49 protein-coding genes and 1 pseudogene (1 of these 50 running past the window's edge) are annotated in these 57671 nt (G+C 43.6%); 13 read left to right on the top strand and 37 right to left on the bottom strand.

Annotated elements, in window-relative coordinates:
• From rseP to NTW12_05060, 11 genes are all read right to left on the bottom strand, one after another.
• Positions 1 to 478 carry the start of an RIP metalloprotease RseP gene (gene rseP, locus NTW12_05110; GenBank protein ID MCX5845725.1) on the bottom strand. 626 nt of this gene lie to the left of the window's left edge, so only the first 478 of its 1104 coding nucleotides appear in the window; its start codon is at positions 476 to 478; its stop codon lies beyond the left edge, outside the window.
• Positions 475 to 1644, bottom strand: a complete 1170-nt coding sequence (locus NTW12_05105) for a 1-deoxy-D-xylulose-5-phosphate reductoisomerase (GenBank protein ID MCX5845724.1) — start codon at positions 1642 to 1644, stop codon at positions 475 to 477. Before NTW12_05105 ends, rseP begins: the two co-directional genes overlap by 4 nt.
• Positions 1641 to 2447: a phosphatidate cytidylyltransferase gene (locus NTW12_05100; protein ID MCX5845723.1), complete on the bottom strand. Its 807-nt coding sequence runs from the start codon at positions 2445 to 2447 to the stop codon at positions 1641 to 1643. The genes NTW12_05105 and NTW12_05100 overlap by 4 nt, the downstream gene beginning before the upstream one ends.
• A complete protein-coding gene (locus NTW12_05095) occupies positions 2444 to 3196 on the bottom strand; it encodes an isoprenyl transferase (protein ID MCX5845722.1) in 753 nt (250 codons plus the stop codon). The genes NTW12_05100 and NTW12_05095 overlap by 4 nt, the downstream gene beginning before the upstream one ends.
• A gap of 226 nt (positions 3197 to 3422) precedes the next feature.
• The gene (gene frr, locus NTW12_05090) at positions 3423 to 3980 is read right to left on the bottom strand and encodes a ribosome recycling factor (GenBank protein ID MCX5845721.1); all 558 of its coding nucleotides are present in this window, start codon (positions 3978 to 3980) and stop codon (positions 3423 to 3425) included.
• Position 3981: 1 nt separating this feature from the next.
• Positions 3982 to 4698: a UMP kinase gene (pyrH, locus tag NTW12_05085; protein MCX5845720.1), complete on the bottom strand. Its 717-nt coding sequence runs from the start codon at positions 4696 to 4698 to the stop codon at positions 3982 to 3984.
• Positions 4699 to 4701: 3 nt separating this feature from the next.
• Positions 4702 to 5307: a translation elongation factor Ts gene (gene tsf / locus NTW12_05080; GenBank protein ID MCX5845719.1), complete on the bottom strand. Its 606-nt coding sequence runs from the start codon at positions 5305 to 5307 to the stop codon at positions 4702 to 4704.
• A 63-nt stretch (positions 5308 to 5370) separates the two neighbouring features.
• Positions 5371 to 6177, bottom strand: a complete 807-nt coding sequence (gene rpsB / locus NTW12_05075) for a 30S ribosomal protein S2 (GenBank protein ID MCX5845718.1) — start codon at positions 6175 to 6177, stop codon at positions 5371 to 5373.
• A gap of 226 nt (positions 6178 to 6403) precedes the next feature.
• Entirely contained in the window at positions 6404 to 7603 is a 1200-nt protein-coding gene (argJ, locus tag NTW12_05070) for a bifunctional glutamate N-acetyltransferase/amino-acid acetyltransferase ArgJ (GenBank protein MCX5845717.1), read from the bottom strand.
• Between the two features lie 30 nt (positions 7604 to 7633).
• Entirely contained in the window at positions 7634 to 10150 is a 2517-nt protein-coding gene (secA, locus tag NTW12_05065; protein MCX5845716.1) for a preprotein translocase subunit SecA, read from the bottom strand.
• A gap of 93 nt (positions 10151 to 10243) precedes the next feature.
• The gene (locus NTW12_05060; protein ID MCX5845715.1) at positions 10244 to 11164 is read right to left on the bottom strand and encodes a M23 family metallopeptidase; all 921 of its coding nucleotides are present in this window, start codon (positions 11162 to 11164) and stop codon (positions 10244 to 10246) included.
• Positions 11165 to 11329: 165 nt separating this feature from the next.
• Here NTW12_05060 and fusA point away from each other — a divergent pair, with 165 nt between their 5' ends.
• Together fusA and NTW12_05050 are read left to right on the top strand one after the other, a co-directional pair.
• Entirely contained in the window at positions 11330 to 13408 is a 2079-nt protein-coding gene (gene fusA / locus NTW12_05055; GenBank protein ID MCX5845714.1) for an elongation factor G, read from the top strand.
• A gap of 7 nt (positions 13409 to 13415) precedes the next feature.
• Entirely contained in the window at positions 13416 to 13901 is a 486-nt protein-coding gene (locus tag NTW12_05050; protein MCX5845713.1) for a MogA/MoaB family molybdenum cofactor biosynthesis protein, read from the top strand.
• On the opposite strand, the gene NTW12_05045 is transcribed toward NTW12_05050, so the two are convergent.
• The 4 genes from NTW12_05045 to NTW12_05030 all read right to left on the bottom strand — a co-directional run bounded on the left by NTW12_05045 (position 13870) and on the right by NTW12_05030 (position 15781).
• Positions 13870 to 14337 (bottom strand): Mut7-C RNAse domain-containing protein, encoded by a 468-nt coding sequence (locus NTW12_05045; protein MCX5845712.1) that lies wholly within the window; start codon positions 14335 to 14337, stop codon positions 13870 to 13872. The two genes, NTW12_05050 and NTW12_05045, sit on opposite strands and share 32 nt — an antisense overlap.
• A 145-nt stretch (positions 14338 to 14482) precedes the next feature.
• The gene (locus tag NTW12_05040) at positions 14483 to 14797 is read right to left on the bottom strand and encodes a LapA family protein (protein MCX5845711.1); all 315 of its coding nucleotides are present in this window, start codon (positions 14795 to 14797) and stop codon (positions 14483 to 14485) included.
• A gap of 1 nt (position 14798) precedes the next feature.
• Positions 14799 to 15284, bottom strand: coding sequence for an HIT domain-containing protein (locus NTW12_05035; protein ID MCX5845710.1), 486 nt, complete (start codon positions 15282 to 15284; stop codon positions 14799 to 14801).
• Positions 15285 to 15295: 11 nt separating this feature from the next.
• Positions 15296 to 15781 carry a metallophosphoesterase family protein gene (locus tag NTW12_05030; GenBank protein MCX5845709.1) on the bottom strand — a complete coding sequence of 162 codons (486 nt, stop codon included), beginning with the start codon at positions 15779 to 15781 and terminating at the stop codon, positions 15296 to 15298.
• A 263-nt stretch (positions 15782 to 16044) separates the two neighbouring features.
• Here NTW12_05030 and NTW12_05025 point away from each other — a divergent pair, with 263 nt between their 5' ends.
• The 6 genes from NTW12_05025 to NTW12_05000 all read left to right on the top strand — a co-directional run bounded on the left by NTW12_05025 (position 16045) and on the right by NTW12_05000 (position 27029).
• The gene (locus NTW12_05025; GenBank protein ID MCX5845708.1) at positions 16045 to 22506 is read left to right on the top strand and encodes an AAA family ATPase; all 6462 of its coding nucleotides are present in this window, start codon (positions 16045 to 16047) and stop codon (positions 22504 to 22506) included.
• Between the two features lie 24 nt (positions 22507 to 22530).
• Positions 22531 to 23166, top strand: coding sequence for a response regulator (locus NTW12_05020; protein ID MCX5845707.1), 636 nt, complete (start codon positions 22531 to 22533; stop codon positions 23164 to 23166).
• A gap of 65 nt (positions 23167 to 23231) precedes the next feature.
• Positions 23232 to 24266 (top strand): response regulator, encoded by a 1035-nt coding sequence (locus tag NTW12_05015; GenBank protein MCX5845706.1) that lies wholly within the window; start codon positions 23232 to 23234, stop codon positions 24264 to 24266.
• A gap of 35 nt (positions 24267 to 24301) precedes the next feature.
• Entirely contained in the window at positions 24302 to 24571 is a 270-nt protein-coding gene (locus tag NTW12_05010; GenBank protein ID MCX5845705.1) for a hypothetical protein, read from the top strand.
• Between the two features lie 8 nt (positions 24572 to 24579).
• Positions 24580 to 26610, top strand: a complete 2031-nt coding sequence (gene ligA / locus NTW12_05005; protein MCX5845704.1) for an NAD-dependent DNA ligase LigA — start codon at positions 24580 to 24582, stop codon at positions 26608 to 26610.
• A gap of 146 nt (positions 26611 to 26756) precedes the next feature.
• Entirely contained in the window at positions 26757 to 27029 is a 273-nt protein-coding gene (locus tag NTW12_05000) for an acylphosphatase (protein ID MCX5845703.1), read from the top strand.
• Here NTW12_05000 and NTW12_04995 read toward each other — a convergent pair.
• The 3 genes and pseudogenes from NTW12_04995 to NTW12_04985 all read right to left on the bottom strand — a co-directional run bounded on the left by NTW12_04995 (position 27026) and on the right by NTW12_04985 (position 32247).
• Positions 27026 to 28207, bottom strand: a pseudogene (locus tag NTW12_04995) (pyridoxal phosphate-dependent aminotransferase). The gene NTW12_05000 and the pseudogene NTW12_04995 sit on opposite strands and share 4 nt — an antisense overlap.
• A gap of 783 nt (positions 28208 to 28990) precedes the next feature.
• On the bottom strand, positions 28991 to 30034 hold the full coding sequence (locus NTW12_04990; protein MCX5845702.1) for an MBL fold metallo-hydrolase: 1044 nt from the start codon (positions 30032 to 30034) through the stop codon (positions 28991 to 28993).
• A gap of 515 nt (positions 30035 to 30549) precedes the next feature.
• A complete protein-coding gene (locus NTW12_04985; protein ID MCX5845701.1) occupies positions 30550 to 32247 on the bottom strand; it encodes a YgiQ family radical SAM protein in 1698 nt (565 codons plus the stop codon).
• 368 nt (positions 32248 to 32615) lie between these two features.
• Between NTW12_04985 and NTW12_04980 the strand changes: the two genes are divergently transcribed.
• The 3 genes from NTW12_04980 to lepA all read left to right on the top strand — a co-directional run bounded on the left by NTW12_04980 (position 32616) and on the right by lepA (position 35585).
• Positions 32616 to 32819: a zinc ribbon domain-containing protein gene (locus NTW12_04980; GenBank protein MCX5845700.1), complete on the top strand. Its 204-nt coding sequence runs from the start codon at positions 32616 to 32618 to the stop codon at positions 32817 to 32819.
• Positions 32820 to 33042: 223 nt separating this feature from the next.
• On the top strand, positions 33043 to 33717 hold the full coding sequence (locus NTW12_04975; protein ID MCX5845699.1) for a nucleoside monophosphate kinase: 675 nt from the start codon (positions 33043 to 33045) through the stop codon (positions 33715 to 33717).
• Between the two features lie 71 nt (positions 33718 to 33788).
• Positions 33789 to 35585: a translation elongation factor 4 gene (gene lepA / locus NTW12_04970; protein ID MCX5845698.1), complete on the top strand. Its 1797-nt coding sequence runs from the start codon at positions 33789 to 33791 to the stop codon at positions 35583 to 35585.
• A gap of 121 nt (positions 35586 to 35706) precedes the next feature.
• Here lepA and NTW12_04965 read toward each other — a convergent pair whose 3' ends face one another.
• Positions 35707 to 37743 (bottom strand): SUMF1/EgtB/PvdO family nonheme iron enzyme, encoded by a 2037-nt coding sequence (locus NTW12_04965; GenBank protein MCX5845697.1) that lies wholly within the window; start codon positions 37741 to 37743, stop codon positions 35707 to 35709.
• 242 nt (positions 37744 to 37985) lie between these two features.
• Between NTW12_04965 and NTW12_04960 the strand changes: the two genes are divergently transcribed.
• Positions 37986 to 39356 (top strand): hypothetical protein, encoded by a 1371-nt coding sequence (locus tag NTW12_04960; protein MCX5845696.1) that lies wholly within the window; start codon positions 37986 to 37988, stop codon positions 39354 to 39356.
• A gap of 111 nt (positions 39357 to 39467) precedes the next feature.
• Here NTW12_04960 and NTW12_04955 read toward each other — a convergent pair whose 3' ends face one another.
• From NTW12_04955 to coaBC, 6 genes are read right to left on the bottom strand one after another with little or no spacing between them, the layout of a single operon-like run.
• Positions 39468 to 40133, bottom strand: a complete 666-nt coding sequence (locus tag NTW12_04955) for an MtnX-like HAD-IB family phosphatase (GenBank protein ID MCX5845695.1) — start codon at positions 40131 to 40133, stop codon at positions 39468 to 39470.
• Between the two features lie 8 nt (positions 40134 to 40141).
• Complete coding sequence (locus NTW12_04950) at positions 40142 to 40468, bottom strand: DUF5668 domain-containing protein (protein ID MCX5845694.1); 327 nt, start codon at positions 40466 to 40468, stop codon at positions 40142 to 40144.
• A gap of 30 nt (positions 40469 to 40498) precedes the next feature.
• On the bottom strand, positions 40499 to 41260 hold the full coding sequence (locus tag NTW12_04945; protein MCX5845693.1) for a slipin family protein: 762 nt from the start codon (positions 41258 to 41260) through the stop codon (positions 40499 to 40501).
• 15 nt (positions 41261 to 41275) lie between these two features.
• A complete protein-coding gene (locus tag NTW12_04940; protein ID MCX5845692.1) occupies positions 41276 to 42586 on the bottom strand; it encodes a nodulation protein NfeD in 1311 nt (436 codons plus the stop codon).
• A 36-nt stretch (positions 42587 to 42622) separates the two neighbouring features.
• Positions 42623 to 43378: a uracil-DNA glycosylase gene (locus NTW12_04935; protein ID MCX5845691.1), complete on the bottom strand. Its 756-nt coding sequence runs from the start codon at positions 43376 to 43378 to the stop codon at positions 42623 to 42625.
• 30 nt (positions 43379 to 43408) lie between these two features.
• Entirely contained in the window at positions 43409 to 44593 is a 1185-nt protein-coding gene (gene coaBC / locus NTW12_04930) for a bifunctional phosphopantothenoylcysteine decarboxylase/phosphopantothenate--cysteine ligase CoaBC (GenBank protein MCX5845690.1), read from the bottom strand.
• Between the two features lie 197 nt (positions 44594 to 44790).
• On the opposite strand from coaBC, the gene NTW12_04925 reads away from it, so the two are divergent.
• Positions 44791 to 46119: a M23 family metallopeptidase gene (locus tag NTW12_04925; GenBank protein MCX5845689.1), complete on the top strand. Its 1329-nt coding sequence runs from the start codon at positions 44791 to 44793 to the stop codon at positions 46117 to 46119.
• Here NTW12_04925 and rapZ read toward each other — a convergent pair.
• The 12 genes from rapZ to xerD form a co-directional block, all read right to left on the bottom strand.
• The gene (gene rapZ / locus NTW12_04920; protein ID MCX5845688.1) at positions 46116 to 46982 is read right to left on the bottom strand and encodes an RNase adapter RapZ; all 867 of its coding nucleotides are present in this window, start codon (positions 46980 to 46982) and stop codon (positions 46116 to 46118) included. The genes NTW12_04925 and rapZ overlap by 4 nt on opposite strands.
• Positions 46979 to 47857, bottom strand: a complete 879-nt coding sequence (locus tag NTW12_04915) for a hypothetical protein (protein ID MCX5845687.1) — start codon at positions 47855 to 47857, stop codon at positions 46979 to 46981. Before NTW12_04915 ends, rapZ begins: the two co-directional genes overlap by 4 nt.
• 21 nt (positions 47858 to 47878) lie before the next feature.
• Entirely contained in the window at positions 47879 to 48340 is a 462-nt protein-coding gene (locus NTW12_04910) for a PTS sugar transporter subunit IIA (protein ID MCX5845686.1), read from the bottom strand.
• 16 nt (positions 48341 to 48356) lie between these two features.
• Positions 48357 to 48896, bottom strand: coding sequence for a ribosome-associated translation inhibitor RaiA (raiA, locus tag NTW12_04905; GenBank protein MCX5845685.1), 540 nt, complete (start codon positions 48894 to 48896; stop codon positions 48357 to 48359).
• A 281-nt stretch (positions 48897 to 49177) separates the two neighbouring features.
• Complete coding sequence (gene rpoN / locus NTW12_04900) at positions 49178 to 50641, bottom strand: RNA polymerase factor sigma-54 (GenBank protein MCX5845684.1); 1464 nt, start codon at positions 50639 to 50641, stop codon at positions 49178 to 49180.
• Positions 50642 to 50678: 37 nt separating this feature from the next.
• Positions 50679 to 51401 (bottom strand): LPS export ABC transporter ATP-binding protein, encoded by a 723-nt coding sequence (gene lptB, locus NTW12_04895; GenBank protein MCX5845683.1) that lies wholly within the window; start codon positions 51399 to 51401, stop codon positions 50679 to 50681.
• Positions 51402 to 51491: 90 nt separating this feature from the next.
• On the bottom strand, positions 51492 to 52097 hold the full coding sequence (gene lptA / locus NTW12_04890; protein MCX5845682.1) for a lipopolysaccharide transport periplasmic protein LptA: 606 nt from the start codon (positions 52095 to 52097) through the stop codon (positions 51492 to 51494).
• A gap of 114 nt (positions 52098 to 52211) precedes the next feature.
• Positions 52212 to 52763, bottom strand: a complete 552-nt coding sequence (gene lptC, locus NTW12_04885; GenBank protein ID MCX5845681.1) for an LPS export ABC transporter periplasmic protein LptC — start codon at positions 52761 to 52763, stop codon at positions 52212 to 52214.
• Between the two features lie 206 nt (positions 52764 to 52969).
• On the bottom strand, positions 52970 to 53488 hold the full coding sequence (locus NTW12_04880; protein ID MCX5845680.1) for an HAD-IIIA family hydrolase: 519 nt from the start codon (positions 53486 to 53488) through the stop codon (positions 52970 to 52972).
• Positions 53489 to 53508: 20 nt separating this feature from the next.
• Positions 53509 to 54366: a 3-deoxy-8-phosphooctulonate synthase gene (kdsA, locus tag NTW12_04875; GenBank protein MCX5845679.1), complete on the bottom strand. Its 858-nt coding sequence runs from the start codon at positions 54364 to 54366 to the stop codon at positions 53509 to 53511.
• Positions 54367 to 54435: 69 nt separating this feature from the next.
• Positions 54436 to 56457 carry a tetratricopeptide repeat protein gene (locus tag NTW12_04870; protein ID MCX5845678.1) on the bottom strand — a complete coding sequence of 674 codons (2022 nt, stop codon included), beginning with the start codon at positions 56455 to 56457 and terminating at the stop codon, positions 54436 to 54438.
• 22 nt (positions 56458 to 56479) lie between these two features.
• Positions 56480 to 57367 carry a site-specific tyrosine recombinase XerD gene (gene xerD / locus NTW12_04865; GenBank protein MCX5845677.1) on the bottom strand — a complete coding sequence of 296 codons (888 nt, stop codon included), beginning with the start codon at positions 57365 to 57367 and terminating at the stop codon, positions 56480 to 56482.
• Positions 57368 to 57671: the final 304 nt, after the last annotated feature.

The raw sequence follows: 57671 nt of genomic DNA, 5'->3' as shown, positions 1-57671 counted from the left end.
ATCGTGTTATCTCTTTTCCGTCGATTGCTGCAATGATATCTCCTTCCACGATACCCGCTTCAATTGCCGCAGACCCCTCCTGAACCCCACCAATCTGGTTGGTCAGGGTCGGAACACCGACTATATAAACAATGGTAAAAATCACAATGGCCAGCAAAAAATTGAAGATTGGACCAGCGGCCACAATGGCTATTCTTTTTGAGACCGGTTGTTTCAGGAAAGACCTTTTCGCATCCGCCTCCGAGAGTTCCTCACCTTCAGATTCACCAAGGAGTTTAACATAACCGCCAAGGGGTATCAGTGAAATAAGATATTCCGTCTCCCCCACCTTTTTCCCTATTAATCTTGGCCCAAATCCAAGGGAAAATTTCAGTACGCCAACACCCGAATATTTGGCCACCAGGAAATGGCCGACCTCATGGGCGAAAATGAGAACACCAAGCAATATTATTACAGATACAATGCTTATACCTATCACGATAAAACCTTCATCCTTTCAACAGTTATTTTCGCACTGTCCCTGGCCCATAGGTCTGCTTCAAGAATTTCTCCGAGGGTAGGAAATTCCTTTATTTGATGACAGGAAAGTACTTCTTCTATTACTTTTGATATATTTGTAAACTGAATAGTTTCGTTTAAGAATGCCTCCACCGCTACCTCATTGGCCGCATTGAGAACTGCCGGCATAGTTCCCCCTGCTTTTCCAGCTTCATAGGCAAGCCTCAAGCTTGGAAACTTATCAACATCGGGGCTGAAAAATTCAAGGATACCGATTTTCAACAAATCAAGGCGATGACCTCCATGGGGGAATCTTTCGGGAAAAGAAAGGGCATATGCTATGGGTATCCTCATATCCGGCACACTGAGCTGCGCTATTACCGATCCATCGACATATTCCACCATAGAATGGACAATACTTTGTGGATGAATGTGTATCTCGATGTTATTAATATCAACAGAAAAAAACCACCTTGCTTCAATAACCTCAAGACCCTTATTCATCATGGAAGCAGAATCGATGGTAATTTTTTGTCCCATCTGCCAGCTGGGATGTTTTAATGCCTGAACAGGTTTTACCTCTTTAAGCTCTTCCTTTGATAAGTGGAGAAAGGGGCCGCCTGAAGCAGTGAGAATTATTCGCTTTATATCCTGCCCCCTGTGGCCTGCCATACATTGAAATATAGCACTGTGCTCGCTGTCTACGGGCAATATCTTTACATCCTTATTACGTGCCTTCTCAACAACAAGCGCTCCCGCCATGACCATTACTTCCTTGTTGGCAAGGGCAATATCTTTGCCGGCTTCAATAGCCTCTATTGTGGGAAGGAGACCTGCCGAACCCACCATAGCTGAAATCACCATATCCGCTTTCTTTACGGATGCTACTTCACGATAACCCTCTGGTCCGAAAAGAATGTCGGTTCTCAGGGAAGGATTTACTATTTTCTTCAATTCACGGGCATGTTCCTCGTCAATAACCGAAACAACCTCCGGCCTGAATTGATCAATTTGACGTCCTAACAGTTTAACATTCGTACCTGCCGAAAGTGCAACAATTTTAAATCGGTCAGGGTTATTCCCTATTACATCTAATGCATTGACCCCAATGGAACCTGTTGACCCGAGTATGGATATATTCTTCATATTATTAAAAATAGTTGATAATAGTATACGAATGGGACAATGAAAATAAGACAATCCAGACGATCCAGTAACCCACCGTGTCCAAGAATGAGAGATCCGGAATCCTTAACACCGGAACTTCTTTTGATAGCGGATTCACAAAGGTCGCCCAGTTGACCGAGAATACCTCCAATAATCCCCAATGTTACTACGTGAACAATGGGAAGCGTCGGATAAAAATAATATCGAAATAAAGCACATCCGAGAACGCTTCCTATGAATAAGCCAATCGTTCCCTCCACGGTCTTTCCCGGACTTATCAGGGGGCTCAGTTTTCTCTTTCCAATTGTTTTACCTAAATAGTACGCAGCTATATCCCCCGAAAATGCCAAAACCAGGATAAAGAAGATCCATATGATCCCGTTTTCAGAAAGCCGCAGGAGTATAAAATGCGACAGCATGAGGGGTATATACATAAAGCCAAAAACAAGTTTGGTAACGGGAACGAGATCAAAAGACTTGCTGTTTATCCTCAGGAGAAAGATAAAGAAAACGCTTAACATGGATAATGAAATGACGGCCAGAACAATACGAAAATCACCTGAAAAAACAGCGAGAGGAATCAACAAAGCAACCAATAATCCTTCCCATTTTTCCCAGGTTAATCCCCCGTTAAAAACCATCCTGTTATACTCAAGAACAGCTCCGAGGATAACAAGTACGATAAAGACAGTAAATACAACCTCAGAACCATAAAATATAATGGTAAAGAGGATGGGTATTGCGATAATCGCGGAAATCCATCTTTTAATGTGGGGGCTCATCCTATATCCGAACCACCCCTCTGAAGCTGGTCACTCGTTAATCCGAATCTCCTCTCTCTCTGTTGAAAATCAGCAATGGCTTCTATGAGATGTGTTCTTCGAAAATCAGGCCACAGGACATCAGTAAAATAAAATTCTGTATAAGCGGTCTGCCATAATAGAAAATTACTCAATCGGTATTCACCACTTGTTCTGATGAGCAGGTCCGGATCGGGGATATCTGCGGTATATAAATACTTTGAAAAAAGCTCCTTTGTTACATCCTGAGAGAGAATTTTGCCTTCCCTACTATCCTTTAAAACGCCTTTCACGGCCTCGACAATCTCATCTCTCCCTCCATAACTCAACGCCAGATTGAGAACCATCCCTTTGTTATATGCCGTCTTTTCCATTGCCTCCCTGAGCATATTTCTTACAGGTTCTTTTAATGCCCCAATATTACCAATTGTTGTCAACCGGATATCGTGATCAAGCATTTCTTGAAGTTCTGATCGGAGGTATTTCCCCAATAAATCCATCAAAGCTCCCACTTCTTCTTGAGGACGAAGCATATTTTCAATAGAAAGTGCGTACAGGGTAAGGTATTTTATACCAATTTCTCGACAGGCTCTAACGGTAAGCTTAACAGATTTGGCGCCTCTTTTATGACCCGATATTCTTCCGAGCGTATGCTTTTCGGCCCATCTGCCATTACCATCCATGATGATGGCAATGTGTTGGGGAAGTTTTTTATAATCAATCCTTTTCATTCAACATATACCTATTCTTATATACATCTACTGATAATTATTATTTTATTAAAGTAACACAACCCCGGATAAATATCAAGGCACACGAATGAAAAAACAAAGAATTGTAAAGTATTTTAATAAAAATCACAAAACGTATAACGTGTAAAAGATCTAAATATTATATTCTCAAAACAAATAAGGAGCCAAAAGGCTCCCTTCGTATCTATTATGCACGAATATATATTTATATTTCCATTATTTCTTTTTCTTTGGAAACAAAGATAGTGTCGGTTTTTTCTATGTATTTATCGGTTATCTCCTGAACTTCCTCCTGGTGTGCATAAAATTCATCTTCGGAGATATCATTATCCTTTTTTAGAGTCTTTAACTGATCGTTCGTCTCCCTTCTCACATTTCTCAGGTTTATTTTACATTCTTCTGCGAGCCTTTTTACAACCTTTACAAGTTCTTTTCTTCGCTCTTCAGTCAGTTGAGGAATAGAAATGCGAATTAATTTTCCGTCATTTGTCGGCATCAGACCAAGATCAGATTTCTGTATAGCTTTTTCAATACTTCCTATAATACTGCTATCCCACGGTGATATTACAATCAGGCGGCTCTCCGGTACGGATAGTGTTGCAACCTGGTTTAGCGGTGTCGGAACTCCGTAATATTCCACTTTAATACCATCAAAAAGGGACAGTGATGCCCTCCCTGTTCTTACTTTATTCAAGGATTTTTCAAAAGCGCGGATCGCTTTTTCCATGTTGTCTTTCAATTCCTCAAAGATTAAATCCTTCATTCTAACCTCTAACAATTGTTCCTACAGATAGCCCGCATATTACACGCTTGATATTCCCGGCCTTCTGCAAATTAAAGACGACAATGGGAAGATTATTCTCTCTACACAGAGAAATAGCAGTCGCATCCATAACTTTAAGATGTCTCATCAGCACATCGTTATAAGTGATCTTTTCGAACATCTTTGCATCGCCATATTTAACCGGATCTTTGTCATAAACCCCATCGACTTTGGTTGCTTTCACGATAATATCAGCTTTTATCTCTACGGCCCTTAACGAAGCAGCCGTATCCGTAGTAAAGTAAGGGTTACCTGTACCGCCTGCAAATATGACAACCCTTCCTTTTTCCAGGTGACGTACAGCCCTCCTCTGGATAAAAGGCTCTGCAACCGCTTTCATTTCAATGGCGGTTTGAACTCTCGTTACAACATCCAATTTTTCAAGGGCGCTCTGAAGAGCAAGGCTGTTTATTACTGTGGCGAGCATACCCATATAATCTGCAGATGTTCGATCCATCCCCTTCAAATTGGCCTCAAATCCACGAAATATATTTCCACCGCCAACTACCACACCCAACTGTACACCGAGTTCAACAACGTCCTTAATTTCTCCGGCAATGATTGAAACCGCATCAGAATCTATCCCATAAGAGCCCTTCCCCATAAGGACTTCACCACTCAATTTTAAAAGAACTCTTTTGTAAACAGATTGATCCATTGATTATTTCTTCAATTCTTCGCCGAGCTGAAACCGCGCAAATCTTCTGATGACAATATTTTCGCCTGTTTTTGCGATCATATTATTGATCAGGGTTTCAACGGTAATATCCGTATCTTTAATGAACTTTTGATTGAGAAGGCACACATCCTCATAGTACTTTTTAAGTTTGCCTTCTATTATTTTATCCCAAATCTTTTCGGGTTTCTTTTCCGCCAGGGCCTGGCTTTTATAAATTTCCTTCTCTCGGCTGACAATATCGGGAGGTATTTCTTCAGGCTTGACATATAGAGGGTTTGCTGCGGCTACATGCATTGCCAGATCCTTCGCAACAAGTTGAAAATCAACTGTTTTAGCTACAAAGTCTGTTTCGCAATTAACCTCTACTAAAACACCTATTCTTCCTCCCATATGTATATACGATGCAACAACGCCATCTTTTGCCGCCTTTGATGATCTCTTGGTAGCTGCGGACATACCTTTTTTTCTTAAATAATCGATTGCCCTTTCAAAGTCCCCAACAGATACATTGAGGGCTTCCTTGCAATCCATTATACCGGCGCCTGTTTTATCTCTCAGTTCTTTAACCATTGTTGACGTAATGCTCAATTTATCCTACCTCCCCCTCATTTCTCATTTTATATTTCGCTTTATATCACCTTCAAAAGCTTCCTAATAATCAGTTATTCCATCCTTTGTTTCGACAGATTCAGGAACATCTGATTCCGGATCTTCACTTTGCCCTAAAACTTCAGCCTGTACTTCCTTGTCAGTATCAGCCTGAATATTTTCATCAAACACCTTTTTGCCCTCAATCACTGCATCTGCAATCTTTGAAGCAAAAAGCTTTATTGCCCTAATGGCATCATCATTTCCCGGGATGACATAATCAATGTCATCTGGATCACAATTGGTATCTACAATAGCTATTAGGGGAATTTTTAACTTTTGTGCTTCCTTGACGGCAATACTCTCTCTCTTTGGATCTACGACGAACAAGCCTCGAGGAGGTCGTTTTATCTTCTTTATACCTCCCAGGACTTTTTCAAGCTTGTTCATCTCTTTCTGAAGCTTCATAATCTCCTTTTTGGGAAAGGCCTTAACGCTTTCATCTAAAAACATTTTTTCCAAGGTGTTGAGCCTATCAATCCTCTTACTGACGGTATGAAAATTGGTAAGCATTCCACCTAACCAGCGCTGATTGACATAAGGCATCCCGCACCTTTCTGCCTCTTCTTTTATGGCTTCCTGAGATTGCTTTTTGGTTCCGACAAAGAGAATTTCTCCTCCTCTTGCCACCAGATCAACAACAAAATCATAAGCGGCCTTAAACATTCCTACGGTCTGCTGCAGATCTATGATATAAATACCGTTTCTCGCCCCAAATATGTACTGTTTCATCTTTGGATTCCACTTATTCGTCTGGTGACCAAAGTGGACGCCCGCCTCAAGTAACAATTTCATGGAAATATTTGCCATACCTTAACTCCTTTTATGTTTTTTTACCGCCACCCTTATCTCTTTGCACGGGGAACTTTTCATTTATAAAAGCAACACCCCGACAATCAAAGGATGTGTGAAATTCGCTGGCAGATAGCATAAAGATTCACAATTAGCAAGTGAAAAATGGTGAAGTCTATAATGAAGGGCAATGCATGATCATATGATTTTTCTAATCAGTCATCCGCCAAAATTATTCTTATATTTATGTACGATAGTGGGCATTAATTTTTATATATTCCAAGGAAAGATCAGAAGTGCATACTCTATATGCTTTATTCCCCATGCCAAGTTTAAGATGTACCTTAATGTCAGCCCTGGACATGATTTCTGAAAGCTCATCTTCATGACCATCAATCCCACATCCATGAGCAAACACCGGAATTTCGTCAAAGTATAGTTTAAGAGCATCAACAGGTAAATGAATACCGGCTGAACCGGCAGCCCCCAGGATTCTCCCCCAGTTGGGATCACAACCGAAAAAGGCGGTTTTAACCAGATTTGAGTTAGCGACGGCATAGGCAACTTTTTTTGCATCTCCTCTAGATTTTGCCTCATCAACGAAGATTTCTATAACCTTTGTCGCCCCTTCACCATCCCTGACCATGGCCTGCGATAGTTCGGACAAGACATTGAAAATCATTTCCTTAAACAGAGATATATCCCTGGAACCTCCCTTAAGTTGTTTATTTCCGGCAACACCATTGGCTAAAATTATTGCCGTATCATTTGTACTCATGCATCCGTCTACGGATATTGCATTAAAGCTCCCGTTTACCGCCTGCTTAAAAACTGTATTCAGGGTATAAGGATCAATATCTGCATCGGTCATGGCAAACGCAAGCATGGTTGCCATATGGGGTTCTATCATACCTGCTCCCTTTGCAATACCGCATACCGTGATTTTTTTTGAACCAATAATTCTCCTCCGGCAAGCCATTTTGGGAAATTTATCTGTTGTCATGATCGCATTTGCCGCTGTAATAATACCGTTCGGATGCAAACCATTAATCAACGTGGTCATACCCAATTCAATTTTCTTTACGGGAAGCCTGTGACCAATTATACCTGTAGATGCTACTAAAACAAGTTCATCCCTAATATTCAGTGTATTGGAAGCGCTTTTGGACATGCTCACTGCATCCTGATATCCAGCCTGACCGGTTGCTGCATTCGCATTACCGCTGTTTACCAGAATTGCCTGGGCTACTCCGGCCTTTATCTTTTCCATATCGAGTAGAACCGGTGCTGCTTTAAAGCAATTTCCCGTAAACACCCCTGCCGCCTTTGCAGGCACAATAGAATAAATAAGAGCAAGGTCATCCATGCCAGCTTCCTTGATGCCGGCGTGAATACCGTTGGCCAGAAATCCCGGAACGATGTATGTATCTGTATTCTCAGTCATAGTATTTCCATAATCTCCCGTTATTTGATTCTATCCGCAGCACTTCTTGAATTTCTTCCCGCTCCCGCACGGACACGGGTCATTTCTCCCAACCTTCTTAGCATCACTCTTCACTGTAGTTGGCGCCGCTGTATCTTCTCCCCGGCTCAGGATATAATCCTGACGTTCCTGTTCTCGCATTTCTTCGATCTCTTCTTCCCTCTGGATCCTGACAATACAGAGTTTTTCGATGGTATCTTCTTTAATGCGGTGGGTCATGTCCATGAACATTTCATAACCCTCTTTCTGGTATTCCCTGACGGGATCTTTTTGTCCGTATCCCCTGAGGCCAATGCCTTCCTTCAGGTGATCCATGTTCAGGAGATGATCCTTCCAGTGATTATCAATGGACTGCAGCATGATTACCTTAATGAGATAATCCATAATTGGTTTTCCGTATTCCTGCTCTTTGTTTCTGAGCATGCTTTTTACCCCGGAAATAATTTCTTCCACAATGGCGTCCCCATCGATATTCCTCCCTGATTCGCTGAAATTTAATCGTAGGGAAAATTGTTTGAAAACCATGTCATCCAGTCCCTTAAGGTTCCATTCCTCGGGATGAGACTTTTCGTCAATAAAATCTGGAACAATTCCCTCAACGATCTCCTCAATCATGTCTTCAATATCCGCCCATGGATCCTCACCCTTCAGTACCCGCTTACGCTGCTCGTAAATTACCTGCCTCTGCCTGTTCATAACATCGTCGAATTCCAACAGGTGCTTGCGAATATCGAAATTATGAGCCTCCACCCTTTTTTGTGCATTCTCAATTGCCTTTGAAATAAGCTTATGTTCAATCGGCTGATTTTCTTCCATGCCGATCCGGTCCATTACTGATGAAATCCTTTCGGCGCCAAATATCCTCAGGAGATCATCTTCAAGAGCAAGGTAAAACCGTGAAGATCCCATATCTCCCTGGCGTCCCGACCTGCCCCTGAGTTGGTTATCAATGCGACGGCTTTCATGTCTTTCCGTTCCGAGAATGTGGAGACCTCCGAGCTCAGCGACACCTTCACCAAGCTTTATATCGGTTCCTCGACCTGCCATATTCGTTGATATGGTCACCATGCCCGGCTGTCCTGCCTGGGCAACGATTTCTGCTTCTTTATCATGTTGCTTTGCATTCAGGACATGATGCTTGATCCCGGTCTTCGAAAGATACCTGCTTAAGAGTTCAGACTTTTCAATCGATATCGTACCGACCAGGACTGGCCTTTTTTCTTTGTGCAGAATCTTAATCTCTTCAATAACGGCATTAAATTTTTCTGCTTCTGTTTTGTAGATCACATCGGGATTATCTGTTCGTATCATCGGCATATTTGTTGGGGCAACGATTACATCGAGATTATATATTTTCTTGAATTCGGCGGCTTCGGTATCGGCAGTACCTGTCATTCCCGCCAGTTTCTTATACATCCTGAAGTAATTCTGAAATGTTATTGACGCAAGCGTCTGATTTTCTCTCTCTATTTTTACTTTCTCTTTTGCTTCCAGGGCCTGATGCAAGCCGTCACTGTACCTCCTTCCCGGCATGACCCTTCCCGTGAATTCGTCAACGATGATCACTTGTCCCTCTTTTACAAGGTAATCAACGTCGCGTCTGAAGAGTGTATGAGCCTTCAATGCCTGGTTTACGTGATGGAGCAGCTCTATGTTCCTGGGCTCAAAGAGGTTCTGAACTTTGAGATTTTTTTCTACCCGTGCTACACCTTCTTCCGTAAGAACTACCGTACGGCTCTTTTCATCAATCGTGTAATCTTTTTCCTTTCTCAATACGGGTATGATCTGATTGATTTTGTAGTACTTATCGGTAGACTCCTCCGATGGGCCGGATATTATAAGGGGTGTTCTTGCCTCATCGATGAGGATGCTGTCCACCTCATCAACAATTGCATAATTGAACTCCCGTTGAACATAATCTTCAAGGGTGAATTTCATGTTATCACGGAGGTAATCGAACCCAAATTCATTATTGGTGCCATAGGTAATATCGGCATGATACGCTTTCCTTCTTTCGTCATCATCCATGCCATGAACAATAACGCCGACTGAAAGTCCCAGGAAGTTATAGATTGGCCCCATCCACTGGGCATCCCTCTGTGCCAAATAATCATTTACCGTTACCAAATGGCAACCCTCGCCTGTCAGCGCATTGAGATAGAGCGGGAGGGTTGCTGCCAGGGTTTTCCCCTCTCCCGTTTTCATTTCGGTAATTTTCCCCTCATGGAGGATGAGACCTCCGATAATCTGAACATCAAACGGTCTCATAAATACGGTGCGTCTTGCTGCTTCTCTGGCGACTGCAAATGCCTCAACCAGTATGTCGCCAAGCTCTGCACCATTTTGAAGTCTTTCTTTAAAATACAGCGTCTTTGCTTTGAGTTCCCCATCACTCAGTGCCATCATGGACGGCTCAAGATCATTTACTTCATCAAGGATCAAAGACAGTCGTTTTAATTCGCGATCATTTTGACTGCCTATTATCTTTTCCAGTAGTGAAAAAAACATACCTGCCCCTCTAAAAAAAAACCGGTATAATACCGGGCTGTTCGATAACAATAACCATCAATCATGCATTATTAAAGGACCGATGGGCAAAATCTAATTCAAATACTTACGCGGATTAACAGGAACACCGTTCAGTAATACGGTGTAGTGGAGATGCGAACCTGTACTCCTACCGGAATTTCCAACATAACCGATCAGATCTCCCCTCTTTACCATACTTCCCTGTTGAATTGCACTTTTCAGGAGATGACCATACCAGGTGGTCACCCCGTGTCCATGATCTATCCTAATCATATGTCCCACATCTCGATCATAAGCTATCTCGGTAACCATACCATCAGCAGGGGCCACTATCTGTAGACCCACTCGCGTTGCAATATCAATTCCTTTATGAAATTCCTTTGCTCCTCCCAGTGGTGATGTTCTGTATCCAAACTCCGACGTAACCCAGCCCTGAACAGGCCAAATTGATGGTGTAGCAGCAATTATGGATTTCCGTTCTTTCAGAAACTTAAGCAACTCATGAAAACTGTTCTTCTGGTCGGTTGCGTCTTTCGTCATTTGATCGATATTCTGTTGAATTTTCGCAATGACCATCTTTTGATCGGTATCGACGCTTGATTTTATTCTTGTTTCTTCACTTATCGATCCACCAATACCAAGCATCTGTCCTTTATAGCGATTATCTTCAAGATGCGCCATCACCCTAACATTTTTATCGAGCTGATTGAGTTCCTCCATCTTCATGGCAAAATTATTTACCTTTTCAACTAAACCCTCTATCTGTAAATTTTGTTCTTTCGTTAGTCTTTTAAAGCGATCCAGTTCACTCTTATCCCTCTTTATTTTAATATAGTCATAATATGTATACATAAAAGACAGGCTGATAATTATAATGCAATATACAATGCCTTTTAAAAGTTTACTCGAAATCGTAAATTTCTTGGTGGAACTTTTTTTCTTGGGGATTATCAGGAAGGTATAAAAATTATTGGGCATCTTTATTCCTTTCATATCTCCTCATATAAATGAAGAACCGTAAAACTACCATAAACGTATCAAAAGTCAAGGAGAGTTTATGTACATTTCAGAAAATTGACTTGACTTTGCAAGGGACAATACGCTACACACCGCGAACATAGAGAACATTTGTTACCGGTAATTTTGAAAGGAGTTTCCATGGCAAAATATGAATCTAATTACTTAAGAAATGTGGCAATTGTAGGGCACGGAGCAACAGGAAAGACGTCTCTATGTGAATCATTCCTATTCATCTCTGGTAAAACAGACAGGCCGGGGAAGGTTGATGACGGAACTTCCTGTATGGATTTTGAACCGGAAGAACAGAAACGGCATATTTCTATCAGTGCAGCTACAAATTTCTTCGAATGGGAAAAACATAAAATTACTATTCTTGACACGCCGGGGGATTCCAATTTTGCCTATGATACAAAGAATTGTCTCCGTATTGCCGATGGAGTCATTGTCGTCATAGATGCTGTTGGAGGTGTAGAATTTCAAACAGAGAAGGTCTGGGAATATGCGGACGAGTACAAACTGCCCCGAGTCGCCTTTATCAACAGAATGGACCGTGAGAGGGCTGATTTTGTAAAAACCGTCGAGAGTATCAATAGCCGTCTGGGTAAAAAGGCCACACCCATAGTCCTGCCGATCGGCAAAGAAGAAACCTTCAAGGGGGTAGTTGACCTTATAAACAAGAAGGCCCTGATCTTTGATAATCTCAAGGGTACCTATAAATCAGCAGAAATCCCGCCTGATATGTTGGACACTGTCGAAAAATACCGGGAGAATATGGTGGAAGATATCGCTGAATCCGACGAATCACTCATGGAAAAGTACCTGGAAGCAGGCGAACTGAGCGCTGATGAACTGAAAATTGGCCTGAAGAAGGGTGTAATATCCGGCACCCTCGTACCTGTTGTGTGCGGTTCGGCAACAAAGAATATTGGCGTCGCATCAATGATCGATTTGATTATCACTGCCCTTCCCTCCCCCGTGGATCGCGGCCCGGTTACCGGGAAAAAACCGGGTAATGACGAAGCGGAAATCAGGAATCCAGAAGAATCTGCTCCCTTTTCTGCACTCGTTTTCAAGACCATTGCAGACCCATACGCCGGACGGTTGACATTATTTCGTGTCTTTTCGGGAACAGTCACCTCTGATTCAACGTTTTACAATTCAACACGAAAAATCACAGAAAGGTTTGGAAATATCTTTTTTCTTGAGGGTAAAAACCAAAAACCGGTTGAATCGCTCGTTCCGGGAGATATTGCTGCAGTCGCGAAACTGAAGGAAACAGCCACCGGTGATACGGTATGCGGCGAGAAAGTCCCCATAATTTTTGAAATGGTAGTACCGCCACCGACCATTATGTCTTTTGCCGTGGCCCCAAAGAGCAGGGGAGATGAGGACAAGATCGTTTCCTCTATCAATCGTATAATCGAGGAAGATCCAATCCTTACATTTCACCGCGAAGAACAGACCAAGGAGATGATCCTGTCCGGAATGGGGCAGATTCATATCGAAGTCTCCATCGAAAAAATGAAAAGAAAATTCGGTGTTGAAGTTACGTTAAAAACGCCCAAGGTCCCTTATAGGGAGACAATCAAAGGGAAAACCAATATCCAGGGAAAGTACAAAAAGCAATCCGGAGGCCGTGGGCAGTTCGGAGATTGCTGGCTTGACATAGAACCCATGCCACGAGGCGGAGGATTCGAATTTGTAGATAAGATCGTCGGCGGTGTTATTCCGCAGCAGTATCGGCCCGCTGTCGAGAAAGGAATTATCGAAGCAATGGGTGAAGGTGTTCTCGCCGGGTATCCCGTTGTCGATGTTAAGGTTTTACTCGTAGACGGTTCCTACCACACAGTTGATTCATCAGAAATGGCCTTTAAGATAGCAGGCTCTATGGGATTCAAGAAGGGTGTTCTGGAGTGCCAGCCAGTTCTCCTCGAACCTATTGTTAATCTGGATATCGAGATTCCGGATGAATACATGGGTGACGTCATCGGTGATTTAAATAGCAGGCGTGGTAAAGTCCTGGGGATGGAATCAAAAGGGGCAAACAGGATTGTAAAAGGACAGGTCCCTCTTGCTGAAATACTGAGATATGCACCTGATATCCGATCAATGACAAGCGGGAGAGGAACGTTTACCTATGAGCACTCGCATTATGAAGAGGTTCCGCCCTTTTTTGCAGAGAAAATAATAGCCGAGTCGAAGAAGGAACAACAGTAAATTGTTAATTCACGCAAGTGTCATAACCATAAGTGATAGAGGGTTCCGTGGAGAGAGGGAAGACAAGAGCGGTCCGGAAATAATGATGATGTTAAGGGATATCGGTCTCGACATTGTTGAAACAAAAATAATCCCTGACGAAAAAGATCAAATAATAGAAGCCCTTATTGACTATGCCGATATAAAGGGCATTGATCTTATTATAACGACCGGTGGTACTGGTGTCAGTCCGAGGGACGTAACACCGGATGCAACTCTTGAAGTAATTGATAAAGAAGTGCCGGGTATGGCAGAAGCAATGCGGCGGGCAAGTGCTGTAAAGACGCCGCATGCAATGATATCAAGGGCTGTTGTAGGGATCCGGGGTAACTCACTGATTGTGAATCTCCCCGGCTCTCCAAAGGCTGTCCGGGAGAATCTTGCGGTCATCCTGCCTGCATTGAAACACGCAGTTGAAAAAATCAGAGGCGATGACGCTGAATGTGGGTCCTGAGATAACCCTGAACATTGTCTCTATGTGTGCCCGGCCAGAAGACACCCTTGCATAGTGGGCACATAAAAAATTCGGTATGACTTAAAAACACATGGTTTGGAACCATGCAGAAAACTTCTTCTCTATTAACCTCTACTAAACCTTCATTACATCTCAGACAAATACTAAATATCCGCTCAGGATCAGGGGAAAAAGACAGCTTATCCATCACCTCGCTTATTTGCTCCTCGACATGATCACTGTGGATTATGACAAGCCGGCCTGAAAACTGCCTCCTTTCCATATCTTTTTTTCTTGTCAGAACAATTCTTCCCTCCGTTGCCGCCTTTTTTAAAAAGTTCCGATCCGCATTTCCCGTATGATATACGGTATTATAGCCTAAAATACGTAGCCACTTGGCCAATTTTCCGAGATTAACATCCGTTAAAAACTTCACTTGTAAGCACTGTATCCAAATCTATAGTTCTTTTCCTATTATAGTTGCAAAAAGGATTTGAGGATTCAGCTGAAAGCTGTCAGCTAATCCTGAAAAAACTGACAACTTTTTCGGAGATAAAGCAATTCGATTTATTATGCGCTTATTATTGATCGCCGGGAGTTTTATATTCATCCTCAATTAAAGGTTCTTTTTTACTATCTCTGACTTCTCTTCTGAGTTCTCTAATTGTTTTATTTAACTTATTTATGGTCCTGTTCAGCCTGAATCTCTCCACGATTCCCATAAAGCCCGTAAAGATGACGCCGATCAGAAACGCAATAAAGACAAGCATATAGGTTGGCAACGATATATTCATAAGATCATAATATTTTAACCTGATGAGTAACGTATTTTCCAACGAAAACGTGATAACAAAAAGCATAACCAAAACAATAATAACCGTATAGATAACCTTCATCTTAGACCTCCGGACGATATTCTTTAAAATGCGGCAGAAGTAGCTCACACGTCGTATAAATATCTTCGGGAATGACACGTACGTCCCCAACAACGCTCATGAAATTGGTATCCCCGCTCCACCTTGGCACGATATGTACATGGATATGATCGTCTACTCCGGCACCAGCTGCTTTCCCAAGGTTCATTCCTATATTAAAACCATCGGGGTTCATAGCTTTTTTTAAAACTCTGACAGAGATATCCTGCAGGTTAAATATTTCCAGTTTTTCCTCAGTGAGAAGATCTTCCATCTGACTTATGTGCCTGAAAGGAATGATCATGAGATGACCGCTTATATAGGGGTAACGATTCATCATTACAAAAGCAGTATTCCCTTCAAAAAGAACGAGGTTATCGCTCCTGATCGAATCCTTGCAAAAAATACAACCTGCCGGTTTTTCACTCTTGATGTATGCCATTCTCCAGGGTGCGTATATTTTTTCCATTGAAAGAAACCTTATAAATCATTAAGTTCCATAATTTCCCCTTTAATCTTTTCCCCAATCTCAAGGATGCCGACAGTATTCCGAGATGCAAATCTTTTATCCATTGCTGATCCGGGATTGAAAAAGAGTATCCCCTCCCTAACTACATTTACCGGCCGATGCGTGTGACCGTAAACCAGACAATCCACATGCCCTATTTCTTTCACGAGCTTATTTTCAATACCGAAAGGCATTCCCCATCCATGAATGAGCCCAACCTTAAAATTGTTCAGGTTGAGAATCAGCCGATCAGGGAGGAACTGTCTGACGGAAGGTTGATCCATATTGCCACATACCGCTTTTACATCTATTCCCGCAAATGCATCAAGTACTTTTATATCAACCAAATCTCCTGCATGCAGAATCAGGTCAACATCATAAAAATAATCATCGAAAAGACGCCTGAGTCTCTCGTCATAGCCGGTAAGATGAGTATCTGATATGACGCCTACTTTCACGATTTACCCCTCCCCTTAGTGTGCACGAATTATATAGATACAGCATAAAAAGACAAGCATTATTTGACGACTTTATAAAAAGTCCGAAAGCCTAAGTTACACCGCATCCCTCATTACCGCATGATTTATGTAAATCGTTCTCATATCTTCATCACTGCAACAAACTCCTCAATCGACAATTTTCACCTGATATACGAAAGATGGTATTTTTAAATGAATTATGATAGATACCATGAAAATTTTATTATCTTACACTAACTCCTATGCTCACAATCTCAGGCTATAAAATTCGCGAAACGCTTTATGAAAGCAACAATTCTCTTGTCTTTCGTGCCTATCGGATGGCCGATAATCTTTCTGTTATCCTTAAAACCTTGAGAGAAGAGTATCCTTTGCCGGAACGAATCGCTCAATTCAAACGGGAGTACGAAATCGCTCACGGCTTGAATTCCGGGCCCTGCGCCAAAGATCCAGTAGACGGGGTTGTAGCTACTTACAGTATAGAGAAACATCATCTTAGCTTTGTAATAGTCTCGGAAGATTTCGGCGGTATTTCGTTGGATCGTTGGATGAATAACGGAGAGACAACTCTGCCGGCTAACGGGCTGGCCACATTCTTACCCCTTGCCATCCAGGTGACCAAGTCCCTCGCCCAGATCCACCAGAGGCAAATCATTCATAAAAATATAAACCCCTCTAATATCATTTTCAACAAGAATAACGGCCAGGTCAAAATCATCGACTTTGGCATTTCAACCTCCCTCTCAAGGGAAAATCCAACTTTCAGCAACCCGCACATGTTGGAGGGCACATTGGCGTATCTCTCTCCGGAGCAGACGGGGCGTATGAACAGGGCGGTTGACTATCGCACGGACTTTTACTCGCTGGGAGCAACATTTTATGAATTGATGACGGGACAGATACCTTTCCCGACCGGCGATGTATTGGAATTAGTGCACTGCCACATCGCCAAGCAACCTGCCGCCCCTCATGAACTCAAGCCGGATATCCCCATGGCAGTCTCTGATCTTGTTTTAAAACTTCTTGCTAAAGATGCCGAAGATCGCTACCAATCTGCACACGGCCTTCTTGCCGACCTGGAAAAATGTCTTCAACAGTGGCAGACCGCCGGGAAGATTGAGCCATTCCCGCTTGGACAACGTGATGTCTCTGACCGCTTTCAGATTTCCCAGAAGTTGTACGGGCGAGAGCGAGAGATTGAGGCATTGCTTACCGCTTTCGAGCGAATCAGTGCAGGGCCTGCCGAAATGATGCTGATTTCGGGCTATGCCGGCATTGGCAAGACGGCCTTGGTGCAGGAAATTTACAAGCCGGTGACGCTCCGGCGCGGCTACTTCATCTCCGGCAAGTTTGACCAGTTACATTTCAGCATCCCATACTCAGCATTGATTCAGGTGTTTCGTTCGCTTATCCGGCAGCTTTTAACTGAAAGCGAAATGGCTATCACGGATTGGCGCGAGAAGCTCCAGGTGGCGCTGGGACCAAACGGAGGAGTAATACTTGAGGTAATTCCTGAAGTGGAGCTGATCATCGGTCCACAGCCTGCCGTGCCTGCGCTGGCCCCGATAGAAGCGCAAAACCGCTTTGGTCTTGTATTTCAAAACTTTATCCGGGTATTCACAAAACCTGCACATCCCCTCGTGATATTCCTCGACGATCTGCAATGGGCCGATGTGGCGTCATTGAAGTTAATAGAGCTTCTCCTGATGACTCCTGAAAGCAAATGTCTGTTCTTCGTCGGATCGTACCGTGATAATGATGTAAGCCCGACCCATCCCCTCATGCAGACGGTGGAAGAGATTAAAAAATCCGGATTGACGGTAAATGCCATTACCCTCGCACCATTGGATTTACTGAATGTCACCAGGATGATAACCGATACCCTACACTGCCCTATCGACCAAGCCACGCCATTGGCAGAATTGGTGCTGGCGAGAACCGGCGGTAACCCCTTCTTTCTGCTTGAGTTCTTGAAAAACCTTTATGATGAAGGTCTCATTGTGTTTGACTTTCAACACGGCAGCTGGCAGTGGGAATTGGCACAAATCCAGGCACAGGGCATCACGGATAACGTAGTCGACTTGATTGCGGGCAAGGTGCAGCAGTTGCATTCGGAGACACAGCAGGCATTAAAACTAGCGGCCTGTATCGGCAATGAATTTGACCTGAAGATATTGGCGGATGTGTATAAAAAGTCGCCAAGTGAGACAGCGGCTGATTTATGGCCGGCATTAACTGCCGGGATGGTCTTACCGCTGAGCAAGACCTATAAGTTTGTATCACTGGAGATGGAGGGGTTGGCGGATGAAGTTATCGTCGAATATAAGTTTGCGCATGACCGGGTACATCAGGCACTCTATTCGCTCATTTCCAGGGAAGAAGTACAGGCCATCCACATGCAGGTGGGCCAGCTTCTGCTGCGGAATGCATCACCCTCTGAGCGCGATGCACGGATCTTTGATATTGTCAATCAATTGAACCAGGGACGGGAACTGATTCAAGATCAGACCATTCGCGAGGAATGGGCTGAATTGAATCTGCTGGCTGGGCAGAAGGCAAAATCCTCTGCGGCTTATGATCCGGCATTCTCCTACTTGCAGTCAGGCATTGAACTTTTGAGAAGGGATGGATGGGAAACACAGTATGATTTGTCCTTGACGCTGTACGTCGAGGCAGCTGAAGCGGCCTATCTCAGCGGAAACTTTGAGGCCATGGAGAGCTTGGCAGAGGCTGTGCTAAAAAATGCCAAGACATTGATAGACGAAGTGAAAGTGTATGAGGTCAAGATTCAGGCCTGTATAGCTCAAAACAAACAGATGGAAGCTGTGCAAATTGCGCTCTATATACTTAAACTATTGGGGGTAAAGATTCCACAAAGGCCCAATAAACTACATATCTTATTCGGATTGCTGAGGACTAAGATGGCTTTGGCGGGAAAGCATATTGATGATTTGATTTACCTTCCTGCTATGACCGACCCCCATAAGCTGGCCGCAATGCGCATCCTGGCAAAAATCGGATCTGCAACTTATATTGCCGCTCCCAACCTGATGCCATTGATAGCGTTTAAAGGGATCACTTTATTTATAAGATACGGCACTGCTGCCGAGTCTGCATTTGCCTATGTTGCGTACGGCACGATACTCTGCGGAGTAACAGGAGATATTGACGGCGGTTATCGTTTCGGAAGGCTCGCCTCACGTATGCTGGAACAGATCAACGCCACAAGACTCAAAACCAGGACTCTTTTTGCATTTAATGCCTTCATAAGACATTGGAAGGAATCTATTTGGGAAACATTAACCCCTTTGCGTGAGGGATATCAAAGCGGCCTGGAAACCGGAGACGTAGAGTTTGCGTCTCGTTGCATCCACTCCTACTGTGTCCGCTCATTCTTCGTCGGCAGGCAACTGGAGGAAGTCGAGCGTGACATGACCGTATTCAGTAATGCCGTACGTCAGCTCAAACAAGAGTCGCCTTTACGCTTCTTTGAACCTTTTCACCGGCTTGTCTTGAAATTACTGGGGAGAAGTGAAACCTCACACCGGATAATTTTCAAAAGTGTTGACGAAAAGTGTATTCTGCCGCAGGAGCAAGTGAATGACCAAGTATTTGCTTTGTATACACATTTCTGTAATCTTCTCGGCAATTATCAGTTTGAACAGTTCCCTCAAGCCATTGAAGATGCAAACGCAGCCGAAAGACATATAGGAGGAGCGTTGGCATCAGTAAATGAACCCTACTTATGTCTTTACGATTCACTTGCCCGGATAGCGGTCTATGGTTCCTCTTCAAGGGCTGAACAAAAACGCATCCTGAAAAAGGTCAGCCTTAACCAGAAGAAGCTTTCCAAGTGGGCGCATCATGCCCCGATGAATAATATGCACAAGTTCACTCTGGTAGCGGCAGAGTGTGCCCGCATTTTAGGCCGCCACGAGGAAGCCGGAGGGTATTACGATAAAGCCATTGCTCTGGCGCACGAAAACGAATTTCTCAATGATGAAGCCCTGGCTTATGAACTCGCGGGTAAATTCTATCTTGCGCGAAGTCAAACAAAGATCGCTCAAGGTTACTTGCATGATGCCCGCTACGCCTATTTGCGCTGGGGGGCTTTGGCCAAGGTGCAGGATTTGGAAGCGCGCTATTCCGAGGTGTTAGCCCAGGCAACGGCGGGCCGCGACAATGTCACCTCAAAACCTGCAATCACATTCACTACCCAGCAACAAATCGCCAGCGCCTTTGATCTTAACAGTGTGATCAAAGCCTCGCAAGCCATTTCCGGCGAGATCGTGCTGAATCGGCTGGTAGACAAGTTGATGTCGATCCTCATCGAGAACGCAGGTGCGCAACGAGCCTTTCTTGTATTGGAAAAAAATGGACGATGGTCGATCAATGAAGAAGTCCCCGTCTCCATTATCAATTATGTGTCCCGAACCAGAGAAACCGTGGTCTTGGCAGATGCCTCCCACAACGGCACCTTCACGCTTGACCCCGATATTTTGGCTCGAAAACCAAAATCCATTATCTGTATGCCGTTGCTTCATCAGGGCCAGTTGAGTGGTATTCTTTACCTGGAAAACAACCTGACCACAAACGCCTTTACCCCGGAGCGGTTAGAAATATTGCACCTTCTTTCCGGTCAGATAGCGATTTCGCTTACCAATGCCATGCTTTATGATGAATTGGAAATGCGCGTCCAAAAAAGGACCGCCGAGCTATCAAAAACCAATATTCTTCTGAAACAAGAAATCGCAGATCGCGAAAAGGCGCAGATAGAGCTTCTTCAGGCAAAAGACGCCGCCGAAGAAGCTTACCGCGTTGCCGAAGCCGCAAACCGTGCCAAGAGCACCTTTCTGGCCAACGTGAGCCACGAAATCAGAACCCCTTTAAATGCCATCACCGGATTAACCAATCTCGCATTGGAGACAGAATTATCGGACAAGCAGCATGATTATTTACATAAGATATACGTTTCCTCCCAGAACCTCCTGGGTATCATCAGTGACATACTCGATTTTTCCAAAATCGAGGCGGGCAAGTTGGATTTTGATCATAAGGAATTCGAACTGGAAAGTATTATGGATCATCTCTACAGTATGTTTTCCGACAGGGCCGCTGAGAAGGGAATAAAATTGAACTTTTCGAATACCGGGGATGTACCTTCAATCCTGGTCGGAGATCCCTTACGACTTGAGCAGATACTAATCAATTTGATCAACAATGCGATCAAGTTTACCGACACAGGGGATGTTACGATTATGGTTTGTCTGGAAAAGATGGAAGCTCAAACTGTCCGGCTCCGGTTTGCCGTCAGGGATACCGGTATCGGGATACCCCAAGATTCATTGAAGAAAATCTTCGATACCTTTACCCAGTTGGATGGTTCCGTAACCAGGAAATATGGCGGTACCGGTTTAGGGCTCAGCATCTGCAAACGACTTGTTGAGGTGATGGGTGGTGAGGTCTGGGTTGAAAGCACCCCTGGTAGAGGGAGCACCTTTTATTTTACGGCGGACTTTACCCGGCGGTCGGATGACGAGCAGAAGAAGAAAAAAAAAGATGTCACCCAACCTGAGTTGATTACGAGCATCATCGGTGCACGGGTACTCTTGGTTGAGGACAACATTATCAATCAACAGGTGGCAAAAGAGATTCTGGAGAGCGCCGGTTTGGTGGTTGATGTGACGAATAACGGCAGAGAAGCAGTGGAAACGATTCGTGCATGTGACTATGACGCAGTGATCATGGACGTTCAGATGCCTGTAATGAGCGGATATGAAGCAACCCGTGTGATCCGCGATGATCCCCGCTACACGAAGCTACCGATCATCGCGATGACAGCCCATGCCATGCAGGGAGCAAGCGAGGAATGTCTGGCGGCGGGAATGAATGATTATGTTGTAAAGCCGATAAACAAAGGGGCGTTGTTCTCAGTCCTCAACCGATGGGTGAGACCCCGGTTACACGTTTGGTGTGATGAGCCTGCAGCAGTATGTGATGAAGTAAATATTCAGGCAAATGACCCGGGTCTTCCCGATACTCTACCCGGTATCGATATTGTATCCGGGCTGGAAAGACTAAGTGGAAACAGGAAACTGTTCGCCAAGCTATTAAAAATGTTTTCCCGTGATTATGCCGGTATGACAGATGAGATTAAAGCCGCACTGAATCGTAAAGATACAGAGACAGCAGTACGATTGACACATACCATAAGAGGGGTGGCCGGTAATTTATCAGCCAAGGATCTGCAGAGGTCTGCCTCTGAACTGGAAAAGGGAATTAAGCAACAAATTCCGGGAAAGCTTGACAACCTTTTAGAGACTTTCGAACACTTCTTGACGCAAGTGGTAGAATCAGTTAAAAGTTTCGAATATTCTGGTACAGAGATAACTGAACAAGTTGTTAAAGATCTTGGGGACATTAAATGGGCGTTCAATAATCCAGCAGCGCTTAAGGATGCGATCATACGGCTTGAAGAGGAGAGTATACCATTATGGGAGATTGCAAAACAGCGAGGATTTTTTGATGAAATCAGCAGATTCGGACTGCATGTAAAAGCACAGGGAGAAAACTACGGTCTAAAACACCTGGAGAAATTCGGAGACGACCTGATTGCGCACGTTAGTAGTTACGACATCGAAAATATTAACCTTCTCCTAAACTCTTTTCCGGAACTTGTTGATAAAATAAAGTCACTGAAGTAGATTTTTTTCATATGGAGAAACGCAATGACGCACGTTAAGCAAGATAATAATTGCAGTATATTGATAGTCGATGATGTTCCCCAAGATATACAAGTAATCGCAAATATAATGCAAAATGAAGGTTACCGGATGGCCTTTGCCCAAGATGGAAGAACCGCTCTCAAAAAGGTCGGGGAAATCATATTTGACCTTATTCTTCTTGATGTCGTAATGCCTGAGATGGACGGGTTTGATGTCTGCAGAATATTGAAGGGATCTAGAAATACGATGGAGATTCCCGTTATTTTTCTAACGGCGAAGACCGAAGCGGAAGATATCGTGCATGGATTTGAAGCCGGGGCTGTAGATTACGTGGCAAAACCCTTCAACTCTTCGGAATTACTTGTCAGGGTCAGGACCCATGTGGAGTTGAAGAAAAAGAGAGACCGTGAAAAGGAACTGGTATCGAGACTAGAGGCCGCCTTGGCGGAGATCAAGCAACTATCCGGCCTTCTCCCCATATGTTCCGGATGCAAAAAGATCAGGGATGATGAAGGATACTGGCAACAGTTGGAACAGTATTTTTCGAACCATTCTGATGTACGATTCACCCACGGTGTTTGCCCTGACTGCATAAAAAAAATCTACCCTGCGTTTGCTTCAAGAGTATTGAAGGATTAATTATGCCGAATATGGAGCACAATAAAGTGAAGAAAATGGTAATATGTTCGAGGAGCCGTTAAACGATGAACAATGATTGTATTCCTTCAGAACCGAAACGACCAATTGTTTTGATTGTTGATGACACCCGGATAGAGATTCAAATCATGGCGACGGCCCTCAGCATGGAAGGATATCAGACCGTGGTTGCCATGAACGGTAGACAGGCTTTGGATAATGTCGAGAAGATTTTGCCCGATCTTATTCTTTTGGATGTAATGATGCCCGGAATGGATGGTTTTGAAGTCTGTAGAACATTGAAGGGATTAGCGAGCACAATGGACATTCCCGTCATATTTCTAACCGTGAAGGATGAAATTGAAGACATCGTGAAGGGATTCGATGCAGGAGCTGTGGATTATGTGACAAAACCCTTTAACTCTGCTGAATTACTTGCCAGGGTCCGTACACATGTAGAGTTGAAGAAAAAAAAAGACAATGAAAAATACCTGATTTCCCGACTAACTGCAACATTGTCGGAACAACGGCAAGCAGAAGAGGCCCTGCGGCAAGCAAACGAGAATTTAGAATTGATGGTAGAGGAGCGAACTACCGAACTCTTGCTGAAAAACCGTCAACTGAGTGAAGAAATTGAAGAGCGTAAGCGCACAGAGGTGAATTTGGAGCTCAAATCCCAGAAGCTTGAGGAATTCAATACCGCCCTGAAAGTTTTGCTCAACCAGAGGCAAGCAGATAAAAAATCTCTCGAAGAGTGGGTAATGGCAAATATCAAGAACCTCATTATGCCCCATATTAAAAAATTGAAAAAGACCATTTTAAAAGAAACCAAAGCCGCAGTATACGTAAATATCATCGAATCAAATCTTAAAAATATTACATCTTCGTTTTCACAAACGTTGTCCTCAAAATATCTAAACCTTACTTCCAAGGAAATTCAGGTCGCGAATCTTATCAAAGAGGGAAAGATCAGCAAAGACATAGCAGCGTTGCTGAATGTCTCCGGAAGGACCGTTGATTTTCACAGGAAAAATATAAGAAGTAAACTCGGCCTTCAAAAAAAGAAAGAAAATCTTCAATCCTCTCTTTCAAAGCTATCGTAACTATTTAAAAAATCCAATAAAAGGTAATCGTAATCATGCTTGAATCCGCATTAGATAAAATGGCAGAAACCATCCTCAATCTTGATGAGGCATCCCTCACCGGTTTATGGGATAAATATAAGAAAAAGATGGAGCATTTCGATACATCGAGGGAATGGGAAAAGGCGGTTATAATTTTTTTTATCATCAATTCCATGAGAGTGAAGAATCATATATTCAATGAGAATATCCTCAATCTGCAGAAAAAGCAGAACAAACCGGAAAGACCGCCAAAAGGAAAGCCGGACCTGAAACTGGTCAAGTAAAAAACGAGATGGACACTGATACTGCCGTTAAGAGAATTGAAGAGCTCCGGACTTTAGTCAATTACCATAACCTGCGTTATTATCAACTTGATGACCCGGAAATAACCGACGTCGAATACGATCGCCTCATGAAGGAACTTATCGATCTGGAATATCAATTTCCGGAAATTGACGTATCCGACTCTCCCACACAGCGCGTCGGGGCGGCGCCCCTGGAAAAATTCGAAACCCTTGCCCATAGTACGCCAATGCTCAGCCTTGCCAATGCCTTTTCCGAGCAAGATATTATTGATTTCAATGAGCGTCTCAAGCGATCCTCAGGAACAACCGAAAATATAACCTTTGTCGTTGAACCGAAACTCGACGGAGTGGCCGTAAACCTCATCTATAACAATGGTATCTTTGATGTCGGACTGACGAGAGGAGATGGGACACTGGGGGAGGTAATAACTCAGAATCTCAAAACCATTCACACGATCCCCCTGAGAATAAATGAAGGTAAGAATTCCCTTATCCCTGAAACAATCGAAATCAGAGGAGAAGTATATATAGGAATCGATTCGTTCAAAAGGCTTAATAAACGCAGACTGGAGGAAGGTGATCATTCATTTGCCAATCCCCGAAATGCGGCTGCAGGGTCACTGCGGCAGCTGGATTCAAGGATCACGGCGAAAAGACCCTTGAATATCTTCTGTTACGGCATCGGCATGGCCACAGGTGTCACCTTTAAGAGCCACTGGGAGGTTTTACAAACCCTCTCTCAATGGGGATTTAACGTCAACCCTTATGTTCAACAGGCCAAAGATATCCATGAGTGCATCCGGTACTATCATCATATCAACGATATCAGGCGTGAGCTTCCCTACGAAATCGATGGCGTCGTAATCAAAGTAGACGATCTCAGCATTCAGGAACGTCTGGGCGCTGTTTCTCGTAGTCCCCGATGGGCCGTCGCCTGCAAATTTGCGGCAACCCATGAAACAACGGTCATAGAAGACATAATCGTTCAGGTCGGACGAACCGGTGTATTGACGCCGGTAGCCATTTTAAAACCGGTCCGGGTCGGTGGCGTTACCGTCAGCCGGGCTACCCTCCATAACCAGGATGAGATCGATAAAAAGGATATTCGCATAGGTGATACCGTCATTATTCAGAGAGCGGGAGATGTAATCCCGGAGGTTGTAAAGGTAATTGAATCAAAGAGAAGGGACACGGAAACTAAATTTGTCATACCCGCCGCCTGCCCGCAATGCGGCTCAGAGGTTGTTCGCCTTGAAGGTGAGTCGGCCTATCGGTGCATCGGCATGGCCTGCCCTGCCCAGATCAAAGAACATATTGCTCACTTTGCCTCTCGCGGCGGGATGGATATTGAGGGACTTGGCGATAAACTTGTCTCGCAGTTGGTGAATACTAACACAATAAAAGACCCGGCCGATCTCTATTTTATGACGAAAGATCAATTGCTCACCGTTGACAGGATGGCAGAAAAATCAGTAAACAACCTCCTTGCCGCCATAGAACGGTCCAAATCACCATCCCTTGAAAAATTTCTCTTTGCGCTGGGGATCAGGCATGTAGGAGAGCATATGGCCAGAGTCCTCGCCAGGTCATTCATGACGCTTGACAGACTCATCCAGGCAACAGAAAACGACCTGACGGCAATCAGAGACATCGGTCCCGAGGCAGCCGGTAGTATTACCCGATTTTTCAGCGAGCCATCCAATATCAAAGTAATCGAGAAATTCAGGGCGGCTGGGGTCAAACCCATGGAAATGGTTCAGCCTGAAACTGCAATCCTCTCTGGAAAATCCTTCGTTTTTACAGGAACACTGACTAAACTGACAAGAAATGAAGCTAAGCGGATTGTTGAATCCCTTGGGGCTTTAACCACTGATTCCGTCACTAATAATACCGATTACTTAGTTGCCGGTGAATCACCCGGATCAAAACTTGATAAAGCGAAAGCATCGGGTGTTACGATCCTTGATGAGGAAGAATTTTTGAATCTAATTGGCAAGAATTCAATGTCATTGACTTAAGCACTTTGACTCCCCTCTTTTCTAAAGAGGGGTTGGGGGAGATTTTACGAACCATCGTAAAAAAATCCCCCTGAATCCCCCTTTACGAAGGGGGACTTAAAGAGACAACATTCTTAAGTCATTGACATTGGGCAAGAAGTAAAGAAATGAATAGGATGCACGTTATCGTTTCCGGGAGGGTCCAGGGCGTCTTCTTCCGGGCATATACCAGAGAGACCGCCCTGGCTTTAAAACTAACCGGATGGGTAAGAAATCTTCCCGATGGCAGAGTTGAAATCGTCTTTGAAGGGGAAGATACAAATGTTCAGTCAATGCTGGAATGGTGTAAAAAAGGACCACCGCACGCTATTGTCAATGAACTCGAAGCGAGCGAGCAAACCTATACCGGAGAATTCCGGGACTTTCGCATTATCACCTAACGGTATTCCGTAAACGTCTCTCCAAAACCCTCCATTGAATTTATGATGGTGGCATCATCAACACAAAATGCAATCCTGAAATACCCCGGCCCTCCGAAACCGCTGCCGGGAACCGTCAGTATTCGCCTCTTCTGCAACGCCCTGACAAATTCAATATCATCTTCAATCGGTGTCCTGGGAAAGAGGTAAAAGCTCCCATCCGGCCTTGAAAATTCATAACCTAAGGATGAAAGGCCGTCGCAGAGGAGCTCTCTCTTCCTCCAGTATTCCCCCACATTAATCTTCACGCCCTGTATCTTTGCTATTACCCTCTGCATAAGTGCAGGGGCATTGACAAAACCGAGAGTCCTGTTGTACAGAATCAGGCCGCTCATAACCTCTTCAAAATCGGATATGCCCGGATTTACCGCTAAATATCCAATCCTTTCACCGGCAAGGGAAAGACTTTTCGAATAGGAAGTGGCAATCATGCTGTTTCTATAGGCCTTCAATAAGCTCGGGACCGTGACGCCGTCATAGACAATATCTCTGTAGGGCTCGTCTGATACAAGGTAAATATCCCTGCCGTATGCCCTGCTCCTCTCTTCCAAAAGTTCAGCAAGCCCTCGTATCGATGCTTCATCGTACACTTTCCCCGTCGGATTATTGGGAGAATTGATGAGGAATATCTTTGTCTTTTCCGTAAGAGCATCTCGTATCGCATTGAGATCGAGGGAAAAATCGGCTTTTGTCTTTACGAATGTTGCAACGCCGTTTGCGTTATCGACATAAAACCGGTATTCCAGGAAACATGGCGTGGGAATAAGAACCTCGTCGCCCGGCTAAAGGAAATCCTTACAAATCACATTGAGCGCCCCTGCTGCGCCGCAGGTTACAATAACGTGATCGGCATTCAGAGACATACCGTGTTCTTTGCTGACAGACGCGGCAATAGCCTCTCTCGTCTCCAGGTATCCCGCATTTGACATATATCCATGAATGCCGGGAAGATCCTCTCCTGCAATCTTGCGGAGCGTTTCCTTAAACTCAACCGGTGGCTCGACGCTTGGATTACCGAGGCTGAAATCAAATACATTCCCGGCCCCGTATTGCTTCTTTAAGAGGTTCCCCTCCTCAAACATCTTTCTGATCCATGAAGACTGAGAAATATATCCGTGCACTTTTCTGGAAATAGGCATAATGAACTCCTCAACGCATGCGAATGCAATGTATCTCGCAGGTCATTAACACAGCATGCCTGTTACGTCAATATGACGAATTGCCTCAAATTATTGCTCCGGCTACTAAATGCTTAAATACAGTCATTTCCAATCATTCCCTTGTCTTTCTCGCACAGGCAGGAAACTACAAATCTATCCGCCTCCCTGTGATTCCCGCAAAGGCGAGAATTCAGAAATATAGCCACCTCCCAGTCATACCTGCTAAAGATTGAATCCAGGAATGTTTCGGATTTTCTGATTGCACCCTTCGGGTTTATTTGGAAGTATTACGATTGCGAAGTTACGTCTTCTTTAAGAAAATACTGAATTGAAGACTTTTTTATGAAGTTCAGGACATGGATGTTCCGGTCCACGTTTCTTTAAATCAATATCGAGTTCAATGGCTTATAGTATCCCTGGTTCAAGAAATTACACTTACAGTCAAGAAATATTCCCTTCAACATTTTTCACATCGGGTTGCTATTTAAAATCGCTGTATCCACCTACAAAGAGCGGGTCAATAGCACATCAAGATTTGTTCATTTCCATTGGAAAGTGAGAAAGGCAATGTGACTTAGGTAAGAGGTACCCGAGGGAGACAGGCTGTTCTTATCGAGAAATTGCCTATCCCCCTTTCTTGGTTTTCATTATGGTCCACGATCCTACCCTCTGTATCGCATCAGCCTTTTAGCCGAAGTTGACCAGTTCTTGCCCCCTTTGCTGACCCTTGGCGCGGAATACGCCTATATCCCGTTTTGACGCTTACGCCCCAAAGGAATACTTGGTTCCAGCAGTATTAAGAATGAATTCGTTCGGCATCTCCCTGCTGAAGGATACGATTGCTTCGAATCCAGTGCAATGGGTCGGCAGGATATAGTCCGGCTTCATCGCTTTTATATCGGCCACCGTATTCTGGATGACCTCAGGCTTCGCATTAATGAGATGAAAACCTCCCATTACCGTGTGGACCTTGTCTATGCCAGCAACTTTTTGCGCCTGTTTGACTGTATTAACGATCCCTGCATGCGCACAACCGGAAAGAACCACCAGGCCTTTTCCTTTTATATTGAAGAAGAGACCTTGTTCACCCGGAAAAGTATCGTTCTCGATCTTTTCGCCGCGCTTTATTTTTAAGTTCGTCGGCGCTTTCTCATAGGCTGTAACTCGCTCGATTTTCCCGGTAAAGTATGCGCCGGGGACGATCTCTATCGGGGTTTTCACCTCCACAACCTTCAGCCCCAGAGCTTCGATATCTTCTTTCCTCAGCTGTCCGATATCTGCAAGCTCAGTTGCTCCGGGATTGAGCTTGTATCTCCGCGCAAAAGCCTCCTCACCTACATAGAATGGCGTCCCTCCGGCGATCCGTGACTGATTCTGTTTCAGGATACTGACTGCACCCATAAAGTGATCATAATGGCCATGGCTCAGGCTGAAGGCATTTGTCTTTCCAATGTCAAGACCCAGCAATGCTATGTTATTCATCACGCCCACCGGGTAGAGTCCATAATCGTACATGCAGGTGCTCTTCTTCCCGTTGACCACCGTCTCCAAATAAAAAGAGAGCCCGTGTTCGGCGTGGATCGACTTGCCGGGCCCCACACGGTACCTCTTCGTGATCTTGCTGTCCCGTCTATTCGCATCATAGTAATTGTCCGTCACCACCCAAACAGTCAACTTATCTACTTCGGTGACTCCCCTGTTAGCCTGTGCCATCACGCTTTCTATTATTTCATCTCCTGCCGCGATAAGCACACCCGTTGCGATGGAAAACTTCAGAAATTCTCTGCGGTCCATTCCGTCTTTCATAACCCACCTCCAATTTTGAATTCACAAAAATCAGATACAGAAAAGCCCCCATAAGGACATTGATGTCCCCGTGGAGGCTTCATATTGGTACCTTTCGGAAGCACGCTCTCATACCACACTCCAAAAGGCTAGATGTTAGGTTGTTAGATTAATTAGGGATAGTAAACCATACTCTCATCTGCACGGACAGTCAAAGGGAAAATTCGATTCCGTAATTTGCCTTACATTGCTGAGTTTCATTTGAAATGTTGCATTCTGAAGAAAATTGCCAAAAACAAGACTACAGGAAGAAAACAATAAATAGATTGACGCTATCTGTCAGACATAATCAGGGATGTCTACTGATTAACTGATGTCACTAACGATTGCTGGTCGTTCACATGCATATTCGAAAAATTGATACACTGGATTCCGGCTCTCGTGCCCTCGCGTAACCTTCAGGTTATCAGGGTGTTCGCCGGAATGATGTTCTTGATGCTATTTGACTTTTTACGAAGTTGTCAAACGATCTAATCCTATTTGCTAACTTTTCTTCCAACAACAATATCTTTTTGCCTCTGTTTTTTCGCGATATTCTTTTCCACGAAAATCTTCCTGCCGGTAAAGGGATCAATTCCGGTAAAATACATCAGCCCGGAATAAGTGGAAGGAAGTGGTGTAAATATCTGTATCTGCTGCGGATTAATTTTCAGCTCTCTGGTGGCGAAAGATTTAAGTTCGCGCATATCTTCTTCTTCGCATCCCGGATGGGCAGCAATAAAGTAATAAGTAAGAAATTGTTTCTGCTCTGATGATTCAGTCATTTTTTCAAAAAGCTGTTTGAAGTCTGTCAATGACTTAGCCTGCGGCTTACCCATCAGCTTCAGGACACGTGGAGCAGTATGTTCCGGCGCCACCTTCAACTGGCCGGAAATATGATGTTTGATCAGCCCCTGCATGTAACTTGCGCAATGCTTCTTATCGCTGAAAAGCAAATCGTATCTGATACCGGATGCTACAAATACTTTTTTGACGCCTTTGATCTTACGCAGGCGTTCGAGTAAATTAATCTGGCGGCTGTGATCAGCTTTCAAGGACGCACATACTTGCGGATAAAGACATCTCTTGTCCTGGCAGGCGCCTTGAGTCTGCTTGCGCCGGCAATCAATACCATACATATTCGCTGTGGAACCGCCGGCATCCAGAATGTAACCTTTAAAATCGGGCAGCTCAGTAATTTTTTTCGCCTCGTCAAGTATTGATTTCTCACTGCGGCTGATTATAGTTCTTCCTTCATGAAGACCGATCGAACAGAAATTGCACTCACCAAAACAACCGCGATGAGTCGTTATCGAAAATTTAATGGTTTCCATTGCCCGTACTTTGCCCCAGGTCCGGTAATAAGGGTGAACATCGCGGGCGAAATCAAGAGCGTATAATAGATCTAATTCAGCCACAGTCAAAGCTGGTTGCGGCGGGTTTTGCACAAGGTAACGCGGGCCGTGCTGCTGAAACAAACCTTTCGCGGTCAACGGATCATTATTGTGATAAAATGTATCGAACATTTTCATGAAAGATTTTTTATTTGTAACAACTTCCTCGTAGGCGGGTAATTCGGTGTAATCGGGCTGTGGAGCTGATGAAATATAGCAAGTGCCGCGAATGTCTTTTGTCTCCTGTCCGCTGTTTAGTTTTTTCGCCAGTTCAAGAATAGCCTTTTCGGCCATGCCATAGATAAGAATATCAGCACGGGCATCAAACAGAATCGACCGGCGGATAGAATCAGACCAGAAATCATAATGGGCGATGCGGCGCAGACTTGACTCTACCCCGCCCAGCACCAGCGGTTTGGTATTTTTAAAATACTGCCGGATGAGATTGGAATAGACAACCACAGCGCGATCGGGGCGGCGGTTATTTTTCCCTCCCGCGGTCAAGTCATCGGTCAGCCTTTTTTTCCTGGTAGCTGTATAGTTGGCGACCAGAGAATCCATACAACCGCCGGTGATTCCCCAGAATAGGCGAGGTTCTCCCAACCGGCAGATATCAATATCGCTATGAATATCAGGTTGGGCGATGATTCCCACACGATATCCCGCGCCGGCAAGAACATTGCCAATTAAGGAAACACCGATAAAAGGGCTGTCAATGTAAGTATCTCCGGTAACGAGAATTACATCAAGCTTGTCCCACTTTAATTTTTTTAATTCCTCGCTTGTTGTTGGAACGAACATGTTTTAAATCAAGATCCTCCGGCACAGAGGGGGAATATTGAATGTAATCTACGCTTTCCTTTGGGTTATGTCAAACGGTGACTACAGAAGAAAATAAATAGATTGACGCTATCTGTCAGACATAATCAGGGATGCCTACTGATTACCTTATGTCACTAACGATTAGTGATCGTTCCCATGCATATTCGAAAGATTGATACATGTTTGAGGAATAAAAGAATATGGTTCAATTCAGGGTAATGCCATGTTGGTAGAAGGCAGAGACATGAACCAACAGAGTAACCTCAATTTGTCTTTATACCCTTGACTTTTAGGCGTTCAGTGTCTAAGGTTTGAAAATAGAAAGATCATAAACAAAAGAGTGAAATATGCCTATTTACGAATTTAAATGCAAAAAATGCAGCAACGTTTTTGAGATATTATTCAGATCCAGCAATGAAAGCCTTGCAGTATCCTGCCCCGCATGCAAATCAAAAAAGACAGAGAAGTTAATGTCGATATTCGGCGGAAAGGTTGGCAGTACTTCATCGGCAAGCTGCTCGTCCTGTGCGGCGACATCCTGTGGATCATGAGGCTCGCATTAATTACGTGTGGCAGGTTGCCACTTCAACGAAATGACTGGCAATATTTTTTCATTGTAAAAAAAACCGTAATTTACTATAAGCATCACATCTTAAAATGTAAGCTTTGAAAAAATGAGCCTAACGTCATTTACAATTTCTTGTTTCAGTTGAAATGACAAAGGAACAGTTTTTCGATACGTGAAAAAATATTTTTCAGAAAGAGACGAATACAATGAATATTCTTATGTTTGGACCGAATGGCAGCGGTAAGGGGACATTTGGAGCGATCCTGTGCGAAAGGTTTGGAATGCCGCAGGTAGAAACAGGGGTGATTTTCAGAGAGAACATCTCGAAAGGGACGGCGTTGGGAAAAGAGGCAAAGGCCTACATTGATAAGGGTGAACTGGTTCCCGATGATGTCACCATACCCATGCTTCTGAACCGCCTGAAAGAAAATGATTGCAAAAATGGATGGCTGTTAGACGGATTCCCGCGGAATATAACTCAGGCGGAGGCCTTCTGGACTGCGCTCCGGAAGGAAAAGATCACGTTGGATTATGTTATTGAGCTGGAAATCAGCAGGGAAATGGCAAAGAGGCGTATCATGGGAAGGCGGTTGTGTCCCAATGACAACAACCACCCAAATAATATTTATGTTAAAGAAAACCTACCCGTAGAGAAGGATGGCAAGTTGTTTTGCCGGGTATGCGGCCGCGAAGGCTTGTTATCCCGCGCTGATGATCAGGATGAAGCGGCCATTGATAAGAGACACAGCATCTATTTTGATATAAAAAAAGGTACACAGGCTGCCGTTAATTACTTCAAAGAAAGAGTAACGGTCATTCAGGTGGATTCTCTTCCCGGCGTTAAAGAGGTCTCCAAGAACCTCTTTGAATTGCTGAAATAGTAAACCTCTGTAATAAAGTTCTCAAGAAGCCTTCCATGTATGTACGGGGAGGCTTTTTTGACTGTAAAATTATGAATAACATACGCAATTTCAGTATTATCGCCCATATTGACCACGGCAAGTCAACCCTCGCCGACCGGCTTATCGAGTATACCGGAGTCAGTGATGCACGCACCTGCAAAGACCAGATATTGGATACAATGGATATTGAGCGGGAGCGGGGGATAACAATAAAGAGCCAGGCCATCTCTCTCCCCTATCGGGCGAAAAACGGAAACACATATAACCTTAATCTGATCGATACACCGGGACATGTGGACTTTTCTTACGAAGTCTCACGTTCCTTAGCTTCCTGCGAAGGCGTTCTCCTCCTGATCGATGCGGCCCAAGGCGTACAGGCACAGACCGTAGCCAATCTCTACCTTGCCTTGGAACACAACCTCGAAATCATCCCCATTATCAACAAGATCGATCTCCCCTCTGCAAACATTGAACAAGTTATAGAACAGATCGATAGAGAACTCGGGCTGGATCCTGACATTCACCTGAAATGCTCTGCAAAAGAAGGGACAGGGATTGAAGATATTTTAGAGGCAATTGTGGAGAGGATTCCACCTCCGTCTGGTAATCCACAGGCCCCTCTGTCTGCGCTTATTTTCGACGCCAAGTATGACCTCTTTCGCGGAACGGTCATAAACTGCCGTGTCTTTGACGGCTCTGTTAAAAGCGGTGATATCATTCGCTTCATGTTTAACAATACGAGTTACAAAGTTGAAGAGGTCGGGCACTTTCTCCTTTCCCGCCAGAAGCGTGAGAGGCTCTCATCCGGCGAGGTTGGCTACATCATTGCCGGTTTAAAGACAATCTCGGATGTCCATATCGGAGATACGATTACCCTGAATGAGAGGCCCTGTGAAAAACCGCTTCCCGGTTTCAAGGAAGTAAAGCCCGTCGTCTTTGCGTCTATCTATCCAATTGCATCTGACGATTATGAAGATCTTACCACTTCCCTCGAAAAATACACGCTCAACGATTCATCTTTCGTGTATCAGAAAGATTCGTCCGTAGCTTTAGGCCAGGGCTTCCGGTGCGGCTTTCTGGGACTCCTGCATCTTGAAATTGTCCAGGAAAGGATCGAGCGTGAATATGGTCTATCCATCATTCTTTCGGTTCCCAGTGTCCGCTACCGGTTTACTCTGAAAGATGGGACAATGCTTTATGTAGACAATCCCGCCAACTATCCCGATCTAACTTCCGTTGCAAAATCTGAAGAGCCCTATATCCGGGCCACCATGCTTCTGCCGGAAAGGTACCTTGGAGCAGTAATGAAACTCTGCATGGACAAACGAGGCGTAAACTCAAACATACACTATACCGGTCCCGGCCGGGTAGAACTCATCTACGAGATGCCCCTGGCCGAGGTAATATTCGATTTTTATGACCGCTTCAAGTCCATCTCCCAGGGGTATGGTTCTTTTGACTATGATCTTATCGACTACCGGGATAGTAATCTCGTTTTGCTTGATATTCTGGTTAATGGAGAAAAAGTCGATGCCCTGTCACAGATCACCCACCGTGACCGGGCACGTGCAAGAGGGCTCCAGGCCTGCGAGCGATTAAAAGAGGAGATCCCCCGCCAGATGTTTAAAATCGCTATTCAAGCGGCAATAGGCGGGGAAATTGTTGCGCGGACCACCATTTCGGCATTCCGCAAGGATGTAACGGCAAAATGCTACGGAGGTGATATTACACGAAAACGGAAGCTTTTGGAAAAACAGAAAAAAGGGAAGAAACGGATGAAGATGGTTGGATCGGTCAGCATCCCGCAAAGTGCTTTTCTGGCTGTTCTGAAGACCGATAACGATTAGAGTGTCGGGCGGGTCGCCCAACCTGTATACAGGCAGGACAGGCGTCTCGCCTGTCTATGATATCAATGAATAAAATATAATTTGTGATGTCAGCTATACTTATTAGATGCATACAAAACAATCAAATCGCAACACATCTGAAACCGAGGATATTTGATGCAATCTTTTTGTCCATTGGATAACGACCGGATAAACAGAGTGAAACGTCTGAAATCCAGCTACCACCCTTCACAACGTATATTTCTGTATTCTTGTCTTTAGATTGATTCGAACCCCAGTGATCAAGCGTCCATTCCAGCACATTTCCGAGGGTGTCAGCCACCCCAAAATCGTTTGCCGATTCAAGATATTTGTCTACGGGAGTTGTGTCCCCGCAATAACTTTTCTCAATATTGCACGAATTATCCTTCCACTGATTTCCCCAAGGGTAGATGTATCCACGAGAGGTTCGCGCAGCCGCCTCCCATTCTTTTTCCATTGGTATTCTTTTGCCTGTCCATGCTGCAAAGGCGCGTGCATCGCCCATGCTCACCTGTACTACCGGATGTCTTTTTTTATTATACAGCGAACTGTCAGGACCATTCGGATGATACCAGCATGCCCCCTTTACCTTTTTATATTGCAGGTGGCTGCTCCAGACAAACGTTTCCACACCGGTTATACCGTCTTTCACTCTCTGTGCGCGGGGAGTATAAACGAAGCCGTATCCGTGTCTCTCAGAGGTTGTTCTGTACCCGGTTTTTTCCACAAAGATCTCAAACAGGGCATTTGTGACAGGAAATTTTCCTATATAAAAATCAGAAAGACGTACTTTCTGCTCGGGTAGCTCATTTTTTGCAAGATTATTGCTCCCTATACGATACTCAGTGCCTTTTATCAAAATATGCTGGTTGAAAAACTTTTCCCGGATACTGAGATCACGCTCGAACTCTTCGGACAGGAGCGTTGCTTTTTCCTTAATCTCTTTTTCAGAATAAACGCTTTCGTCGAAGTCCGGCCCCATTCTTTCAAGAATTTTTGCCGCTTCTGTAAGTTTAGCTAAGGTTTCAGCCTTCTTACGAAGGTCTTCCTCTACGGCTTCCCAAACAACTTCTCCTTGTTCTTCAAGTACATCATCACTTTCAACTTCATCACTGTCACCATCGGCCTCTATCTCTTCTAGACCTCCTGCCGGAACCGCTTCCGAGACACCCTTTCCTCCGACTTCACCACTGTCTTGGGTAATATTTTCACTTACTCCATCCTCTGATATCTCATCTGCCACTTCTTCGGAAATATCAGCTTCCGCTTCATCGACTATCGCTTCCGTAACTTCCTCAGAAACATCAGCATCCACCTCATCGACGATCTCTTCTATTACTTCCTCTTCGAGGGCTTGATCAATCTCCTCAATTACTCCATCCTCTGATATCTCATCCGCCGTTTCCCCGGGAACATCAGCTTCCGCTTCGTCTACTACCTCATCTGCCACTTCTTCGGAAACATCCGCCTCTCTCCCGATAGCGCCCGCAAGCCCCTTCCCCTCATCCATACCAATAGCATCATCAATCGCCCCATATCCAGTACCAGTAGCAGTACCGGTACCGGTACCCTGCCCCATTTTGGTATCACCGGGTAACGAAAATCCGACCTTACGGGACAGATCAAAAATGAGGTCCTTCATCCGGTCTCGTTGATCTAATCCACCTTCACTACCTGAAAAAGAACTGGATTTTGACAATATATCGTTTACCGTATTCAAGACTTCTATAATTTTGCCAATGGTATCAGTTCCCTTGTCTTTCAAAACGCCGGCGACCGTTTCAAGAGCCTTGTCTTTGGCCTCATCAGACATATCAAAAACGTTACTTTGTCCGATGACGACCCCCTGTGGGTTTTTACCTTCCTGATAAAGCTTTTTCAGATCCGCATTTACACCCGATTTGATACTGCTTAGATTCTTTCTCTTGCCTTTGATTAACCCAGGATCTTCACCGGTATGCCACAGTGTCTTAACCAGTTCTTCAGTATCAATACTCTTAAGAAAATCAACTGAACTATCATCTACGTAGTATTGTCGTAAGGCGTGTATAAGTTTGTATTTAAGGGTCTCTTTGTTTTTGTAATTAAGGTTGCTGACGGCTTCGTCAATGTCTCTAAGTTTTATTATTGTAGCCACTGAAATCTCCTGCTCGAAAAAATCGTATCAATTATGGAAGTGTGTTATATATTTTCTAATAAAATATATATCGATCTTTACATTATTTTCTTTAATTCATAGCAGCATTTTGAAAGCGATCGACAAAAATAATGTTATAAATAAAAGAAAAGATTCATGTTAAATAGAAAATTGACGATAATAATTACAGGTGTCTTAAGGCTCTTATGCAGCAAATCATTGACCGTTGATGGAGTAAGCGTATGAAAGACACAGTAAGGTGTCGATTTGATGAAATTCTAGGTCAACATTTTGAACGTTTGATAGGAACAAAACAGGGTATCGGGGGAATCCCCTTGAATCTGGCAATTATCGGATGTCTAGTACTACTTGGCGGACGAGAAATTGAAATCGAAAACTCCCCTTCAGAAGAACTGGAGAGGTATACTCATGAATTACTTTTTAATGAAACTGCCGATCTATGTATTGAACCCGATGAGTTTCTGAAAACTGCTCTTGAGGATATTATTCAGAAAGGGTACATTGAAGTTGACTCTGACGGTCGTTTCTTTTCCCGGCAAACTACTATTACGATGGTCCGTCTGTTAGACCGTATTTTTCCCAAAATGCCGGGAATAAACCTCTTCGCGTACGTGGGACAAACAATAGCAGAAGTTACGACCGGGCGCACTGATATTGAATCGGCAATTTCACGATTCGACCAGACCCTGAAACATCACGGAGTTCCTTTTTCAAGAAAGAAATCTGCAGAAGTATCTCCTTCTATCAATACCGATACAACACCGATATCCCAAACAGTTCATCAGCAAAAACGAATAAACCGGGAACAGATATTGGCAGAATGGTATAGCCGGGATAAAAGTTCCCAGGAGTCTATCGAATCATCATGCCCTCGACGCAGTCTCAAGGTACTTTCGGGCGGTGGTGTCATGCATCGGATTAAAGTTGATGATATTCTCCCGAAAGAAGAGAACCTACCCGAGACAATCTGTAAATCAGAAGCAAATAAAGAGGAGCAGCCTGTCGAGCTTTTGAACGGAACTGAACATTCTCTCTTATTGGATGTAAATGCCCGGGACACGTACAAGGAAATCCAGGGGATAATTATCACCGAACAACGCAGTGTTGCTGCGCTCGAAGGGTCGGCCTCAGAAACCGAACAAATAATTCGGGCGGCCCCTCACGATGGTGCGGTCGATCATGGGAAGGTTATATTTATCACTGAAAATGAAGAAGATTCCCAGCCTATTGAAGAAAGAGTTGGAGATGAAATCATCACAACCGATGATATTATCGCAGATCAAATTGCCGCTTTTGAAAAAGACCTGTCGCTCACTTGCCCGATATGCAAGGTAACTGTACTGAAAGAACAAACCACGTCAACCGGCAAGATTTTTTACAACTGCTCTGACGAAAACTGCAATTTTATAAGCTGGGGTAAACCACATCATATCGAATGCGGTCGATGCAAAAACCAATTTTTAATTGAAGTAACCGATATATCCGGAGAGACGATCCTAAAGTGCCCCAGAGCGACATGCCAACACCGTCAAAACCTTAGTCCAAAGCGAGTAAAAGTTGTACGAAAACGCCTTGTGCGACGAAGGAAATGAAATCCGTCATAATCAATCCATTTGTCATGACAATTCCGACAAAGACAATCGTTCGATTTTATAACGAACACTTCATGGTACAAGCAAAATTTACAAGTGAATTGTTTCGTTTTAATATTTCAAAAAAACTGTCTTATCCATATAAACCCGAATATCATTGAAATTTTCGTAATACACACATGCCGTACCATTCTTCTTGCAGCTCTCGTACAGGACATCTTTCGCAAAGACGAGGTCTGCGTTCTTTGCAGGACAAACATCTGAATGGCCATTACCTATATAGATGACACGATCATAACATTTGCGATGCTCTATGAGGACACCGCTTTTGCAGGTGCCGCACTTCTCACATTGATCGTTCATTCGGGGAAATTCTATAGAAAGAGTAGTATCGTCCCGAAATACTACCACATTCGAAAAGAATTCAATGACTTGGAGATTATGCTTTTTCAGGATCGCATCGATGTAGAAGTCAAGACCGTCCGAGACGATCTTGACATCGACTCCTTTTTCCCTGCAAAACTGATAAAAATCCGAAAAGTACGGATCTATCCTTTCATATGCCCCGACGAACTCCAACATTTGTAACCTAGCGCCCTTGAAAAGAGAGCTCACCTGTGTGTAGGCATCCCGTGAGCCGATCTCATTCGCACAGTAGGCACGGTCGATCTCTTCCCATCCCTTACCGGTAAAGCGGTTGAGGATCTCATTTCCCATATCCACTGTGCAGACAGTCCCGTCAAAGTCGCACAGAACCAAAATCCTTGGCTTCTTCATACCACCATTCATGACTGTTGCTTTTTCTTATACTGTTTAATCACAACGTTAATACCGACGAGAATAAGGAGAATCGGGAGGAGATATCTCGCAATTACATGAAGATCATACCCCCAGTTTTTCACAAACAGGAAAATCACTCCGGCAGTACCGATAAACCACCCACCAATATCTTTGACGCGCTGCATCAATGTACCCACTGCAATTACGATCAGCAGTATGGGCCAGCTTTTATCGAACCCGTAGATATTCATATTGCTCAGGATAATGAGAACTCCGAGTGTAATGAGAATCATGCCGCCTGTCAGGATATGCCTTTTATCTTTTGCTTCCACGTGTACTCAATCCTTTTCCGGAAATAAAATTTATTTTTGCCTCTCTGCAAGACTTAAAAAAGGTTTTATCAGATCGATGGGAATGGGAAAGAGTATTGTCGAGTTGTTCTCGGTTGCAATCTGATTCAAGGTCTGCAGGTACCTGAGCTGTAAGGACATCGGCTGCGTTTCCATAAGGGCTGCAGCTTCGATCAGCTTCTGGGCGGCCTGGAACTCGCCTTCGGCATTGATGACTTTTGCCCGACGTTCTCTCTCCGCTTCGGCTTGTTTGGCAATGGCCCGTTTCATCTCCTCCGGCAGGTCGATATGCTTGACCTCAACGAGTGAGACCTTGATTCCCCAAGGATCGGTGCTGCGATCCAGTATTTCCTGCAGAGTTAAATTGATCTTTTCCCTTTCCGACAAAATTTCATCAAGTTCAAACTGGCCGCATACACTCCGTAAGGTTGTCTGGGCAAGCTGTGAGGTCGCATAGAGATAATTCTCCACCTCGATAACAGCCGAGTTCGCATCCACTACCCTGAAATAAACGACGGCATTGACCTTAATTGATACATTGTCCCGTGTGATAACGTCCTGCGGAGGAATATCCATGGTGATGGTCCTCATATCCACCTTGACCATCCTGTCAACGACAGGTATCAGGATGATAATACCGGGGCCTTTCATGTCGATAACCCTCCCCAGACGAAAAATCACGCCTCGTTCATACTCATTGAGTATTCTGATGGCTGACGCCAAAAACATAACTACCAGGACTACTAATACAATTAATGGAATAGAAGAAAACATACTCACCCTCCCTATTTATTTATCTTTTATTTCTTCAATTTTGATTATGAGACCTTCAACTTTTAAGATCCTTACCCCCCTGCCCTTTTCCACAGGTTTGTCACTTGAGGCATTCCAGTACTCTCCCTTTATGAAGACCTTTCCCGTTTCATAAACATCGGTAACCGCCTTTCCTTCCTCACCCACCATACCTTCCTTTCCCGTACGTCGCTTTCTCATCTGAGCCTTCAGGACAAGGGCAATAATACTCGCAAAAAACAAACAGATGATCGTCAATGTAGGGATCATGACACTCCATGACACCCTAAGGGCAGGATCAGGGGAATCAAAGAGCAACAACGAACCTAATACCAGAGAGATAATGCCGCCCACCGTTAGTAATCCGTGGCTTATAACCTTTAATTCTGCAATAAAAAGAATAATACCAAAAAGGATGAGAAGAATCCCCGCATAATTGACCGGCAACGTCTGTAAAGCGAAAAATGACAGAATCAGGGAGATACCACCGATAACCCCCGGGAGGATAACACCCGGGTGGGCAAGCTCGAAATAGAGACCTGCAAGCCCGACCAGAAACAGGATATACGCAATATTGGGATCGCTGATAGCGGCAAGTATGCTCTGCCGTGTCCCCATTTTTTTCTCATTGATGATGGCATCTTTGGTTTTCACTACCCTCGTCCCGGATGACAAAGATACCTCTTTGCCGTCTATCTTTTCCAGTAGTCTGTTCAGATCAGTCGCAACAAAATCGATTACTTTAAGCTTGAGGGCTTCTTCAGCCGTAATGGACTCACTCTTTCTGACAGATTTTTCCACCCAGTCTGCATTTCGCCCCCTCTTATCTGCAATACCCCTTACATAGGCAACAGCGTCGTTTTCCACCTTCTTCATCATGACTTTGTCCGTACCGCCTATTCCTATTCCTACCGGATGGGCGGCGCCGATATTCGTACCGGGTGTCATTGCAGCGATATGCGCGGCGATCGTGATTATCACTCCCGCTGAAGCGGCCCGTGCTCCGGATGGATGCACATAAACAACAACAGGAATGGAAGAATTCAAGATACTTTTAGCAATATCCCTCATGGCTAAGTCCAACCCTCCCGGCGTATCCAAGAGAATGATCAGGCCGTCTGAACCGGCTTTTGCCGACGCATCGATATTTTGAAGAATATATTCGGCAATCGGTGGAGTGATGGCAGCACTGACAGTAATTACATCAAAGACGGGTTTTTTTTCTGTACCGTGTGATTGACCTGAAAGCAGTACTGTAAGTATCAGCGCGAAAATGAGGATTGGTATATTGATTTTATTTCTTGCCATGTATTGCCCCTTAGTTTCATAATCCAGTGTCAGAATTCAAGCTTCCCGTGACTTTTGCGGCGACAGCACTTTCATTATCTTCTGAATGTCTTCCCATACCAGTTTCTTGGACCCCTGATTCCTCAGAAGGAAGGCTGGATGATACGTCGGCATCAATTTTATGCCCTGATAAGAATGGAATTTCCCCCGAAGGATGCTTATGGGAACATCCGTTTTAAGCAGTGTATGGGCGGCAAATGTTCCCAAGGCACAGATTACACGAGGATTTATCGCCTTAAGCTGCTTAACCAGAAAAAGTTCACAGGCATTAATTTCCTCAGGTCTGGGATTCCGGTTACCGGGAGGGCGACACTTCAGGATGTTGCATATGTAGACATCCTGCCTCTTCAAACCCATTGCTTCAATGATCTTGGTGAGAAGCTGCCCGGCGCGTCCGACAAATGGTCTTCCCTGGGTATCTTCATCTCCACCCGGCGCTTCACCGACAAATACGAGTTCTGCTTTGGAATTCCCCTCGCCAAAAACGAGGTTGATTCTGACCCGCCCGAGCGAACACCTCTGACAATCACCAAGTTCGTTCCTCACATCTTCAAGGGTTATTAGTTTCTGAAGCGATGATCTGTTTTCAACAGGTGAATTATCAACCGCCGGGCTATCATTCACAGGAGCCTCACCCCTCATACAGAGATATGACGGAGTTCTTCCCAAATCAATTTCCGACTGGACTTGTCCTTTTAGAGATCGAACTATAGCAAGGAGTTCAGCTTCACTATTCTCCTCTATCTTTTCCATAATCACTATGTCAACCCTTAAAAAAAACAATCACTTTTTTTTAATCCTGTCCAGGATCCTGTCAGCCGCATCCATTTTACTCATCAAAGGCAGATCCTCTGTTTCACCATTAATGCCCATGATTTTTATGATATTTGTATCGCAGCCGAACCCCGCACCTTCCTTTGTTACATCATTGGCAACAATAATATCCATATTTTTTTCCACCAACTTGGCCCTGGCATTTTCTATAAGATTTTCTGTTTCCACAGCAAAACCGATGAGGATACGATTTCCCTTCCTTTTACCGATCTCTGCAATAATGTCCGGATTCCGTTCCAGGCGGATAACAAGCTCACCATCCTGTTTTTTTATCTTGGAATCAGAGCGGACTGACGGCCGATAGTCGGCAACAGCGGCGGCTTTGATAACAACAGTTGCGGTCTCTAAATGCTCCATGACAGCATCTCTCATCTCAACAGCGCTCGACACGGGAATGAATGTTATCCCCCGTGGAACAGGTAATGATGTAGGACCACTGATCAAGGTAACGCCGGCGCCCCTCCGCTTTCCGGCAATTGCCAATGCGTATCCCATTTTGCCGGAGGAATAATTGGTGATATACCGTACCGGGTCAAAGGGTTCACGGGTAGGACCGGCAGTTATTAATATCTTTTCTCCTGTAAGATCCTTATATGTCAGAACAGATTCGACCTCTTCTACGATATCAATAATCTCCGGGAGTCTCCCATAGCCCTCGGCATTGCATGCCAGTTCACCATACCCTGGTTCTATAAACAGATAACCCTGAGCGGAAAGCTTGCCGATATTTTCTTTCACAATGCCATTATCATACATATTCGAGTTCATAGCAGGACAGATGAGTACCGGGGCCTTCGTTGCCATAACTGTAGTTGTTAAAAGATCGTCTGCTATACCTGAAGCTATCTTTCCGATGATATTTGCCGTAGCCGGAGCAATTACAATAATATCAGCATATTCGGCAAGAGAAATATGAGCCATATCAAATTCTCCTGTTATCGCATACATATCGGTAAATACCGGATGCCCGGAAAGAGTCTGCATGGTCAGAGGCGTAATGAACTCGGCTGCATTCTTTGTCATGATTACCCTGACAAAAGCTCCCCTCTTTATAAATTCCCTTGTCAACTCGGCAGATTTATAAGCAGCTACACCGCCTGTTATACCAAGTACGATTTTTTTACCGTTCACCATGATTTTTATTCCTTACGTAAACCTTGAATCTCACGCAAAATCAGATTGTTGATATTATTTACATATAGCAATTCTCAGAGACAAGTTCAAGGAGTAATACGGGCATACCTGTGAATAAGTTGTTTTTAGCTTGCAAAGCGATTGAAAAATCATTATAAGTCCGCCCGGTATTCCTTAACTCCATATGAGGTTTTTTTATGAAAACATACAAATCTTTCATAATTGCTGGTTTAATTATTGTGATTGCCGTTTTCGGCTTCTGGTTTTTTAATTCTTACGGCGAATGGGAAAAACCAACCGTCAAAATCGACCAGGATATAAGTGCAATAGGACGGTATAAAGCGGTAAATATCGTTTTTGCAGACACGAAGAGCGGTCTTCGCGATACATCCATCTCTATTACCCAGAATGACAAGACGCAAGTCCTTTCATCCATCAATTATACCGACTCAGTAGCAAAAGAAAATACGGTAACTGTCGCCATCGATCCCGTTACCATGAAACTTCACGACGGACCAGCCGTGCTCAATATGACGGCAACCGATAATTCACTCTGGAAAAACCAGACCACTTTAACCAGACAACTCAACATCGACATGACCCCCCCACAGATATTTTTACTCACCTCGACCAACCATATTAATCCCGGTGGTACATGTATGATTGTCTACAGAACATCAAAGCCGGTCATCACGAGCGGCGCCAAGGTCGAAAATTATTTTTCCCCGGGATATCCTGCGATTATTTCGGACAAACCATGTATTGTCAGCTATTTTGCCCTTCCCATTGAAGCAAGGCACGGTGGAACAAATATTAAAATCACTGCGCAAGACCAGGCGGGAAATGAAACATCTGTTAATCTTCCCTGTCTTATAAAAAATAAAAAGTTTCGCAGTGATAAGATGGTCTTGAGTGACAGCTTTTTACAGCAGAAAATGCCTGAATTTCAGAGTCATAATCCCTCTATACTGGGTAAAACCGCACTGGAAATATTCACATATGTCAACGGAACAATGAGGGAAGATAATGACAATGCCATCCGGGATATTTGTCAAAAGACGAACCCGAAGCAATTATGGGAAGGTACATTCCTGAGAATGAAAAATGCTGCTCCCATGGCTTTATACGGTGACAAAAGAAGCTATCAATATCAGGGAAAAGCAATTGGTGAAAGCACCCACATGGGCGTTGACCTTGCTTCGACAGCGAATGCCCCCGTTGAAGCCGCCAATCACGGTATTGTTGCTTACACCGGATACCTTGGCATCTATGGCAATATGATTCTCGTCGACCACGGTCTCGGAATATTCACACTTTATGGCCATCTGAATTCGATCGATATCAAGAACGGACAGGAGGTAAAAAAAGGTGATATAATGGGCCATACTGGTGTATCGGGCCTTGCAGGTGGTGATCATCTGCATTTTGGAATAATTGTCGGGAAGCAGTTTGTTAATCCTCAGGAGTGGTGGGATCCCCATTGGATTGCCGATAATGTAAGCAAGAAGATGACTGTTTCCTTTTAACCTTTATTAATGTCTCTGTGATTAATCGTCACTATATAATTTTTATCTGAAAAATAAGAGCCAATTTGATTTGCCATGACGACTGATCGATGCCTGCCACCTGTACATCCCAGGGCTATATTGAGCCTCGCCTTTCCCTCCTTCTCATAAAGGGGGATGAGAAATGCCATCATATCAAAAAGCTTTTGAATAAATATCTTGCTTTCGTCAGATTCAAGAACATAGTCACGAACATCTTGATGGTGGCCATTATAGTATTTTAGTTCTTCAACAAAATAGGGATTGGCAAGAAATCTGACATCAAGTACGATATCCGCATCAGCAGGCACTCCATAACGATATCCGAATGATGTCACATGAATGATCATCCTTTGACTTGCAGATGAAGAAATAAAATGCCTTTGAACAACGTCTTTTAACTGATGAACATTGTATGAGGTGGTATCGATGACTTTATCCGCCATTTGTTTCAATGGGGCTAGCTTCTCCCTCTCCAGATTGATACCTTCCATGACAGAACCCTTCACCGATATGGGGTGCACTCTTCTTGTTTCACTGAACCGATGTAAGAGCGCATCATCACTTGAATCAAGAAATAGTATCTCTAATTTGTACCCCATGCTTTTTAGCTTGGTAAAAATCCTTGTATATTTTTCGAGGAAACTTTTTTCCCTCAAATCCATAACCATCGCAACTTTTGTAATTACCTTCGAGTCATTAAACTGAATCTTGAGAAATCTTGGGAGGAGAATAACAGGCAAGTTGTCGACACAAAAAAAGCCGATATCCTCCAGTGACCGGAGTGCTGTACTCTTGCCTGATCCAGAAAGTCCTGTAATGATCACGACACGTAGGTTTTTCATGCAATGCCTCTTTCCTTAAACAATTTTTTAACTATTAGCTCAACAGATCTATGCATGCCCTTTGTGTGCGGAAAAGCCAGCATTTGGACATAAGACAGTTTGACCCCCATAATTTCATGTAACTTTTCAGTTGAATAAATACCTTCTTGCCCCCGGATATCGCCTTCCTTTTTAAATTCAACCATGAGGTTTATCACCGTCTCGTCACGAACAGCCGCAACTCCAAGAAATTTCTTTGCATCAAGAATACCTGTAAACTTAATATTGATAAGATGTTTGATCAGATCATGAGCACGACCATACAACATATTTTCTCTTTTTTCGATCACTATACCATCATCGGCTATCCATGCATGTCCTCTGTTCACCAGCTCTCGTGTACATTCAGTCTTTCCCGTACCGCTGTCTCCCGTGATTATTACGCCAAAGCCAGATACATTCACAAGCGACCCGTGGATCACTATTGAATTATTGATCTTTTCCCGCATGAGACCGAGCAGACGACTTTCTAGAAAATACTCGTCATACATCGACGTAAACACAGGAATGTTATATTTTTCTGAAAAAGAGATCATGAATTGGGGGGGGGAGTTGGTTTGTGAAAGTGCTACAAAGGGAATTCGGGATGAGATGATAGTTTGAAAAATCTTTTCTCGCGACTCTGATGAGATGATAGCGAGTTCGGAAAGACCCATCGGTGTGATTATGAGGGTAACATCGGGAATCAGCCTGTCCCAAAAGCCTTCCTCCTCGATATATCGCTGAACAAGAATATGTCTTGCTTCTCTGATCATACCGGCTCTACCGGCAATGTGATTAATTCCTAATTGAGCCTCCGCACCTTCAAGTATATTTTTTATCTTCACTACACCCATGGAAGTAACATACCCCGACAATCAACATGCATCATCCTTGTCTGAAATTATCATATATATCTCATCTTTCGATTTAGCTTCCATGAGCTTTTTTCTGAACGTGTTGTCCTTGAGCATTTTTGATATTTTAGCAAGTGCTTTCAGATGCCGGCCGGTTGTGTTTTCCGGCGCCAATAATAAAAAGAAAATGTGGGCCGGTTTACCGTCCATGGCATTGAACTCTACACCTTCCCTGCTTCTCCCAAACGAGACGATCAAATCATCAATATCAGCTAATTTGCCGTGGGGTATGGCAATTCCGTCTCCTATACCGGTACTTCCTAACTTTTCCCTTTCGAGTAAAGTGTTTACCGTGTCTTCATGACTAAATTTTATTTCACCCTGCAGAAATACACCCGACAATTCTTTAAGAACATCCCTTTGGGTTTTTGATTGCAGTCCATCGATGATATGTTCTTTACTGAAAATATCCATGATTTTCATGATTTATCCTTAACTCTTAGCTACTTGTCTCGATAAGCGCGTATTTTCCGTCATCGCGGACATATATGATGCTGACGGTTTCTGTCGAAGAATCTCTGTAAACAACAAACCGATTTTTTGATGAATCAATCTCCATAAGGGCATCTTCGATAGACATAGGTTTCAACACCACTTTTCTCATTTCTACTATTCTTGTTTCCTGTATTTCATCCATATCATCGAAATACGCCTCTTCAGAGGTAATTTCTTCTCCCTTTGCAGCATTGGTTTTATGACCCCTTATTCTTTCTTTACGCTTCTTGAGTTGACGTTCGATCTTTTCAATTGCATTATCGATTGCGAGATACATATCCTTGGCTTCTTCTTTGGCATTTATATTCTGACCATTCGTCATTAAATTTACTTCAGCCGCATTCCTGAACTTCTCTACGGAAATAACCACACGCGCCTCAACCGGATTATCCATATATTTTTCAAGTTTTTTTAGCTTTTGATCGATATATTCCTTATGCCAGTTTTCTCCTTCCGTATTCCTGAAGGTTACAGAAATCTTCATAACTACATCCTCCTAACTTTCGCATCATTTTTACGTTGTTTACCCCTCTGTTCTGAGGGCGCGCATCCTAATCTTAAAATCACCTAAGGTCAATCTGTTTTTTTCATGGTTGAATAAATGATGATTGTGTAAGAAATCGAAGATCGAGTGAAAAATGGACGGCGAAGTAAAAAGCGTACGTTTCAAGCCGGGTAAATTCTGAGGAATAAGGCGTAAAGTGAAGTACGCCGTAACGGCGAATAATGAAGAGCAGCTTAAGCTTTTGGACTTTTTCGATGCCGTCAAAAATACTTTTTCCTTTTGGAAGACGGGAGAACACCCATCATTTCTCTGTACTTTGCAACGGTTCTTCTCGCAATAGATATACCTGATTTTTTGAGAAGATTAACGATGTCGCTGTCACTGTATGGTTTCTTCGGATCTTCACTACCGACGATCTTCTTTATTTCTTCTTTAACGCTCTTCGATGCAATAGCATCACCGCTCGTCTTCTGTATTCTGCTACTGAAGAAGTATTTCAGTTCGAATATACCCCTCGGCGTATGCATGTACTTGTTTGTCACGACCCTGCTTATGGTTGACTCATGCATTTCTACATCATCGGCAATATCCCTAAGCACCAGTGGTTTTAAGTAATCAATTCCTTGATCAAAAAAGTCTCTCTGCAATTTTAAGATACTTTCCGTTACTTTGTATATTGTTCTATGCCTCTGCTGTATGCTCTTGATCAACCATGTAGCTGATTGCATCTTTTCCCTAATATATTTCTTACTGACTTCAGCATCAGGATCCGTGTTGATGCCGCTCATAATCTCCTTATAAAAATTACTGATTCTGAGCTTCGGCAACCCATCGTCATTCAGAACAATTTTATATTCGTCCCCTGCCTTGAAAACATATACATCCGGCGTAATAGTATCTATTCTCTCCTCGCTGTAGATACGCCCGGGTTTTGGATCCATGCTGCTTATTACAACGACAGCCCGCAATATCTCAGACAGGGATACTTTCATTTTTTTCGCTATGTTGTTATAATTTTTCGTTTCGAGATCCTTAAGGTGTTCTTTGATAAGCTTCTCAATCAGGGGGGTTAACACCCCGAGAATTTTTGCCTGAATTAAAAGACATTCTTTAATGTCCCTCGCTGCAATACCCGGTGGATCAAATTCCTGAATTTTCTCTAATACGCTTTCAACAAAATTTTCCTCAACTCCCTCCTGCGTGGCAATTTCCTCAAGAGAAGCCATCAAATATCCATTACCATCGAGGTTTCCGATTATCTGTTCACCAATTCTCATCTCAGCGTCTGTAAAACGGGATAGTTTGAGTTGCCACATCAGATGATTCGTCAGAGATGGTTTTACCATCATCATATTATCCCATGAAGGCGCTTCATCCTCCTTACGATCATACCTGACTCCTGTCGGGCCATAGTCCTCAAGATAGCTATTCCAGTCAAACTCCTCCTTACCGTCCCCCTCTCCCGTAATCTCCTCAGTACGCTCAATCGTCTTGATTTCTTCCCGATCAGCTATTTCGACGGCATCGCTTTCCGGAACGGCCTCATTTTCTGTGTATTCTTCTGTCAATGCCTCTTCAAGGAGCGGATTTTCCTCCATTTCTTGGCTTATTGTATCAACCAGCTCCAACCTCGACAGTTGTAAAAGCTTTATCGCCTGCTGCAACTGAGGCGTCATAATCAGTTGTTGTGTCAATTTAAGGTTTTGTTTGAGTTCAAACGCCATATCTTGGATGCCTAAAAAACTGCTTTCTTTTTCCCTTTTAGAGGTAAAAATCCTCTCCTAAATAAATCTTTCTCGCAATTTCACAATTGGCTATCATATCAGGAACCCCTTCCACCAGAATAGTACCTTCATTGACGATATAGGCCCTGTCACATACGGAAAGCGTTTCTCTGACATTGTGATCGGATATGACAACACCGATCCCTTTTGATTTCAGTTTAAATATGATTCTTTGAATATCTTGAACGGCAAGTGGGTCAATCCCTGCAAACGGTTCATCAAGGAGAATATATTTAGGAGATGTGACGAGAGCCCTTGTTATTTCAACCCGCCGTCTTTCCCCGCCTGACAAAGAATACGCTCGCGCTTTTGCCAGATGGGAAATATCAAGCTCTCCAAGTAGCTCTTCCAGTCGTCTTTTTCTCTCTTTTTCATCTATATCCAACGTCTCGAGAATTGCCATTATGTTGTCTTCCACGCTCAGCTTTCTGAATATTGAAGGCTCCTGAGGCAGGTAGTTCAATCCTTTTCTTGCCCGGATATACATGGGGCATTGACTGACGTCTTCTCCGTTTAAAGAAATTCCGCCTTCATCGGGCCATATCAAACCGACGATTATATAAAACGTAGTAGTTTTACCCGCTCCATTGGGCCCTAAAAGACCTACAACCTCTCCGGGATTGATTTCCAAATCAACCTTGTTAACGACGACCCTGCTCCCATAAATTTTCACCAATCCCTTCGCTGACAGTTTTCCCATTAATTCAAAACACCCGTACATTAAACCTTATGCGCTTATAATCTACCATACTGATATAATTATACTGTAAAATTTCAAGAAAGAGTCCCTTCATTTTTTTTTGTCTTTCTTCTCCTCGGGATATATTATAGCTTTAACTCTGCTTTTTTCAATACTTTCAACTATGCCTCTGTCTTCATTAAGAAAGACTACTATCCTGTCGCCCCGGATGACGTTTCTTCCTTCACGCATCACGGCATTGCCTGTCATAATAATCTGTTGTGAATCCTGATAGAAAATGGCATCTTCTCCCGTCACAACCCGTTCACCTTGCGTTATCGTAACATGCCCCTTGGCTTCAATTCTTTCCAAATCTCCCGTGTTACCGACATCTTTAGCACCAACCTTTTCTGGCACTCGCGGATCTTTCTTATAATACAAAAGGAGACGGTCCGATTTTATAATTTTATCGCCCTGCGTGGCAACTGCATTGCCCGAAAATACTACCAGTTTTTTTTCATTGTACGCATCCAGACGATCAGAGACAATCTGTATTGGTTGATTTTTGTCTACTTTGGGTTTCCTCTTCGGATCACCTTCCTTCGCTCCTAAATATGAGAAACATAAGAAGATCAATAGTAAAGGAATAATTCTCTTGTTTCTCATATCAAAGTCACGGCCGAAGAAGCCCCGCATAATTTGAATAGGTTTATTCATTGAGGTTCTTTTCCCATTTAGTTGCAAAATGATCCGAGGATTGAGCTGAAAGCTTTCAGCTGACGGCTATCAGCTAGTTTCGTAGATGCTCGCAACTTTTTCAGATATGAACCTTCATTTAACATTGGCTCTCACTCTGGATAATAAAGCAACATCCTTATCTTCTAACGAAAGTGACATCCCCATCCCTCTGACCTGCATACGGGCGTTTTCCATTGTAACGGCAACTTCACTATAAATTCGCCGTTCTGAACCCGAGTATTTCAGGATATCCGTAGTCAGACGATCACCCCTGTCGGAGACGACTTCCACGTTTCCGGTAATTTCCATATCTTTCGTGTTCGTGTTTAATGTACCTTTGTCCCCTGTCATAACAATAGTCTTCCCATCTGACATGAGAAGTTTAACCCTGACCCGATCAAACATGGCAAGGTTTTCACTTTTAATATATTTGGCACTATCCGCTTTGATCTCCCATTTTAAACCAGAATCTCCTACATCCGTATAGTTGATATTCTTAACCTGGAGATCAACTTTGTCCGACATAATATTAAGGAGCGGGATTGGGGAAGATTTTCTGCTTTCCATAACCAGCACGATGGCTGCTACTGAAATGACGAGGATAATTACACCGGTGATAACAACTATCCTTTTTTTAAATTTCATATTCCCAGGTCTTTTTGGAAATTAGTATTTATCTTCTCTTACATCGTGTGAACTATGAAAACATATTCTCACAAAGCCTTTTCACTTTTATACCATCCGTTTCTCCATATGTAAAGATCAATCGCAACGATTGACGGCGTCTATAAAGTTCATTTTCTGCACAATCCTTGATTCTCGCGGGGCATCAATTACTATCCGTTTATAAGTTACAGGAACTCATACCTCCCCGCCACATCAATCCATTTTCCCTGTGCCTGGAGGATAAGCTCACAGACTTCTCTGACAGCACCATCCCCGCCTGCTTTTTTCGTAATATAATCAACGCATTTCTTTACGTCTTCAGTAGCATCAGCGACGGCAACAGAGAAACCAACTCTTTTTAATAAAGGGATATCCACTATATCGTCCCCCACAAAAGCTATATTTTCGTAATTGAAAGACTTGTTTTGGAGAATCTCCTCGAACTTTTCAAGCTTGTTGAAAATACCCTGATAAACCTCCTCAATACCGATATCCTGTGCACGATGTTCAACTACGGCTGACCGCCTTCCTGTCAGAAGGATAACATCGATACCGCATTTCATCAGTATCTTGATCCCGTGCCCATCTTTCACATCAAAATTTTTGATTTCACGCCCCATATCGTTCATGATTATTTTTCCATCCGTCATGACGCCATCAACATCCAGAACCAGGAGACGGATAGTCTTCATCTTCTCAATCAACTTTTCATCCAAAACCTCATTCAGCACGTTATCCCTCTCTTTACATCCATATTCATCTCTTCTTTGATTATTCTATCAATCTCCATAAGTGTACGAAGGAAGTTATAAAGCATATCGAGGCGTATTGAATTGGGGCCATCGCACTTGGCGTATTCAGGCTTCGGGTGCACTTCCAAAAAGAGGCCGTCTATTCCGACTGCAACGGCTGCCCGCGAAAGGTAGGGTACCATTTTGTTCTGACCTCCGGAAGATGTGCCCATCCCTCCGGGGAGCTGAACACTGTGCGTAGCATCGAATATCACCGGATAGCCCATTTCTCTCAATATAGGGATTGCACGAAAATCAGCCACAAGATTATTATACCCAAAAGTCGCCCCCCTTTCCGTTATCATTAAATTTTCATTCCCCGTTGAAGATGCCTTGACAAGTATATTTTCAACGTCCCACGGAGCAAGAAACTGACCCTTCTTGATATTGACAATCCTTGCTTTTCTTGCCACCTCAATGACAAAATCGGTCTGTCGACAGAGAAAGGCGGGCACCTGTAGCACATCAAGAACTTCAGAAGCGCGTTCAATTTCCTCAAAGCGGTGTACATCAGAGAGGACGTGAATACCTAAATCTTTTTTGATATCGGCCAAAATCTGAAGTCCTTTAGTAAGGCCGGGGCCCCTGAAGGAATCCACAGATGTCCGGTTTGCTTTGTCATATGACGCTTTAAATATGAACGGTAATTTCAACTGCCCGGTGATGTTTTTGAGAAAAAGCGCAGTTTCTCTCGTTGTCTTTTCGTCCTCAATGACACATGGACCGGCAATGAGAACAAAGGGGGCTCCGCCCCCGATAACCATATCATTCAGTTTAATCTGCCTCATCATTCTCTGCCTTCTCTCCCTTCTGACAAGCTGACAATGAGTTTTACTTTATCCATATACCACTCGTATCTTCTATGATTCCCGATGTTTCTGCTGCAATATTTTAATTTTTAATGCAGGAATTTTCTTAGCCGCTATTCCGGAATCAGGATTCAACTCATAGGCGGCTGTATATGCCTTGAGCGCATCCCCGTACATCCCCTTCTTTTCGTATGCCGCTCCCAGATTAAGATAAACGTTATCATCCTCGGCATCATACCGTAATGATTTTTTGTAGTATTCGATTTCCCTATCGATATCATTCTTGAGATTGTAGATATATCCAAGGCTTGAGTATGCGGATGCCCTTTTAGGATTAAGGGCGGTCATTTTTTTATAGATTCTGATGGCATTTTCATAGCGCTTTTCCTTCATATAGTAGTCCGCAAGAATATCCAAAATATCCATGGTGGGATGAGACAAAGCATATTTCTCATATTCCTGAATTGCCTCTTTCTTCCTGCCAAGCTTATCATACGTATAGGCGAGGTTATAGTGAATCTGGGGATCTTTTATCCCATATTTAATTGCTTTCTCATAGTTTTCGGATGACTGCTTTAATTTCTTAAGTTCTCCGTAAGCAAAACCAAGATTAGCATAGATGGATGCCTTTCTGGGTGAAGATTTCGCAATTTTCTCATAAAGCTTGACTGACTCACTGTACCGTTTATTCTTAAATTCGATGTCTGCCAATCTCGCAACGGTTTCAGGATCACCCGGATTCATTTTTAGTACAATGTGGTACTCCTGAGACGATTCCTTGTCCTGGTTTCTCTTTTCATAGGCAACAGCAAGATTAAAGCGAACAACAATATCTTTAGGATTTAAAGATATTGCCTTCTTATAATTTTCCACTTCTTCTTTCCACTGTCCCTTCCCACTATAGGCAAGGCCCAAGTTTGCATAAGCCGCGGCATTCCGTGGCTCTTTTGCAATAACTTCTTTATACAATCTTATAGAATCATCATAGTTTCCGGCTTTAAGGTAAACGCTGGCTAAGGCGATTTTAACATGCTCAGTTTCCCGTGCCTTTGTCAAGATAAGCCTGAACTGCTCAATTGCATTTTTTAGGTCCTTCGTTTTTTCATATGCTTCCCCTAATTTGAAGCGCACCGGGATATCATCCGGGTTCAACCTCAGCGCCTCCTTATAGTTGACAATAGCCTTTTCCCATGCACCGGTGTTGCTGTAAGCATATGCAATATTGGCAAAGGCAGCGGCATTTTGAGGATTCATTTTAAGCAGCTTCATGCCCGTCTTGATTGCTTTACTATTTTCTTTAGTGCTTATATAACACTTTAAAAGCTCAGTCAAAGCTGCGGTATCATCGGGATTCAGTGCAAGTACATTATTATATTGAGCAATCGCTTTATCTATCATACCTGATCTATGATAAATCGCCGCAAGCATCTTGCGGACACCTGTATCATTCTTATTCATTGCGATAGCCCGTTTGAGATACTCGATCTGTGTGAGCTGATTCTCCGTATTTTTTGCATATCTCAGCCAATCCTGGGGCATAATAACGACTCTCATAGGAAGGGATGCAATGATTTCATCACGATACTTCACGGTAATGCTACCGGCATCAACACTCGCCGTCTCCATGCTTTTCCCATTGGTCATGATAATTTTATCAACCAAATCGATACCTCGAAGCATTACCCTGAAATCCTCCTGCCCACCTACACCTTCAACATCTAAGGTTACTCCTCGACCGAAAATAACATCCGTAGAAATGTCCTTCACTACAAACTCATCACGGTAAGTAACATCAAATATATCGCCCTTTCTCAGCCTGTAGTCTTTTCCGTTTTTTTCCATATCCAGATAATAAAATGCCGGTTTATGTCCAAGAAAGACAAATGAAAAAGCGCTTTTTAATCTTACTGGACTTACAGGATACTCATATATTTTCTCAAAATAGAGGTAATTGATCGTGATTCCGGCAACAACAAGTATCACTGCCACCGAGGCTATACTTCCTGCAATAATGAAACGTTTACTCTTCCTTTTAAACCTTTCCCCAATTCTTTTTAGAAAGTTATTCTTCATGATCTGCCTTTAACCTGCTCTATTACCCTCTTGGATGGTATTTCTTATGAATATGCTTCAATCTTTCGCGAGTAATATGTGTGTAAATCTGTGTCGTTGATATATCTGCATGCCCGAGCATGATCTGAACCGAGCGTAGATCTGCCCCCCCTTCGAGTAGATGGGATGCAAAAGAGTGCCTGAAGGTATGGGGATGGACATTTTTTTTGAGACCCGCTTTGACCACATACTTTCTCACAACCTTCCAGAAACCCTGACGTGTCAATCCTTCACCCGATCTATTGAGAAAGATTATATTCGTTGCGCGCCCTTTCACAAATAACGGCCGGGTCTTATTGACATATTCATATAGACAATCATAAGCCGATTTTCCTATTGGAACAATCCGTTCCTTTTTACCCTTACCCATAACGACCAGATAGCCTACCTGCCAGTTAATATTATTTATGGTCAATGAAATGATTTCCGATACCCGAATCCCTGTTGCATACATAAGTTCCATCATTGCAGTATCCCGAATGGCAGCAGGAGTTACCAAACCAGGTTGAGCCAGAAGCAGGTTCATTTCCTCCTGGCTTAACGTATCGGGGAGACGCGTCCATACTTTCGCCATTTCTATATTTGCCACAGGGCTTGTGTCAATTTTCTTCTCACGGAGGAGAAACTTATAGAACCCCCTGACGGCTGCCATTCCCCTGTTCGCAGATTTCGCGTTGAGCCCGTCCTTTTTAACCTGAGCCAAATACAATATGACATCATCAGCGGTAATGTCCATAATGGTCTTTATGCCGCAACTCCGGATGAAGCTAACGTATCTATTCAAATCACGGCTATAGGCTTCTAACGTAAGGTGTGAAACCCCTTTTTCAACTGCAAGAAAATTTAAATATTCATCAATTAAATCATTCATGGTGTTTTTTAACGTAAATGTACAAAGGACGCAAAGAATTTTTTAAGTGGTTTATCTCCGCAACGTTGCAGGCATTTTAAGGATTCAAGGGGTCAAGGATTCGAGTGAAATGCTGAGAAACTACTTAGATAGCTGACAGCTGTCAGCTAAAAACGGGTTATATTTTACTTCAGTAAATTGCTCATGATTTCTTTCATCTTTTCAATGTCATACGGAACGTCGATAGCCCGGCAGAAGCCATGCTTCTTGAATTCTGAAACGATAGGATCATCTGAATAGCCGCACGTAATGACCGCTTTAACAT

This window comes from Deltaproteobacteria bacterium (genome assembly GCA_026388545.1).
GTDB lineage: Bacteria > Desulfobacterota > Syntrophia > Syntrophales > UBA2185 > JAPLJS01.
Note: the sequence above shows the minus strand (reverse complement) of the source record. Positions and strands in the feature narration are given on the sequence as shown.

Coding starts and splice junctions, on each gene's coding strand:
- NTW12_05025 (MCX5845708.1), top strand. CDS start 16,045: ATGCTCACAATCTCAGGCTATAAAATTCGCGAAACGCTTTATGAAAGC.
- NTW12_05035 (MCX5845710.1), bottom strand. CDS start 15,284: ATGGAAAAAATATACGCACCCTGGAGAATGGCATACATCAAGAGTGAA.
- NTW12_04975 (MCX5845699.1), top strand. CDS start 33,043: ATGAATATTCTTATGTTTGGACCGAATGGCAGCGGTAAGGGGACATTT.
- rapZ (MCX5845688.1), bottom strand. CDS start 46,982: ATGAAAAACCTACGTGTCGTGATCATTACAGGACTTTCTGGATCAGGC.
- NTW12_04870 (MCX5845678.1), bottom strand. CDS start 56,457: ATGAAGAATAACTTTCTAAAAAGAATTGGGGAAAGGTTTAAAAGGAAG.
- NTW12_04910 (MCX5845686.1), bottom strand. CDS start 48,340: ATGAAAATCATGGATATTTTCAGTAAAGAACATATCATCGATGGACTG.
- argJ (MCX5845717.1), bottom strand. CDS start 7,603: ATGACTGAGAATACAGATACATACATCGTTCCGGGATTTCTGGCCAAC.
- pyrH (MCX5845720.1), bottom strand. CDS start 4,698: ATGGATCAATCTGTTTACAAAAGAGTTCTTTTAAAATTGAGTGGTGAA.
- NTW12_05100 (MCX5845723.1), bottom strand. CDS start 2,447: ATGAGCCCCCACATTAAAAGATGGATTTCCGCGATTATCGCAATACCC.
- lptB (MCX5845683.1), bottom strand. CDS start 51,401: ATGGGAAAACTGTCAGCGAAGGGATTGGTGAAAATTTATGGGAGCAGG.
- NTW12_04990 (MCX5845702.1), bottom strand. CDS start 30,034: ATGAAAGACGGAATGGACCGCAGAGAATTTCTGAAGTTTTCCATCGCA.
- coaBC (MCX5845690.1), bottom strand. CDS start 44,593: ATGGTGAACGGTAAAAAAATCGTACTTGGTATAACAGGCGGTGTAGCT.
- lepA (MCX5845698.1), top strand. CDS start 33,789: ATGAATAACATACGCAATTTCAGTATTATCGCCCATATTGACCACGGC.
- NTW12_05060 (MCX5845715.1), bottom strand. CDS start 11,164: ATGAAAGGAATAAAGATGCCCAATAATTTTTATACCTTCCTGATAATC.
- NTW12_04915 (MCX5845687.1), bottom strand. CDS start 47,857: ATGGGTGTAGTGAAGATAAAAAATATACTTGAAGGTGCGGAGGCTCAA.
- NTW12_04945 (MCX5845693.1), bottom strand. CDS start 41,260: ATGTTTTCTTCTATTCCATTAATTGTATTAGTAGTCCTGGTAGTTATG.
- NTW12_05105 (MCX5845724.1), bottom strand. CDS start 1,644: ATGAAGAATATATCCATACTCGGGTCAACAGGTTCCATTGGGGTCAAT.
- secA (MCX5845716.1), bottom strand. CDS start 10,150: ATGTTTTTTTCACTACTGGAAAAGATAATAGGCAGTCAAAATGATCGC.
- rpsB (MCX5845718.1), bottom strand. CDS start 6,177: ATGGCAAATATTTCCATGAAATTGTTACTTGAGGCGGGCGTCCACTTT.
- NTW12_04985 (MCX5845701.1), bottom strand. CDS start 32,247: ATGTTCGTTCCAACAACAAGCGAGGAATTAAAAAAATTAAAGTGGGAC.
- NTW12_04935 (MCX5845691.1), bottom strand. CDS start 43,378: ATGGAAAAGATAGAGGAGAATAGTGAAGCTGAACTCCTTGCTATAGTT.
- NTW12_05010 (MCX5845705.1), top strand. CDS start 24,302: ATGCTTGAATCCGCATTAGATAAAATGGCAGAAACCATCCTCAATCTT.
- fusA (MCX5845714.1), top strand. CDS start 11,330: ATGGCAAAATATGAATCTAATTACTTAAGAAATGTGGCAATTGTAGGG.
- NTW12_05000 (MCX5845703.1), top strand. CDS start 26,757: ATGAATAGGATGCACGTTATCGTTTCCGGGAGGGTCCAGGGCGTCTTC.
- lptC (MCX5845681.1), bottom strand. CDS start 52,763: ATGAAATTTAAAAAAAGGATAGTTGTTATCACCGGTGTAATTATCCTC.
- xerD (MCX5845677.1), bottom strand. CDS start 57,367: ATGAATGATTTAATTGATGAATATTTAAATTTTCTTGCAGTTGAAAAA.
- lptA (MCX5845682.1), bottom strand. CDS start 52,097: ATGAATAAACCTATTCAAATTATGCGGGGCTTCTTCGGCCGTGACTTT.
- ligA (MCX5845704.1), top strand. CDS start 24,580: ATGGACACTGATACTGCCGTTAAGAGAATTGAAGAGCTCCGGACTTTA.
- kdsA (MCX5845679.1), bottom strand. CDS start 54,366: ATGATGAGGCAGATTAAACTGAATGATATGGTTATCGGGGGCGGAGCC.
- NTW12_04960 (MCX5845696.1), top strand. CDS start 37,986: ATGAAAGACACAGTAAGGTGTCGATTTGATGAAATTCTAGGTCAACAT.
- NTW12_04955 (MCX5845695.1), bottom strand. CDS start 40,133: ATGAAGAAGCCAAGGATTTTGGTTCTGTGCGACTTTGACGGGACTGTC.
- NTW12_04980 (MCX5845700.1), top strand. CDS start 32,616: ATGCCTATTTACGAATTTAAATGCAAAAAATGCAGCAACGTTTTTGAG.
- NTW12_05040 (MCX5845711.1), bottom strand. CDS start 14,797: ATGAAGGTTATCTATACGGTTATTATTGTTTTGGTTATGCTTTTTGTT.
- NTW12_04940 (MCX5845692.1), bottom strand. CDS start 42,586: ATGGCAAGAAATAAAATCAATATACCAATCCTCATTTTCGCGCTGATA.
- NTW12_04925 (MCX5845689.1), top strand. CDS start 44,791: ATGAAAACATACAAATCTTTCATAATTGCTGGTTTAATTATTGTGATT.
- NTW12_05015 (MCX5845706.1), top strand. CDS start 23,232: ATGAACAATGATTGTATTCCTTCAGAACCGAAACGACCAATTGTTTTG.
- raiA (MCX5845685.1), bottom strand. CDS start 48,896: ATGAAGATTTCTGTAACCTTCAGGAATACGGAAGGAGAAAACTGGCAT.
- frr (MCX5845721.1), bottom strand. CDS start 3,980: ATGAAGGATTTAATCTTTGAGGAATTGAAAGACAACATGGAAAAAGCG.
- rpoN (MCX5845684.1), bottom strand. CDS start 50,641: ATGGCGTTTGAACTCAAACAAAACCTTAAATTGACACAACAACTGATT.
- NTW12_05095 (MCX5845722.1), bottom strand. CDS start 3,196: ATGAAAAGGATTGATTATAAAAAACTTCCCCAACACATTGCCATCATC.
- NTW12_05020 (MCX5845707.1), top strand. CDS start 22,531: ATGACGCACGTTAAGCAAGATAATAATTGCAGTATATTGATAGTCGAT.